Genomic DNA, 57,671 nt, shown 5'->3' on the forward strand with positions numbered 1-57,671 from the left:
AGGCCTTCTTCACACACGCGGCATGGCTGCATCAGGCTTGCGCCCATTGTGCAATATTCCCCACTGCTGCCTCCCGTAGGAGTCTGGACCGTGTCTCAGTTCCAGTGTGGCTGATCATCCTCTCAGACCAGCTAGGGATCGTCGCCTTGGTGAGCCATTACCTCACCAACTAGCTAATCCCACCTAGGCATATCCTGACGCGAGAGGCCCGAAGGTCCCCCTCTTTGACCCGTAGGTATTATGCGGTATTAGCCATCGTTTCCAATGGTTATCCCCCACACCAGGGCAATTTCCTAGGCATTACTCACCCGTCCGCCGCTCGACGCCGTTATCGTCCCCCGAAGGTTCAGATAACTCGTTTCCGCTCGACTTGCATGTGTTAGGCCTGCCGCCAGCGTTCAATCTGAGCCATGATCAAACTCTTCAATTTAAGATTTTGTTCGGCTCAATGAATACTGAACATTACATAAGTAATGTTTGAATTGACTGTGCTCTTATTGGTTTTCACTTTTAAAAAGTGAAATAAAACAGCTCAAGGCTGCTTCCCAATTCGAATGGTCACTTCGTTTCATTGAAACCTAATTTGATACCGAAGTATCTAATTGGATTATCATCAACGAGTGCCCACACAGATTGATAGGTCTATATTTTTAAAGAACTTTTCTAACTAACTTGCCGCCTCAGCGCCTCGTCGTTAGGGGTGCGTATCTTACGCTTCCCGCTTTGAGAGTCAAGTATTTTTTCAAATTCTTTTTTCTCTCTTCCGACTCGCTGTGTGACTTTCGTCTCACTCCGTGTCGGTGGATGCGCAGTATAGGGAGTTGAGAAATTAGCGCAACCTTTTTTTGAAAAAAACTTTCTAAGCGGTTATTTATCCACCAAATGCGTTATATCTGCATATTTCTTCGTCACATTTGAGACATATCACAGCAATTGGTTGGAAAAACACCAACCATATACGTAAGATTCATGTGTCTATTTTGTTAATAGGCAGCCAATCTCTTTATCATCTATATGTAGTAATCAAAATGACGTCTAAAAAAAATCTGATCTTGTGTGCTGGGTTGGCGGTCATTGGGGGAATCATCTTCTCTCAGTTACCTGTGTCACCTGCCTTGAGCTTTGTTATCGGTGTTGTCGCTACTGCTTTTCTTTTTTCACTTTCTAGCAAAACACCTATTCTTCAATCTTCGGATTCCGATCCTTCAACTAAAACGCTGTATGTCGGCAACCTTCCTTATAAGGCAAATGAAAGTCACGTTCGAGATTTGTTTGCTGAGTATGGTCAGGTCTATGCAGTACGCTTAATGAAAGATAAGCGCACTGGTAAAAGGAGAGGGTTTGGTTTTGTAGTGATGGCTGCGGCAGATGCAAAACCTGCTATCGCTAAACTTAACGAGAAGGAATATATGGAGCGTACACTTAAAGTGCGTATTGCTAACGATCCTAAACACCCTGATGGCGGTAAACCTGAACAGGATTAAACCCTAAGGTCGCCAAACAGGTATTCAGTGCATCTTCTTGCCAAGGAGGTGCACTGGCATAAATCTTCTTACTCCCTTCCTCTTGGCTTTCTTCCTTCATATCGCTGAGTAGTAATGCTTTCACTCGACGAGCAATGGCTTCGCCAGAATCAATTAACGTAACCTCTCCACCTAACGCTTGATGGATTTCGTCTTTAATCAAAGGAAAATGAGTGCACCCCAATACAGCAACATCGACTTTATTACGTAATGGGAGAAGAATGCTTTCGAGCTCTGGAATAGAAATACTTTCGCCACGCAGCTTTTCTTCTGCCATATCCACTAAGCGAGTGGAACCTAATAGTTCGACAGGTTTGCCTTGAGCAAAGTCACGGATCAGTTCATGAGTATATTGACGAGTCACGGTCGCGGGCGTAGCAATAAGTCCTACACCCTGAGAAGCGAGTAATGAGGCCGGCTTGATCGCAGGCACCACTCCGACAACCGGAATGGATAGATTCGCACGCAATGATGGCAACACTATGGTACTTGCGGTATTGCAGGCGATGACTACTATGTCAGCTTGATGCTCTTCAACCAATGCTGCCACCAGCTTATTAACGCGAGTGATCAGCACATCTTGGTCTAGCTCACCATATGGGTAAGCTTCGTTATCGAACAGATACAAGTAATCCATGTTTGGTAGAAGTCGGTGGATTTCTTGGAAGACCGATAGCCCTCCGACACCGGAATCAAACACTAGGACTTTTTTCTTACTTGATGCTCGCACGAGTCTTACCTGCAAATTAGAGACTCGGCAATCATACTGGTTAGATTTGTTTTGGCAATGCTTTGGCTCGGTATCTTTGATGACTGAATCGCTCCCCTGTTTCCACTTCAAGCTTAGCCAACTCTATATGTCCTTGAAATGATGAGGTTGATGTCACCAATGTATGGAATTCGCCATCTTCGCCACAGGGATCAATATGACCGGGTAATGACTCAATCAACGTTTTGTCATACCAACGTCCACACCACTCCGGCGGCAATACATTTCCATCGGTGGTAATCAACATGGTTTGAATTCCACGCTCGATAATTTCAAATGCCAATGCCTTGCTTTCTTCCCCCAACAAAGGGAATACACATTCCCAGCCGGCAGGTTCAATATAGCTGCGTCGATAATCAGCAATACCATTACAAAACATATCACCGAACGCGACAGCTTCTACATTCAGCCCACTGCTTTGTAGTGCATTAACGATCGTCGATTGATAAATGTCGTTATTCGGGAACACTTCAGGCAGTTCGATAGTAATGAGCGGAAGGCCAAGTAAGTCCGCCTGCATTTGCACGACCTCAAGCGGGGTTGCTTGAAAAGGGACTTCTTTATCAACATAAGTGGTGTACAAGCCAACTACCTGATAATGCGGATCTTCGTTTAGACGCTCCAACGTTAATGTAGAGTCTTTTCCGCTTGACCAGCTAATCACAACACGTTTTTGTTTAGTCATCGTCTTTCCTTGTTACCTATTTCCACCAGCGCTTTACTTACAAAAAGAAAGACCGCCGATATGGCGGTCTCGTTTAGCTTGATTAAAAGCGGTAGTCTGCCGAGACAAAGTACTGACGCCCTGGCGTCGCGTAACTAGTGTACATCTCGTAGTTTTTATCGAAAGCGTTGCTTAGCTTCGCATTAATATCCCAGTTTTGGTTCACGGCGTAAGAAGCAGTGAAGTTCCATAGGCTGTAGCTCGGTAGTCTGGTACTGCCATTAAAGCGTTCACCTTGGTACAGGTACTGCGAGCCCAACGTCCATTGGTCAAACGTTGCGTAGGCGTTCCACTTAGCACCACGCTTGGAGCGGTACGCTAGCTGAGTATCTTTTGCCCCAGACTTATCGACAGGATCTTTATAATCTAAGTAAAACTCGTGAGAAACGATATCCGTGTCGAATTTCACCTCTAGTTCGACACCTTTGATCTCAGCTTCACCAACGTTTTGCATGCCAGAGCCTTTCCAAACCAACATGTTCTCAATTTGGTTGTAGTAACCCGTCACCGTCCAATCAACAATCGATACAGCACCTGATAGCGACAGCTCGGTATTTTCTGATTCTTCTGGTTTTAGGTTTGGCATTTCGTAGCCTGGGTAATACAAATCAACAAAGCTCGGCGCACGGAAAGCAGTACCATGACTCAGGGTTAACTCGTAACCTTCGTAAAAACTCCAACCCGCAGCGGTTTGCCATGTGGTGTTGTTACCAAATTGATTGTTGTCGTCATTACGTACGCTTGCTTCTAACGTCCATACGTCATAAACATATTGAGCAATGGCACTAACACCAAAGTTAGTTCTTGGGTTCTTCTCTGGATCATAGTCTTTAGCTGGTCCCCAACTGTTCGCCGCAATGTAGCCTTTTGCTAGCTTCTCAGTACGGTAATCCAAACCGCCACCAATACTCAGTTCTTCGTTAACGCTGTACGAGTTCAACCAAATCGCGTTGAACTGCTCAATAGCAACATGATCGCCAGTAGATTTGTTTTGACCTGATTTATGGTCGTAGTTGTCTTGTTGACCATAAGCCAATTTTAATTCAGATGAGTAAACGTCTTTGTTGTATTCCAGCGATAAGTCGGTGCCTACATACTCTACTTCACCAGTTTTTTTCTCATGACCACTCCAAATACTACTGTTGTCGTAATCGTATTCATTGTTGTAAGCACTCACCCCAACGTAACCAGACAAGTTGTCAGAAAAGTTTTGTTGGTAACCCAACTTCAGGTTTAGCGTTTCGAAGCCATGCTCATCGCCATCATTCAATCCTGGCTGAGGCTTAACATTAAAACCATCGGTTTTCTCGTATCCTAAGACACCCTTAAAGTGTTTACCTTCACCCACAGGTTTAGAGACCACAAACGTGCCTTTTTTATGGTTATTTGAGCCATAACCTGCAGACACTCGACCTGAATCGTCATTAATAGGCGCACGAGTAATAATGTTGATTACGCCAGAGATCGCTTCTGAACCATAGATAGAGGCTCGTGCACCACGAATGTAATCGATACGTTCGACAGAGTTGATTGGAAATTGGTTAAAGTCGATACCACCCATGATTGCACGAGGCATACGCACCCCATCAACTAAAACGAGTACTTGAGACGAGCTACCACCTCGAACGTAGATAGATGCGGATTGACCACGCCCACCGTACTGAGCAACTTCAACACTCGGCAGTGTACGGAACACATCAAACAGACTATTTGCTTGCAGGCGTTTAATGTCTTCTTTGGTTACCGTGACGGTTTGTGCAAGAACAGCACCATCAATTTGCTTGAAGCGGTTTGCCGTAACCACAACCGTTTCATCTGCGGAAACTTCTTGGGCCTGTGAATAAAAGGTAGGTGAAAGCAGCGATGCACACGTGATCGCAAGAAATGTTTTTCTCATTGTATTGTCCTAAGTCGCGTAATTCCTACCGAGCCCTACTCGTGTTGAGCAGTCCAGTGCTGTGGCTCAGTTGCTGGCAGGTATTCGGACTTAAGAGCAAGGTTGTACCGCCTACTTACTCGACTTCCCACATAGACTAATGCAGTGTCTTGATGAGCGTTCGTTCTCTTTTACCGCTGCGCGTCAGTTCTGGATTCTCACCAGATTCCCATTTCAGCCATCTAGATTGCTAGATAGCACCAGCTTGGGGCAAATACTATTAAGCTATTGATTATTTGTCCAGCCAATATTACCTCTGACAATCGTAACGATTTGGTTCATTGGCGTATCAACTGACACAGAACACACTATCTTTAAATCAATTGGGGCACAAAACTGGACATCCTATTGAGATTGAATAAAATCTGCGCTCTTAAATTGAATGCACCATAAAAGGTAAGATCATGGCTACTCTTGATGTAAACCCACAACGCTACCAAGAACAACTGGCTGAAAAAGTCGAACGTCTGAACGATATGTTCGCGCCATACAACGTGCCAGAACTGGAAGTGTTTGAATCACCAGAGCAGCACTACCGCATGCGTGCTGAGTTCCGCGTTTGGCATGAGGGTGAAGACCTTTACTACATCATGTTCAATCAAGAAACTCGTGAGAAATACCGCGTTGACCAATTCCCAGCAGCAAGCCGTCTGATCAACGACCTGATGCCACTACTAGTTGAAGCGATGAAAGACAACGAATCGCTACGTCGCAAACTGTTCCAAGTGGACTTTCTGTCAACGCTTAGCGGTGAGATTCTGGTTTCACTACTTTACCATCGCCAACTTGATGAAGAGTGGATTGAAAACGCAAAGGCCCTTAAGCAGCGTTTGAATGATGAAGGCTTCAACCTAAACATCATTGGTCGTGCTCGTAAAATGAAGATTGTCCTAGACCGCGACTACGTGATCGAGAAGCTAGACGTAAATGGTCAAAGCTACATCTACCAACAAGTAGAAAACAGCTTCACTCAACCAAACGGCAAAGTCGCTGAGAAGATGCTGGAATGGGCAGTCGACTGTACTCAAGAAAGCACTGGTGATCTCCTAGAGCTTTACTGTGGTAACGGTAACTTCTCTCTAGCGTTGGCACAAAACTTCGACCGCGTTCTTGCAACTGAATTGGCGAAGCCATCTGTGGTTTCTGCGCAATACAACATTGCAGCGAACGAGATTGATAACGTTCAAATCCTACGTCTATCTGCAGAAGAGTTTACTCAAGCAATCGAAGGTAAGCGTGAATTCCGCCGCCTACAAGATGCAGGTGTGGATCTGAAGAGCTACAACTGCAACACAATTTTTGTCGATCCACCACGCTCAGGTATGGATGTCGACACTTGTAAGATGGTGCAAGGTTACGAGCGCATCATGTACATCTCTTGTAACCCAGAGACACTTAAAGAGAACTTGGACATTCTATGCGAAACCCACAACGTGACGCGTTTTGCTCTGTTTGACCAATTCCCTTACACACACCACATGGAAGCAGGTGTACTGTTGGAACGTAAAGCGTAATCCACCAGCCTCAGACATAAAAAAAGCGAGCTCAACGGCTCGCTTTTTTGTTAGATTCGCTTTGCTTATTCAGCAGTGGTCTTCTTTTCCATAAAACCCAGTTTCTTGCCGATCCACGCTAGGAGAATCATTGAAACCAGAATTGCGAAGAAGTTAGAGCCTGCTTCTGGGTATTGCGCTTTGATAAACGCAGAGTGACCAAATGCACCAACGAAGAAACACGCCAGACCAACAAGTGGGATATCTTCTGATACTGGGTTGTTAAGGTATTCTTGGTACAGCGCCTGTACAGCTAGCACGAGTGCAATCAGAGGGAAGATTGAAAAAGACACTTCGCTCATGGTCAACCATGACAACAAAGCATCACCACACATACCTGCAACCAGTGCCAAAATCAGCGTTTTCTTTTCAGATTTATTTCCATTCGACATTATTCTATCCCGCCTTTTAATCGGTTACGTTCACGTTCTTTGCGATACCAATAGGCCCCTTTGGCTATCATTCGCAATTGCATGATCAATCGCTCGGCGAGTTCATCGCGCTCGCGTCGATCTAAATCTAAAGCTTCCGCACCAGAGCTAAACACCAAAGTAACCGACGCCTCTGCTTGAGTGAACGCCTCTTCTTTGGTCATACCGGTGCTCATTAAGTACTCAGTTAATTCTGCCGCAAAATGCTGAATTTCTCGAGCGACGGCAGTACGAAATTCAGAGGAAGTGCCGGAGCGCTCACGCAACAATAAGCGGAAAACGTTAGGACTACTTTCAATGAATTCCATGAAGGTTTCAACTGAAGTTCGAATCACACTGCCTTCTTTGACAATACGCTGACGCGCCTGACGCATCAGTTGTCGCAACAACAAACCACCTTCATCAACCATGGTTAAGCCCAGCTCGTCCATGTCTTTGAAGTGACGGTAAAAAGAAGTCGGTGCAATTCCTGCCTCTCGGGCAACCTCACGCAAGCTGAGATTGGAAAAGCTGCGATCCGCACTGAGTTGATTAAATGCCGCATCGATCAACGATCGACGTGTTTTTTCTTTTTGCTGCGCGCGGATTCCCATCGATTTCATTCTTTAACTTGCTCTTTTTCTATTGGGTACGAGAGCTTCAATATAACGCATATCGCACCCACGTATAAAGCGACGTTATCTGCCGATAAGCGGCGAGCACGTTACTATTGCCATGCACCCAATTGCAATTGTCTCGCTTCAAATAGTAGACATACAGCATACCAATTAGTTCTTTTGGGCGATTCTGCGTGATCACTTCCACTCTCTAGCAGGCATTACGTGTTCCCAATAGAGTAAATGAGTTAAAATCCCGCTACAGCAATGTTAAGCAAATATAACAAGGAAGACATCATGGCGCATGCTAATCACTATGACGTGATCGTAATTGGTAGTGGCCCGGGCGGTGAAGGGGCGGCGATGGGATTGACCAAAGCCGGACTGAATGTTGCCATCGTAGAAAAGGAAAGCAGTGTTGGTGGCGGTTGTACGCACTGGGGAACCATACCATCCAAAGCATTGCGTCACGCAGTTAGCCGTATCATTGAATTCAATAGCAACCCGTTATTCTGCCGCAATAACACCAGCCTTCATGCAACATTTTCTGACATTTTAGGTCATGCAAAATCGGTAATAGATAAACAGACTCGACTTCGTCAGGGCTTTTATGATCGCAACTCATGCACACTGTTGTTTGGTACAGCCCGCTTTATCGATAACTACTCCATCGCCGTCATGCAAAGTGATGGTACGGAAGAAGTATACTCAGCAGATAAATTTGTTATCGCTACAGGCTCTCGTCCATACCAACCAAATGACGTTGACTTCTTACATGAACGCATCTACGACAGTGATTCCATCCTGAGCCTGAAGCACGACCCTCGCCACATCATTATTTACGGTGCAGGCGTGATTGGTTGTGAATACGCCTCAATCTTCCGCGGTTTAGGCGTGAAAACTGACCTGATTAACACTCGCGACCGCCTGCTCTCTTTCTTAGATAACGAAGTATCAGACGCATTGTCTTACCACTTCTGGAACAGTGGCGTGGTGATTCGTAACGATGAAACATTCGAGAAAATCGAAGGCACTGAAGATGGTGTTATCGTGCATCTTCAATCTGGCAAGAAGATGAAAGCCGATTGCCTACTGTATGCTAATGGTCGAACGGGTAACACAGACAAACTCAACTTACCTGCGGTTGGACTTGAGGGTGATTCACGCGGACAGCTCAAAGTAGATGGTAACTACCGTACAGAGGTAGAACACATCTACGCAGTCGGTGATGTAATTGGCTACCCTAGCCTAGCGAGTGCAGCGTATGACCAAGGTCGTTTCGTGGCACAAGCCATCACTAAAGGGCAAGCTGACGGCAATCTGATTGATGACATCCCAACGGGTATCTACACCATTCCAGAAATCAGCTCAGTGGGTAAAACCGAGCAAGAACTGACTGCGGCGAAAGTACCTTACGAAGTGGGACGCTCTTCGTTCAAGCATCTCGCTCGTGCACAGATTGCAGGTAAAGACATCGGCAGCTTGAAAATCCTCTTCCATCGCGAAACCAAAGAGATTCTTGGTATTCACTGCTTTGGTGAGCGCGCCGCGGAAATCATCCACATCGGTCAGGCCATCATGGAACAAAAAGGTGAAGCCAATACGATTGAATACTTCGTCAATACCACCTTCAACTACCCGACGATGGCAGAAGCGTATCGCGTAGCGGCGCTAAACGGTTTGAACCGATTATTCTAAATCAATTGGGTTGCCATGATCCAAAAGCAAAAACAGCAGGTTTCGACCTGCTGTTTTTTTATGTGTAACTAGGCAAGAAAGCGACCCTTGCGCCATTGATAGAAGAAAATAGCGCCGAGTCCAATCCCTCGCATTGCCATGAAACTGGACATCGCAAACCACAGCGCATGGTTTTGCCAGCCAGAGAACAAAAAGAAAATCGCAAAGAAACAGCAAGTCGCCACGAACATACTGTTTCGCATGTCTTTGCCTTTAGTGGCGCCAACAAAAATGCCATCAAATAGGAAACACCACATCGAAGCTAATGGCATGACCACCAGCCATGGTAAATATATCGAGGCTTGCTGCTGCACCGCGTCAATCGAAGTGATCATGGCGATCAACTGCGATCCCGCCAAACCAAATACTGCAGTCAAACCTAAGCAGATGATCAGACTCCAGAAGAAAGTACCAATCAACGAAGCACTGAGCTGCGCTCGGTCTTTGGCACCAATCGCTTTGCCGACCATGGCTTCCATGGCATAAGCAAAACCGTCCATGCCATAGGAAATCATCATCAAGAAACTCATCAATACCGCATTGGCCGCAACCACATCATCACCAAAGCTCGCACCTTGGAAAGTCATAAAGCTAAACGTAGCTTGTAAACATAGCGAGCGTAAGAAGATATCGCGATTGAGTTTTACGAAACGCCCTAGCCCATGTTGAGTATCGGTTAGCAGGCTCTTAGGTGATGGCAACAGACGGGCACACCACGTCCTCCATACACACATCAAGCCAAACGCCATGCCAGAGTAATCAGCAATCACTGAGGCTAGCGCTGCCCCTTCAACTTTCCAACCCAAACCAATCACAAACAGTAAATCGAGCGCAATATTGGTCACGTTGGTGATGATCACCATCCACATTGGGGCTTTGGAGTTTTGCGTTCCGAGTAGCCAGCCCAACAACACAAAGTTCATCAGCGCAGCGGGGGCACTCCACACTCGGATAGAGAAATATTGCATGCCGTAGTGCTTCACTTCAGCACTGGCATCACTCCAACCAAATATCAGATCCGCGATCGGGTTATGGGCAATAAGGAAGACTAACGCAAACAGCAGTGCCATCAGTGAGCCTTGCATAAACACCAAAGCAAGTTGTTTTCGGTCTTCACCACCATAGGATTGCGCCGCTAATCCAGTGGTCGACATACGTAAAAAGCCAAGCAACCAAAACGTCACACTGATCATGGTACTACCAAGCGCAACACCACCTAGATACCAAGCGTGTTCAAGGTGACCGATCACCGCAGCGTCAACCAAGCCCAATAGTGGAACAGTAATATTCGACAGCACCATAGGGATAGCGAGCGCTAACACTTGGCGATGCACTTGAGGATTCGATAAAGGAGAGAAGATAGAGTTTGTCACAGGCACCTCGTTGTTTAGATCAGCGAGTGTACCTGAGTGTTCAATGCCTAGCCAATTACCACTTGATGTGAACGAGAACTGGCGTGAGACGATGCTTCAACATTGGGATCTTATTCAGCCAGCGCTGCCATGCTTTCCAGCGTGAGCAAAATCGGTCGAATGGCGAGAAGGCTTTGACCCATTGCGCCCATGGCAGCCAATGCAGTACTTGTTGTGCTGGTGCTTCAAAACCATGTGCATACGTATCTGAGCCGAGCTTCTGACCCCATTTACTTTCGGTTAAGTCACCTGCTAGTACCATGCACACTTCTGCCGATACAAAATGACGCCCCAGAGTTTGGATGAAAGTCGCAACGCGCGATTCATCACAATCGAGTAAAGCCATCTCACACAGAATCAATACTGGTGCTTTTTCAGGAATGCGCAGTTCATCTAACCAATTCATGTCTTCTACGCTGCCACAACGATGCTCGTAGCGTTCGTTTTTATGAAACAATCGCTGACGCCAAACCAGATTCTCGGTGACATCCAGTTCAATCCAGTGACAACGACCATTGTCCAAACGGTAGAAACGCGTATCTAAGCCCGCACCAACGTTAATGATCCAAGCGTCTGAGTGTTGTTGAAGAAAGTGACTAACCTGCTGATCGCACAGCTGAGTTAAAGTCACGTGCAGCAGCTGCTTCTGATCGACGTCGCCACTGATGCAATCTGGTGCCATCTTGCAGCTCAAGCACGCTTTTGCAGCGATCGGATCGTACACCAAGCCGTTATCGACCAAGCTTTCGCGGCTACGCAAAAACAACGGTTTCAACAGATGATTGGGTACGTGATGTTGAGGCTTGGACATGGGCATTTCCTTGCGCCGAAAAGAAAATGGTTAAATGGAATTAGATGATAATAAATCTCAATATCATTTGCAAGTTTTAACGCAACAGCCAAACTCTCTGAATCAGTGCGAGCGTAACTATGCTCGGAAGAAAAGAAATATGTTTTGAAGAAAATAAAAGTGGGAATAGAAAGTGCAGAAAACACAAAGCCCAGCAGAACGCTGGGCTTTATTAGAATGCTTGAGGTAAGAAACCTACATCCAGTCAGTGTTACGGATGATGCCAACCGCCAGACCTTCAATCGTCAGGTGTTGCGATGTTAGGTCAACTTGGATTGGTGAAAACTCTTCATTCTCTGCATGCAGTAGAACTGTAGAACCTTTACGCTCTAAACGCTTCACCGTCACATCATCATCAACACGTGCAACCACAACTTGACCGTCGCGCACATCTTGAGTTTTGTGCACAGCCAGCAAATCGCCGTCCATAATACCGATGTCTTTCATACTTTCGCCGTTTACGCGAAGTAAGAAATCTGCTTTTGGTTTGAACATCGCAGGGTCCACTTGGTAGTGAGACTCCACATGCTCTTGAGCCAGAATCGGCTCACCAGCAGCAACCTGACCAATCAAAGGCAGACCTTGATCGTCATTTGCCGCATCTTCGAGTAGGATTCGGATCCCGCGAGATGCGCCTGGAATAATTTCAATCGCTTGTTTACGAGCAAGCGCTTTTAGGTGTTCTTCTGCGGCATTCGCAGAGCGGAAGCCAAGCTCACGCGCAATCTCTGCACGAGTTGGTGGCATTCCGGTGTCTTCGATTTTGCTTTTAATCAAATCGAAGACTTGTTGTTGGCGTGGCGTTAACGGCTTCATATGTCACCTGTCTTTTTATACAGTTAACTGTGAGTATATCCAGTAAATGAACAAATGAAAACCCAATTGGTTGTTTTTTAATTTATTTGCGCCAGTTTCAGATCCCACCCACAAACCTCAAGTGAACATGCGTTTTAAACGCGCAATAGCCAATTCGTCTAATGAAAGCAACAACCTAGGGGTTCGACTAATTTCCGCTCAATAAAATTAAAAGGTTTGACCAGTTTCTGGTATCCTTGCTGCGCTTAAAATTTATCGCCTAGGCTTATTTCTATAGCCGTATCCATTTCCTTTCCTATAGAAGAAGGGAAAGCGGACGCAGAAATAAGGTTAGGCTTGTTTGAATACCTATTGAGGCTGTGAACTTTATGTCTTCTGGACAATCATTTTCACGTTCATTACTAAAACTACCTTTATCGGTAATGGTAAAGGGCACCACAATCCCATCGAATCCGATTGACGATCTCAACATCGACCTAGCGAAACCGATTGTGTACGCCTTACCGTTCCGTTCGAACGTGGATTTGCTGACACTACAAAAACAAGCTTTGAGCCTTGGTCTACCAGACCCGCTTAGCCCGCTAGAAATCAATGGCAAAAAACTGACTCGTTACGTGTTTATTGCCTCTCGTCCAACCGTGATGAGCAATGATAACGACGTACCGAGTGAGTCTGTTTCTCTGTTTACTGATTTACTTGAATTGCACAAGCTCGATAGCGAGCTAGACGTACAAATGATTCCAGCGACCGTACTTTGGGGTCGTAAGCCAGGTAAAGAAGAAAACCATAAGCCGTACCTGCAACCAATGAACGGTCCGCAAAAAGCAAAAGCGGTAATGGCAGCAGGTCGTGACTGTTTGGTGCGCTTTAGCCCAGTGGTTTCACTGCGTTACATGGCAGACTCTCACGGTACCGACAGCGCTATTGCACACAAGCTAGCGCGCGTTGCACGTATCCACTTCTCTCGTCAGAAGCTCGCGGCATCGGGTCCAAACCTGCCTCAACGCCAAGTGCTGTTTGCACGCTTAATGAAATCGCCAGCAATCGAAAAAGCGATTGAAGACGAAGCGCAAAGCAAAAACATTTCTATCGAGAAAGCACGCAAAGAAGCCCATGACATCATGGATGAGATTGCAGCGGACTTCTCTTATGGCTTGGTGAAAAACGGCGATCGTATTCTTGGCTGGTTGTGGACGAAGCTGTACCAAGGTCTACACATAAACAACGCTTCGACTGTTCGTCGCCTAGCGCAAGATGGTCATGAGATCGTGTACGTACCATGTCACCGCAGTCACATGGACTACCTACTGCTTTCTTACGTTCTATACCATGAAGGTATGGTGCCACCGCATATTGCTGCGGGTATCAACCTGAACTTCTTCCCTGCGGGTCCAATCTTCCGTCGTGGTGGTGCGTTCTTTATTCGTCGTAGCTTTAAAGGCAATAAGCTGTACTCCACGATTTTCCGTGAGTACCTATCAGAGCTGTTTGCTAAAGGTTACTCGGTTGAGTACTTCAGTGAAGGTGGTCGTTCACGTACTGGTCGTCTACTTCAAGCAAAAACCGGTATGTTGGCAATGACGATTCAAGCCATGCTACGCGGTCTAAACCGTCCAGTAACGTTAGTGCCTGTTTACATCGGTTACGAGCACGTAATGGAAGTAGGTACTTACGCCAAAGAGCTTCGAGGTTCACGCAAAGAGAAAGAAAACGCAGGTCTTGTGCTACGAACTCTGCGTAAGCTGCGCAACTTTGGTCTTGGTTACGTGAACTTCGGTGAGCCAATTCAGCTAAACCAATACCTGAATGAGCACGCTCCTGAGTGGACGAAAGACATCGATCGCATGGGCGGCAGCAAGCCACAATGGATGAACCCAGTGGTGAACGGTCTGGCAAACAAGATGATGACGCACATTAACGATGCAGCAGCGACTAACGCGCTGACTCTATGTGCGACCGCGCTATTGGCGTCTCGTCAGCGTGCATTGTCTCGTGACTCTCTAATCAATCAGATCGAATGCTACTTGAAGCTACTTAAGAACAACCCATACTCAAACACTTCAACGGTTCCAACAGAAACGGCTGAAGAGTTGGTAGATCATGCGATCTCACTTGATAAGTTTGTGATTGAAACCGACACCATGGGTGACATCATTTCGTTGGATCGTAGCCAGTCGATTCTGATGACTTACTACCGCAACAACATCATTCACCTGTTCGCCCTACCATCATTGATTGCTCAGATGATTATTCGTCAGCGCAACGTGACCGTAGAGAAAATTCAAGAAAACGTCGCTCAAATCTACCCATTCCTGAAAAAAGAGCTGTTCCTAAGCTACAAGGAAGAAGAGTTGAACGAGCTGGTCGTGAAGATCTTGAACGAGTTCATTGAGCAGAAGATGGTTTGCCAAGATGGTGACAAACTGGAAATTAACCAGTCAAACAACCAATCATTGGTTTTGTTGGGTCGTACTATCACTGAAACACTGCAACGCTACTCTATTGCGATGAACTTACTGGTAGCTGACCAAGAACTGGGTAAATCAGACCTTGAACAGCAGAGCCAAGACATTGCGCAGCGTTTGGGTCGTCTACACGGTATTAACGCGCCAGAGTTTTTCGACAAAGGTGTGTTTGCTGCAATGTTCAATACGTTGAAAGAGCAACAATACCTAGATAGCGACGGCAACTGCGATCTTGAGAAGACACAGCAATTTGCCAAACTACTCTTTGCTTTGCTCTACCCAGAAGTGAAATTGACCATCGAAGAGAGTATCCACCAGCTGCAAGCATAATTGGCTTAAGCTCGATATTCATCTCGACAAAACATAAAAGGCATCCAATTGGATGCCTTTTTCTATCTGAACGTTTGTACTGAGTTACCAGAAAGCGATAAACAGACCGACCGCAATCACCATTCCCACATAGTTGTTGTTAAGAAAGGCTCTGAAGCACAAGTCGCGCTCTCGGTGGCGAATCAAGTGTTGCTGGTATACAAACAAAGAAGCCGCAACCAAAATCGTCCAATAGTAGCTTTGCCCAAGTTCGTAATGTTGACCAAGCAACACTAACATCGCCAAGGTAATCAACTGCAGAACACCAATCACCAGCTTATCGTGACGCCCGAACAAGATAGCCGTTGATTTGATACCAATCTTTAAATCATCATCACGGTCGACCATCGCATATTGAGTATCGTAAGCAATGGTCCACAAAGCGTTAATCACAAACACAAACCACACAATCCAAGGCAATTCGCCTGTTTGTGCTGCCCATGCCATCGGAATCGCCCAACTAAAAGCCAAACCTAAAAACAGCTGAGGCAAATGGGTGTAACGCTTCATAAATGGATAAATGAACGCTAAAAAGATACCAGCAAAGGATAGCTTGATCGTCAGCGGGTTCATGGTCAGCACCAATAAGAAAGAGCTGATACCTAGAACTAAAAACAGACCAATCGCTTCTTTCGAGGTCACTTTACCTGAGGGTAAAGGACGCTGCTTGGTACGTTTCACATGACCATCAACTTTACGGTCAGCAAAATCGTTAATCACACAACCGGCGCTTCGCATTAGGAATACACCTAACACAAACACGATGAGTACATTCCAACTTGGCATGCCTTGGGCGGCAATTACAAGTGCCCAAACCGTCGGCCACAATAACAAGAGTGAGCCAATTGGGCGATCCATTCGCATCAGTTGCCAATATGCTTTGGCTTTTTCTGCGGACATTTACACCTTCTCCTTAGCGTAAACTGGTGAATTGGGTAAGAATAGCTCAGCAACCAGCATGGGTTTGTGATTCATCCACAGTCTTGAGCGTCGCGCTAAAAGGCGCCCCTGTGGCAAATTAACCCATCCCATTTGCAGAGCATCGCGTTCAACGTTATCGGCGCTGAACACAGTTAAGCCCAGCGGAATATCTCCTTGCTGAGCTAAGTCATACTGTTGATCGACCAAGGTTGAACGAGGAATGAGCGTGCGTCCAATGACCCAATCTGTATTGTCGCCACATAAAATCACCTCTCTCAGTAGGCAATCTTGCTCAGACAATAGCTGGCTCTCATCCTGTTTTAACGTCTTGGCAGTGACGATCTGATTGTGCAGCAATTCCACTGTTAAGCGTTGGCAGTGCTGACCTAAACGACGTGACAAAGAGCCCTTTTCTTCAAGCCAATGCTTGGCGAATTCGTTAGGGAATTCAAAATCTTCGGGGTTTTGCCACTCTACTTCCAATAAAGAAGTAAGATAGAGTGATGTCGGCTGATTCATACTAGTATTCAATTGGAGGCTTTATGCGTACAATAAAGCAACAACTTACCGTCTTATTGAAACTGTAAGTTCCGTTATTTGTTATAGACGGTCTATTGTATCAAGACTGAAGCGATTCGAATATCGCGATCCAGAGAAAGAAAAGTTAGAAATATGTACAAACGTTATATAGCCCAAATTATTTTCGCGCTAAGTCTGCTTATTTCAGCACCGAGTTGGGCTGAATCTGAAGAGGCAGCACCTAAGTTAGCCTACTTTACGCTCGAACCCGATTTAACTACGAACTTCTATACCAAGGGTAATAAACTGGGTTATGTACAGGTGCGTATCGATATCATGGTGATGAGTCAGCAAGACCTCGCCGTTGTCGAACACCACCAACCATTGATCCGAGATGCGGTGATTGAACTATTGGGTAAACAAACAGAAGATACGATTAAGTCTTTATCTGGTCGTGAGGATCTGCGCAAAACGTTGGTGAAAGAACTCAATGAAACCCTACTGCCAGAGACGGGTAAAACCATCATCGCTGATTTGCTGTTTACCAAATACCTTTACCAATAATATGAACAGTTAAAGCTGACGAGCTGCTCCTATTAAACGAAAGGCAGATAAACAAAAGACCACCGATTGGTGGTCTTTTTGTTGGTGTCTGTAAATCATTAACTTAGGAGGTTTGTTGGTATTTCTGTTTACCAGAATCAAACAACGCTATCGCCATACCAGAAAGTAAGCCAACTAAGTGGGCCGTGTTGGCAATCGCCATAAATGGTTGAACATAGCCAAGAACCAACCACACTAGCATAAAGCCAATAATAGGTTTAGGTAGTGTTAAGCCAAGATGTGGACAACGGTAACCAAGGATCCACAAGTAACCAAGTAGCGCATAAACCACACCAGATAAACCGCCGAAGTTTGCTCCTTCAACATAAAACTGACCCGCGCCGGAGAGCGCTGCAGAAATAAGGAAGATTTGCAGTAACTTTCCAGAGCTTAAACGGCGCTCGATATCGCCTCCCAATTGCCACCACCACAAGAGGTTGAACACAATATGGGTAACAGAAAAGTGCAATAACGCATGGCTAACCCAGCGCCAGAGCTGCCATTGCTGCCCTTCGAACGCAGGAAAATGCAATAAAGCAAACACACCATCACCAAAGCCGAACATCTGCAAAAAGTAGATAACGGCACAGACAACCATGATCAGCAAGGTCACTGGGCCCGCCTTAGCTTTCACCATACCCATAATGCTCGGGCTGGAATAATGAAATTTGCTCTTACGAGTATCGGCAACGTCCCACGAAGCGGCGCTATATTTCGACGCTGATGGATTGGCTAAGAATTGTTTTAGCTCGGCTTCGACTTCAATTTCATGCTGCGCATCCGTCAGCCAAAGTGCAAACTGTCCTTCACCTTCCGGCATCATCTGAATATCAATCTTGCGTGATGCCATGTAATCAATGAAGGCTTGCGCCATACGTGGATTATTTAACGTTACCAATCTCTTCATTAACTTCTCACTATCGGTAGTTCTGCTCGTTGCCAGGCTTCAAAGCCGCCATCCACACTGTACACCTGTTCGAAGCCTTGGTTAACCAAATATTGTGCCGCACCTTGGCTACTGATGCCGTGGTAACACATCACTAGGATTGGTTGTTCGAATTCCACATCGTTCATGAAAGGAACGATCGAATCATTAGTCAGATGAAAAGCGGATTCTGCATGCGCGACAGCAAAAGATTGAGGGTCACGAATATCTACAAGTTTTGCTTCACCTTGTTCGAGCAATGCCTGAGCGCCTTGAACATCGATATGTTGAAACTGGTCCATTTACTTTCTCTATGTCATTTTCGTTATTGACGCCATTGTAACCTATCCAAAGCCAAACTTAGACACAGAGATAGTCAGGTCATTGAAAGCTGTACACATTCGCACCGTTTGTGGATAAATCTGTGGATTGCGTTGATAAAGTATATTTGGGTCATTTGATCCACAAGATGTAGTAATGATCTTGATCTAACTGTGTGTATATTTACAACTATCCCCAAGTGAAAAACCACGCCTAAGCCTTATTTAGTCCGGCTTTCGAACAGTTGATGAATAATTACTTCACAGAGTTATGCACAGGTAGCACAGATAAATTAGATCGCAAACGCTATCGATTTTCGATCGAAAATAAAAAAGCCGAGATCACATGATCTCGGCTTTCTATGAAAATCTTACTTTAGATTAGAAGCGAAAGTTAGAACTCACCAACAGCAAGTTTCAGTTTCTTCATCGCGTTCTTTTCTAACTGACGAATACGCTCGGCAGATACACCAAACTCATCCGCTAGATCTTGAAGTGTTGCTTTCTCATCATCCAACCAACGAGAACGGACAATACGTTGACTACGCTCATCCAAACTCGCAAGAGCGTGGCCTAAACGATTATTAGTATGCGTTTCCCAGTTAGCAGCTTCAATATTATCTGCTACATCAGACGATTTGTCCTCTAGGTACAACATTGGCGCTGTGTACGAGTTTACATTGTCGTCGTCATCCATTGGCATATCGAACGTTGAGTCCACTGCCGCTAGACGCGATTCCATTTCACGTACTTCTGAAGGCTCGACACCTAGCTCACGAGCTACGGTTTCAACTTCACCGTTGTTAAACCAACCTAGACGCTTTTTCGACTTACGTAGATTGAAGAACAGCTTACGTTGCGCTTTGGTTGTCGCGATCTTAACAATACGCCAGTTACGCAATACGTATTCATGGATTTCAGCTTTGATCCAGTGAACAGCGAAAGAAACCAAACGTACACCCACTTCAGGGTTAAAACGCTTAACCGCTTTCATAAGACCGATATTGCCCTCTTGTACTAGATCTGCCATTGGCAAACCGTAGCCTGAGTAGCCACGAGCAACGTGAACAACGAATCGTAGGTGTGACAAGATAAGGCCTTTCGCCGCGTCAATTTCACCCTTGTAGTGTAATCGTTCTGCAAGCTCACGCTCTTCGTCTGCAGTTAGCATTGGGTAGCTGTTTACAGAACGGATATAGCTATCAAGGCTATCTTGCGTGACTAGAGCCATCGGATACGCTTCTTTTGTCATTCAATTCCTCATCAATCTCTGATCTGGAGCATTACATTGCAATTTAGCTTGGCCATCTTGAACTTAAAATGAACAAGTTTCAAGAAGGGCGAGTAATTATCCATAAACAAATTGTCTAAACAAGAGGTAAAAATTAGCTTGTGCTAATAAATTCCAAGTATAAGACCTTTATCACCTAAACTGGTTCAATTTCTTTTAGATGACGCTGCGCGGATACTCGTGCGGCGATACAACCCAGTAAACTACCAGTGATAATTAATAGCAGAGATTCATCCCAACTCAGACCAATCAAGCGGAACTGACTGTCGTATAGTGAAGCCAATTGCTCAACGGCATTGTTCATCACCACAGTAATCAATGCGGTGACTAACCAAGCAATGCTCGCCCCCAGCACACCGAACCACATACCCGTGTACAAGTAAGGACGCAGAATGAAACCGTCGGTCGCACCAATCAGCTTCATGGTTTGAATCTCTTCTTTGTTCGCCAGCACATTAAAGCGCAATGTATTGCCGACGATTAAAAATACAGCACCTAACATCAGTATTGTCAGGGTGATGACAATAATGCCAGCAAGGGTTTTTATGGCATCAAGACGCGCCAGCCAATCTTCATCGAGCCTAACGTCAGTAACGTCTTGTTGCTCACGGACTTGCTTGGCTATCGACTGAATATCACTCTTTACTTCTGAATCAGGTGTGATCACCAACACGCCTGGTAGTGCGTAACCACTCAACAGACTCAACGCTTGGTCAAAGCCAGCGTATTGGCTTAAATCAGATAGACCTTGTTGCGGCGAAATATATTCCACCTCTTTTACCAAAGGCCACGTTTCGATTTGGTCTTTTAACACCATCACACGCGCATCAGGCATGCCTTCTACTAAGTAAGCACTAACTTGCGATGGTGAAGCGACATCTTGTGCTGCGCTCGCCACGTTTTTACCCAGCAAGTACAAGCAAGCAGGCATCGCTAATGCCACTGAAATAACAGCTAAGGTAAGAATGTTACCTAAAGGACGACGCCATAACGCGCCAAAAGAAGATTTTGCTTGTTTTGCATGGACAGAGAAAAAACCATCGGTATTTGCACGCTTGGCACTGCGACCTTTCCCTTTTTTCTGGGTGCGCTTGTTACCTACCATAGTCTTCTACCTCACTTAGGAAGCCTTGGTTCAATTCAAAATGGCGATATTGTGGGCGAGTATTTACTAACCCGATATCGTGCGTCGCAAGGAGAATCGTTACGCCAGCACGGTTAAATTCTTCAAACAATCGTAACACACGGTTAGACAGCTCTGGATCAAGGTTACCAGTTGGCTCATCGGCCACCAGTAGAGTTGGTCGGTTTACGACAGCGCGTGCAATACCAACACGTTGTTGTTCACCACCCGAAAGTTGACTTGGCAAACAACGGGCTTTATCCAACAAGCCTGTTTTATCCAACGCCGCAGAAACACGGCGTTTGATTTCGTTTTCAGAAATCGATTCGATGCGCATCGGCAGTGCAACGTTGTCGAACACACTGCGATCCATCAATAGACGGTGATCTTGGAAAACAATCCCGATATTGCGACGCAAGAAGGGAATGTCTTTGTTTGGAATACGAGTGATATCGTGACCATTGAAATGGATTTTGCCATCGGTTGGTCGCTCTATCGCACATATCAGTTTCAACAAGGTACTTTTACCTGCTCCGGAATGCCCACCTAAAAACGCCATTTCTCCGCGTCGAAGGTGAAAATCGACTTTCTGTAAGGCTTGTCGACCACCTCGGTAAGCTTTGCTCACTTGCTGAAATTTGATCACCGTTGATTTCCTCTAACTCTTGTTACTCTTCACGACTAAACAGAGCGTCAATGAACTCTTGAGTTTCAAATGGACGCAAGTCTTCGATGCCTTCGCCTACACCAATGTAGCGAATTGGGATTTCGAACTGATCAGCGATAGCGAAGATCACGCCACCTTTCGCTGTACCATCCAGCTTAGTCAATGTAATCCCGGTTAGAGGGGCAACATCACTGAAAAGTTTCGCTTGGCTAATTGCATTTTGACCTGTGCCTGCATCTAGCGTCAGCATGATCTCGTGTGGCGCTGAGTCATCAATCTTCTTCATTACACGTACAATCTTACGCAGCTCTTCCATTAGATTCGCTTTGTTTTGTAGACGACCTGCAGTATCGGCAATCACGACATCGACGCCACGCGCTTTTGCCGCTTCAATCGCATCATAGATAACCGAGGCACTGTCCGCGCCAGTATGCTGAGCAATCACAGGAACGTTGTTACGCTCACCCCATACTTGTAGCTGCTCAACCGCTGCCGCACGGAAGGTATCACCCGCCGCAAGCATGACTTTCTTACCTTGGTTTTGGAATTGCTTCGCCAGCTTACCTATTGTGGTGGTTTTACCGACACCGTTCACGCCAACCATTAAGATAACGTAAGGGGTTTTGCTGCTGTCGATTTCGAGAGGCTGTTCTACTTTCGCAAGGATTTCTGCCATCTCTTCTTTCAGCAGGCCGTAAAGTGCTTCACCATCTTTAAGATCACCGCGAGAGGCTTTTTCAGTCAGATTGTTGATGATTTTTGTGGTGGTTTCCATGCCTACATCAGCAATCAACAGTTGTTCTTCTAGCTCTTCGAAAAGGTCATCATCGATCTTCTTACCGCTGAACAAACCAAAGAAACCCGCACCGATGTTTGCTTTTGTGCGGCTTAGGCTACGCTTCAGGCGAGCAAAGAAGCTCTCGGTTGGTTTTTCTTGTTCTTGAACGCGAGGTGCAACTGGTACTTGTGGCTCTTCTGCTTCTGCTTCTGCTTCTGCTTCTGCTTCTGCTTCTGCTTCTGCTTCTGCTTCTGCTTCTGCTTCTGCTTCTGCTTCTGCTTCTGCTTCTGCTTCTGCTTCTGCTTCTGCTGGGGCAGCCTCGGCTTTCTCCGGCTCCGCTTCAACCGCTGTTTTTTCTTCTGCTTGCTCGGCAACGTCTTCTGTTGGTTGTTGCTCGGCGGCAGGAGCTTCCGCTGCTTCTTCTTTTACTGATTCTTCAGTTGTCGGTTTTTGGCTTTGCTCTTCATCACCAAAACCGAGCCACGAAAGTAATCCGCGCTTCTTTTTTTCCGTCATCTGGGGCTATCCTAGATTGTCTTCTTATCTATTAATGACTCTTTTCTGACAAGAATATTAACTTTACAGAAAAGGCGAATGACAAAGTTGTGAAAACTTTCCAATTAGGTAAATCTAATCTTATTAGTGTTACACTCTGTCATCTTGAATATTCTGGGCTGTATCCAAGCTCAAAGCTTGGGCGATTGGGTATAGTATCACTTTATTAGCGGTCAAAAAATCTATGGTAAGACGTCGCCAGCAAAACTCATCACAAAAAACGCCAACAACGGGCTTTGTACGCATTATTAGTGGGTTATGGAGAGGTAGAAAGCTCCCTGTTCATGATGCAGAGGGCTTACGCCCAACCACGGATCGCGTAAAAGAAACCCTGTTTAACTGGTTAGCTCAAGATGTACCGCAGGCGAAGTGTCTCGACTTGTTTGCGGGCTCAGGCGGTTTAGGCTTTGAATCAGCTTCACGCCAAGCTGACCAAGTAACTATGATTGAGCTAAATCCACAAGCATTTCAGCAACTGCAAAAGAACGTAACTTCCTTGAATGCCAACAACATTCAAGTAGTGAACACTGATGCAATTAGCTTTTTGCAGCAACCAGGGACACCTCACCACGTAGTATTCATCGATCCGCCATTCCGCAAAGGATTATTGGATGAAACCGTGACCTTGCTAGAGCAAAACGGCTGGCTTGCTGAAGATGCGATGATTTATATTGAAACTGAAAAAGAGCTGAACATTGCTGGGCTACCAGAGAGCTGGCACCTACACCGCGAGAAAACCGCAGGTCAAGTGAGCTACCGTTTATACGAACACTCACCAGCTTAAAGCCTCGATTTAAAAGGATAGTTAAATGAAAGCATTATTGATACTGGCTAAAGCGGCCATCGCCTTTGTCTGGTTCGTGTTGATCCTCAACTTCTTTATGCCATTCCCTGGCAAAGCAGCGATTGCGTTGTACATCATGACCGCATTCTTGTTCATCATGCACGGTTTGCAAATGGCGATCTTCATTGGTGCATTTGGCGACAAGATTAAGATGAGCGCATGGGAAAAGTACTCCATTTTGATTTTTGGTATTTTTGCTCTGCTCGATATTCGTCGTAAGCACATGATGTAATAAGACAGATAAACGAAAGCCGCTCATAAGAGCGGCTTTTTTGTATTTATCATCTCGGTAATGGCTCAGCCCATGTAGCTCTTCACCCCATCAAGGAACATTTGGGTAGATATCATCACTAGCAGTAGTCCCATCAATCGCTCAACGGCTTTTAAGCCACGCTCTCCTAGGATACGGTGGAAGAAGCTGTAGAACATCAAAATAAAGAAAGTCGCGCCCCAAGCAATTAACACGGCGGCAGACAGCTCCATAATCTTATCGGGATGCTGAGAAGAAAGTAAAAGCAGCGCTGCAATCACCGAAGGTCCCGCAATCATCGGGATAGCCATTGGTACAATAAACGGCTCTTCGCCGGCAGCCAATCCAGTAATGCTGCCAGCGCTTGGGAAAATCATCTTAATGGCGATGATAAACAGAATGATACCACCAGAAATACTCAAGGTTTCAGGCTGGACATGAAGGAAGCTCATGATGCTCTGCCCTGCAAATAAGAACAGCATCAAAATCATCAAGGCAAACACTAACTCACGGATCAGTACTTTGCGACGACGCTTTGCATCGAGATGTTTGAGAATGGATAGCACAATCGGCAAGTTGCCGAGCGGGTCCATAATAAGAAACAGCATGGTCGCTGCAGAAAGAATGTCCATGTTCTGACCTCGACAGGAAAATTGGCGGCCAGTATAACAAAGTGACTACATGAATATATGTTTGAAGGCGAAATGCATTTATCGCCTTCACAGAACAACGCTTAACCGCCGCTTAGTGATTGCAAACGCGCGCCATGTTTACGACAAACTTACCTTCTAGCTCGCGTACTTTTTCTCGCTTTAGCAAAAACTCTAGCAATGCATCTAAGTCTAGATCATTCAGCTTACAGGTATGAAAGCGTGCCTCAGAACCAAAGTGACCCGCAAGCTCATCACGGTTCATTGGGGTTTCACGAAGTAGGTTCAGTAGATTGTGAGCATGAATTTCAGTCATTATTGACTCCGGTCATCAAGTTGAATTCGTCCAGTTTACTGAAAAAAAGACGAGGTACTTTGACCTGAGTTAGTAAATGATAGAGGCAACAATTAACGCATGAGCAAAAAAGTAGCTGCCACTCACCCAGACATAGGCGCGTTTCATCGGCTTACGATAACCATGTATTGCATAAGCTAAGGCGGAATAAATCATCACTAAGGTGCCGCTAAACCCGAGCGCACTAGCAAAGCTCGGCACTTGTAACCACACCTCTCCCGCAGCCCAAGCCAATTGAACTAGCATAATGCCCATAATCACGACCGGAAAGACCATGGAATCCAATTGTGGCAATAGTAGGAAAAACGCGACGATACTTGCTGCGAGAAGCAGAGCTAACAACCACCAAACGATGTCACCATTGAGCTGAACCCAAAATGATTTGCTATAGCAGATTTGTGCTAGGAGATAACCCGCGAAATAAAGAGGTTTGCGAGATTTAAATGAATGAAGAGTGTCAGCAAACATCGAAACCACTAAACCACCAACGATCCAATATGTGTGTGGTGCTGAAGAACCTTCGGTCAGTGCCAAAATCAGCAGCAATAGCAGAGTAAAGATTTTAAATGTGAGAGACTGCGTTGGATTGGCTTGTTTCGCCCCCAACACGGAATACATCCCCGATAGCCCTATCGCTAACCAACTCCACATGCCGATACACCTTTCACGTAATCTCGCCGCTAGTCTAGGTAGACCAATCTTGATGTAAAGATGCAATCAGTGAAAGTTGGATCTCGATAGCGAATCGCAACATTTTGTAGCCGCAACTTACTCAATTAATGGTTATCGTTTTTCTCGCAATCATTGAGGTGAATGATTTAGTCAAAGCAATCAACGGCAGCGAAATAAATTCGCTGACTTTCAATAAATTGAAAAACAAACCGCCAATTTGTTCGCCATGCAACCGTTATGGATAAATAACCGACACAAAAACCAAATCCACCACCTCTGACCACTCAGAAAGCTAAAAACACCGTTCCATAACAAGACTCGTAACTACCAGAGTATTAAAAACTTAGGTTAAAAGTTCAAACAAGCACACCTAACCACCTGATATAAAAAAGAATATCCAACAAAAGCGATAAAAACCTAGCCTTAGCTATTGTGGATTATAGCTAAAGCCTTTTGATACTGTAGTTTTCTCATTAGATAGGAAAAATAAGACGAAATAGACGTCCATAAGTGTTCACCTCATTAGCACAAAACCTAATTTTCTCAACTTTTGAGAAATTCAGCAAAAATAGCCAACCAACATCACCACTCAGACAAGAAACACTATTTCATCATAAGATTACTCATATTTAACACTTTAAAATCATATACTTAAAATCAAAAAGAAGAGAAAAACAACAAGTCGAACACTTAAAGAACAGCACAAAAAACACAGTTTTATTAGTCAATTTAGGGTAAAAACACTTAAGTTAAGTGCGAGTTTTGAAAACTTTTTCGCTTTGAAGTTGATCAAAGCTCAAAAACAGTGCTATATTATTTACATCGAGTTCATCAATGATTTTAGGGGTAGTGTTATGATTTCTTCTTCTCAAAAACAAGGGCTGGTAATGATTGCAGTGGTTGTTGGTTTAATGACACTGCCAATGATGTACTAAGTTACTGTTTAAAATAAAAAAGGGACGCTTTCGCGTCCCTTTTTTATTATTCAAATTTTATCGTCTACAAATGCTTAACCAGAATGTCCCAATGCATGTAGTAGAAACCAAGTGCAGCGAGCGTAATCAAGGCCATTAACAAAATCGCCGCTCGCCAAATAAAGCGTGAACTTCGTGGTGTCAGCTCCTTTTCGCATGCATCGCACGCAGCTAAGAAACCTTTTCGATCGTCCAGCTTGTAATCCTCTTCGTGAACAACCTTGTTTCTTACGGTCGCAATAAACCGCAACTTAGCAACAACGTCATGCGGCAAGCGCTCTTCACAACTAGTGATAAGCTGATGTAACCCTTTCCCTTCCGCGTGGTATTGCGTACGCAGAAGTTTCTCGATCGTTCGGGTACGCATGACTACTTTCTCAATATCTGACATCGTAACCCTCCTTACTTGACCCTTCCTTCGTCAGTCATTTCATTCTTCTATAAATTTAGAACTTTTTCGAGCCAAAAGGTGCAAATTTCCTTTTAAATTGTGCTCTTGAACGCATATAAAATGTGAAGTGCGCCGAATAAAATCTACGACGCTTTTACTAGATCACGAATAATTTATCTCAACTCATAGTTTAATCAGGGAGTTCTGTAAAATAGGTGCCAATGAAACATTGGAGGTTATCATGCCAATCTCACTTATTTTGGCTTTGTTCGCTCTGATTGCGCTCGGCGCATGGGCGTTTTTCCGCTTCTACAGCAAACATTACTTTGGCGAAGATGCACCTGAGCAAAGTGCTCAAGTGACCATCTTAGACAAACAAGCAATAGAAGTACCGGATGCAGAGCCAGGTCAAGACGATCAAGAATATTGGATTTATGTACAACGCGGTTCGATTGGACCAAAACGCGAATTCCAAATCGGTGTGCACTATTACCACGCACTCAATCCGGGTGATAAAGGCACACTGACTTACCGTGGCGATAAGTTCTTACATTTCGCCTTAAAGCGCTAATCTACGGTAGCAACCAGCGAGTCTTGGCGGACTTGGAGAACAGATAGCTCATCGCCAAGGCTCCAGCACCACTCAATACAATCCACACAGGAATCACCCATGCAGGGTGACCTTGATACCAACCGAATGCTTTCATCGGCCATAAGAAGATTGGGTGAAGAAGATAAATACCTAAACTGTGCTGGCTAATAAAACTCACCACTTTTTGCGCTTTCGGTGCCAAGCCCTCTCCAAAGTAACGACACAACATAAAAATCATCGATGCTGCGAGAATCACATTCAATGTTTTGTATGAGAACCAGCGCCCTACTGTGTATTTGTCTGCTTCTAAACTGTTGGTCACAACCATAGTAAACGTCACTGCTAATGCCACCAACCCAAACGCAGTAAACGCCGTCACAACGGAACGGTTTAATGGAATTTTCTTAAACAACACATAGCCTAACGGTAAATACCCCATGTAAAGCCAATATTGATTACTCCATGGTCCATCAATTTTGAATAGGAATAAGGTACTCGTGAACAACCAAAACGCTAAATAGGTGTAAATAACGCTGTCATCGACATTACGAACCATCCATTGAAACAACGGAATCACAAAATAGAGTGGAATAAAGTAGTAGAAAAAACCAAGGTGATAATAAGTTGCATGATACGGACTGTTACGCACCACTTCTTTTACCGTGGCAAAATCAAAACCTTGCGCTGTCCAACCCGATAAATACGCGTAAAACATCGACCAAACCAAAAAAGGCACCAGCACTTTGCCTAAACGTCGTTTGACGTAGTATTTGGCATCAAAAGGACGCGTATCGCTGAGCATCAATGCACCAGTTATCAAAATAAACACTGGCACCGCCCAACGCGTCACGCTGTTCACACCGACTGCCGTCGCCCATTGATCGAATGGAATCACGCCCAATTCATTACGATATGGCGCTAACACGTGAATAGCGATCACTGCCACAGCAGCGACACAACGTAATAAGTCGAAAAACAGAACCCTTTCTCTCATACCCTTTCCTAGTTTGTGTAACTTCACGTCTATAGCATAGGGTAATTTTCGCTCAGTTAAATAGTTAACAATCTGTTTTTGCTTATTTTTAACTCAGCTATGAAGCTCTAATAACATTGATTTGCACAATAGTTAGCGACAAATCCTATTGTACAAATAGGATCACCAGCCCTAAGCTTTCTTGGATATGAAACAGATCTAGCCGTTTCTTTCCATTAGGATGCTGGACAGATTATCAAGAGAGGTCTTTATGAAGAAAACATTATTAGCATCACTGGTTTGTGTAGTGGCTTTAGCTGGATGTAATCAAAAGGAAGAGACCGTGGCACCAACACAATCGCAATCGGAAGCGAACCCTATCTGCAGCACGGAAAATCTTGCTGGCGGCTGGTCACAAGGTGAAGTAACACCTGAGGCTCAGCAAGCGCTCGACTTTGTTCTTGGGCAGATGAATACCGCTGCTAAACTAAAAGAAATCTTGAGCGTACGAACTCAAGTCGTGAATGGCATTAACTACGCGATTGAATTCGAAATGGACAATGGTGAAGTCTGGAACACCATCGTTTACCGTTCGTTAAAAGGTGATATGGAAATGACGCAACCGGCACAGCAAGGTCGCCTTTGCCCATAACCAAGGTTTACTGATTTGCGATACTGAATCGTAAATACAAAAATGGCTCCCAACATGGAGCCATTTTTATTTCTAACTCGTAAATCGATTTAAGCCGTAGCTACTTTGGTTTTTGGTAGCTTGATAGAAATGACCGTTGTCAGCGCTAAGAAGGCAAAGGACACCCACAAACATGCAGCAAGCCCTGCTTCTTGGTAAATCCAACCAGAAAGAACCGTACCGATCAAACGTCCCATCGCATTCGCCATGTAGTAGAAACCGACATCCAATGAAACACCGTCGCCTTTTGCGTAGCTGACGATTAGATAAGAGTGCAAAGATGAGTTCACCGCAAATACGGCACCAAAAATCATCAAGCCCACCACAATAACAAGCTCTGGTTGCCAGCCAATCTGCACGCCGTAAGCAATTGCACCAGTGATAACAGCAAGGATACCAGCCCAAATTAATGCCGCGCTGCCATCTGGCACTCGACCTTGCGCTTTACCGGTAATACGAGGTGCAAAGCCTTGAACGAATCCGTAAGCAATCACCCAAGCTGCCAGGAAGCCGCCTACCATCAGGTGATCCCAACCAAATACGCTGCCAAGGTAAATCGGCAGTGCAACAACAAACCACACATCACGAGCACCAAATAGGAACATACGCGCTGCAGAAAGGATGTTCACCGATTCTGACTTAGAGAAAATCTGACGAAATTTAGGTTTGCTCTTCGCCTTACCCATATCCGCTTCTAACCAAACTAAACTGCACACGAAGACAATCGCCAACACACTTGCCATGATGATCATCGAAGTTTGGAAACCAAACGCTGATAGCAATAAACCACCAACAAAGAAACCCGCACCTTTCAGTGCATTCTTCGAGCCCGTTAAGATCGCAACCCACTTATAAAGTGCACCTTGCTGTTCGTCTGGCACCAAAGTTTTGATCGCACTCTTGGCACTCATCTTATTTAAGTCTTTGGCAATACCCGAAATTGCCTGCGCCGCCATTACCCAAGGAATGGTCAACCAAGCATTGGGCACTGCCAGCATCAGCAAGGCGAAAATCTGCATCCCTAAGCCGACGTTCATGGTTTTGTTCAAACCAAGTCGAGCACCTAGCCAGCCGCCAACCAAGTTGGTCACTACGCCAAAAAATTCATAGAAAAGGAACAGCGAAGCAATGGCTAAGCTTGAGTAACCTAAGTCATGGAAGTAAAGCACCACCAGCATACGTAGTGCACCATCCGTCACGGTGAAGTTCCAATAGTTGAACGTCACCAGCATATACTGACGGATACTTTTGCTTAGTTTTGAAATCATAACGACCTCAGATGTACAGCGTTTATAGCATTTAGATCATGATGTTCCAAATGCTCTATGACCTGAACACCAGCATTGAGCCATCTCAATACTGGCGTTAAATTGTGAAACAAGAACTGATGAAAATCTAAATATTATTTATTAATAAACAATAGGTTAAATGTAAAACCAATAAACAAGAATCACATAAATTGGTAAGCCATCACGGCATAAAGAGAGCTTTTAGATCATGATGTTCCAAAAGCTCTATAAGCTGATCAAGCGTTTTGAGCTACACGCTCGATGTACTCAACTTGTACAGGCTTTGTGAAAGCACCAGGACGCAGCGCTTGCACTTCACGCACGATGTCTTCTAGCGCCCAATCTTTCTCTAACAGTAGGTGCGCAGCGAACAAACCTGTGCGACCAGAGCCCCCCATGCAGTGCATTGCAACCTTATCACCTTGAGCAAGAATCGCGTGCAGTTCAGGACTCGCTTGTGACCATTTTTCAGCGAACTCTTCGCCCGGAGCACAATCATCTTCAATCTCAATTTGGAACCATTTCATGCCCAATTGTTGGGTTAATTCGCCCAACGCAGACACGTCTTTTGCTGCTAATTCAGCATTATCAAGAGCAGTAACAATTGCTTCTACGCCTTGCGCTTTTAGCTGCTCTAGCGAAGCTTGCAGTTCAACACCTTTGGTGCCTGGACATGGAGTCAGTACCAACGCGCCCGCTTCTAAATCCAATTGCCATGTAGGATGAGACATCTTAAAGCTCCTTATGCCATACCAACGTTACGAACCAATTCTGCAGTACGCGTCGCGTAACCCATTTCGTTATCGTACCAAGCGTAAATCTTCACCATACGAGAACCTACTACCATGGTTGATTGCGCATCAACGATAGTTGAACGTTGGTCGCCTTTGTAATCAATAGAAACCAATGGGCGCTCTTCAAAGCCAAGGATGCCTTTTAGCTCGCCTTCAGAAGCTTCTTTCAGTAATGCGTTAACCTCTTCTGCTGTGGTATCACGTTTCACATCAAAAATAATGTCAGTGAGTGAGGCGTTTGCTAGAGGAACACGAACCGCGTGACCGTTAATCTTGTCTTTCAACTCAGGGAAGATTTCAACAATCGCTTTTGCACTGCCCGTTGTGGTTGGGATTAGGCTCATGCCACATGCACGTGCACGACGTAGGTCTTTGTGCGGCGCATCCAGAATCGTTTGTGTGTTAGTTAAATCGTGAATCGTTGTGAATGACGATTGTTCAATGCCCAGTTTTTCGTGAATCACTTTCACAACAGGTGCAATACAGTTCGTTGTACAAGACGCTGCGGTTACGATGCGGTGCTGCGCAGGGTCGAAGATGTGGTCGTTCACACCCACTACGATGTTAGCTACGCCGTCTTCTTTTACTGGTGCGCTAACAACAACACGTTTTACGCCTTGCTCTAGGTATTTGTTTAGGAATGAGGTTTTGCGATGAACGCCCGTTGCTTCAATCACAACATCACATTGACCCCAGTTCACAGCATCGATATCACGCTCTTGTGAAGTCGTGATGCGCTTACCGTTGATCACCATGTCTGTGCCTTCAACTTGCACTGCATGGTTCCAACGACCTTGAACTGAATCGAACTCAAGTAAGTGACCCAGAGTCGCCGCATCACCCGCTACATCGTTGATGTGTACGAACTCTAGTTCTGGCCAATCAAACGCTGCGCGTAATGCCAAACGACCAATTCGACCGAAACCGTTAATACCTACTTTAATCGTCATAATCTTCTACCTTTAAGCTTTCGCTGGTTAACAGCACGCTGCACGAGCTTTGTCGTGCAAACGTGAAATATCTTCTTGGTACTCTTGCTTCAAGCAGTTCGAGGCTACCAAGTCATCAATCAATTTTTGCATCCATCCCGGTAATTGATCTGACAGCTCGTAGTACACCCATTGCCCCTGACGTTTATCAACCAAAATACCATTTGATCTTAGCTGAGCCAGATGGCGAGAAATCTTTGGTTGGCTTTGTTGTAGCGCATGGGCTAAATCACCAACACAAGTTTCCCCTTCACGAACCACCAGCATTAAGCAACGCACACGAGTCTCGTCGGAAAGAAGTTTGAAAAACTGATGTGGAAGCATACTTACATACCTATATATGGATATGCATATATAGTTATTTAAAAATAGAATAACGTCAAGCGATCGTGCTCGACTGTAATAAAAGTTTAATATTTGATCAGATTAGGCGCCAGAAAAGGTCTGGCTCCAGCGAACGGCTTCGCCAAGTTCAGACTTAACATCATCCACAGAAAGTCCGAGTTGCTGGGAGAATTGCTCCACGCCTGCCCAATCGGCACGCTCGTAGCATTCCTCAATTGCCAACAACGCGCCGTATTCACCTTGGCGATGCAACAAGGCTTGCTGCACGGAAGGGCTTAAAGGCAGCTGTCCCACTAAAGATTCCACAGACAAATCAAGCATGGCGTCGAGAATCGATAACAAGCCAACCATAAAACCCTGCTCGTTGAGATGCGCAAAAGGTTGATAGCGCGACATAGCTTCGCAGAATTGAGCGCGTTGCAAAGATAAGTTGTACAACTCGCGCGGCTTCTGCCCGGAGATATATGACGCAACCACCAGTGAGACAAACATTTTGAGCTTTTCTTGTCCAAGATAAATCAAAGCTTGGCGGAATGAAGTGATGGTCACTTCTAACGTGGTCGATTGTGTATTCACAAAACGCAGTAACTTGTACGACAGCGTGACATCTTGAGTAATGATGTTTTCAATCCGGTCAAAGTCTGGATCGGGGACACACACTTCTCGAAATAGCTTGAGCGCCAACACTTGCTCGGGACTCACGTATTTAGTCTGCATCACTTCAGGCTTGCTGAAGAAGTAGCCTTGGAAGAATTTAAAGCCTGCCTCTTTGGTCGCTTCAAACTCAGCTTCGGTTTCTACTCGCTCAGCTAAGAAATGGTATTTGGTGCGCTTTTTAGTGTGCTTCTTAACTAAGTCGCATGCCTTTTTTAGCCCCATCGCCATGATATCGAGTTTCACGATATGGACATACGGTAAGAAACGACGCCATTCGTCAGTCAACGTGAAGTCATCAAGCGCGATCAAATAGCCTTCACGGTACAGTTCGCGAATGGCTTCAAGCAGCTCATCGGTTGGTTGGCAGGTTTCGAGTACCTCAACCACGATTTTGTTTTTCGGCAAGCTTCTTGGCAGCCGACGCAGCAAACTTTGGTGAGGGAAATTGATGAAGCATCGTGAAGATGCAATCAGAGGATTGGTTCCGACAGAGAGAAAGTTCTCTACTATCAATCGGTATGTCGCCCTGTTTGAATCGATGTGCGCAGGATAGGCATTACTTTCACCATCACGGAACAACAACTCATATCCCAGCGTCTGTCTTTTACGGTTAAAGATTGGCTGGCGGGCGACATATGCGTTTTTCATTCGAAATTATTGTGCTTTTTATAACTTGTTACTTAGCTGCCGCTAATAATGCACCACATCCCATGAACATTGAACCGAATACTTTATTAATTTTGCCCATGATCTTATCTGAGCGAATAAAGCGTCCCATTTGTGCGGCCAAACTGGTGTAGCCCAGCATCACAAACGCGTCAATGGTCACCGTCGTCACGCCCAATACCAACAGCTGAGTTAGTTGGTCTTTCGCTGGATCGATAAATTGTGGAAACAGTGCCACCAAGAATACGATCGATTTCGGGTTAGTCAGGTTGATAAGAATGGCTTTGTACAACAGAGAAGTACCTGACATGGTTTGGTGACTTTCGGTTGCAACCAAGCCGGATGTATCACGCCACTTTTGAATGCCAAGCCACACAAGGTAAGCTGCACCAACCCATTTGATCACAGTAAATGCCGTCGCCGATTGCGCGACTAAAGCACCAATGCCAGCGCCAACCAAAGCAATATGAATTGCCAAACCAATCTGTAAACCAACGATAGCACCCAATGACTTGCGCGTGCCGTAACTCAAACCATTACTGATTGAGTTGACGGTGCCAGATCCCGGAGCCAGACTAAAAACGATTGCAGTTACCACATAGGCCAACCAAACATGGGTATCCATTGCATTTCCTCAATAATTCTTCGATGATACATCGCGTAAACAACGTATCTTCAGGTAATCGACTAATGGCTATTAACCATTCACCTTTGACTTATACTCAAGAGACCTTATTTGAGCAAGCAATAGGTGGTCCGATCGCAGCACTTTGGCAAGAACGCCAAGAAGGCTTTGTAAAAGGGACAGAGAAAAAGAAAATCTACTGGTGCAAACTCACCAATCCCGAACACACCAAAGCCGTACTGATCGTCAACGGTCGCATTGAAGCCTCCTGGAAATACCAAGAACTGTTCTACGACCTATATCGACAAGGTTATGACGTGTATTCGTTTGACCACCGAGGACAAGGTTTATCAGATCGTCTGCTACCAGACTCAGACATGGGTCACGTCTATGACTTTAATGATTATATTGACGATATGGAATTGGTACTGCAGCAACTCAATTTGAGTGGATACCAGCAGCGCTTTGTCATTTCCCACTCGATGGGCGGTGCAATTGCAACACGTTACCTGCAAACTCACCCAGACCACAACTTTGACGGTTTGATTCTGAGTGCTCCGATGTTTGGTATCAACCTTCCTTGGTATCTCAGCCCTATCGCGATTCCAGTCACGCAAATCCTTGCAGCGGTTTCCCCGCAACCAAGCTATGCGCCAGGTCATAAGGAATACTACCCAAAGCCGTTTGAAGATAACCCACTTAGCCAAAGCTACGATCGTTATCACTGGTTCCGTGGTTTATACCGCGATAAACCAGAGCTACAAGTGGGCGGTCCAAGCACACGCTGGGTATGGCAAGGCTTGATGGCAGCCAAGCAATGTATTTTGCTGACACGCCAAATTAAAGTTCCGGTTTTATTGGTTCAATCAGGTAACGATCGCATCGTGAGTAACGCCGCGCAGCAACGCTTTATCGATAAGCTAAGTAAGACTAACCCCAATGCCAGCCTAGTTTCTATTGCTGGCGCAGAGCACGAAATCTTGTTTGAAAAAGACCAGTATCGCAACCAAGCACTTGATGCGGTTTTTGCCTTCATGCGTGAGCACAGCCAATAAATCAGATTAAAGAGGAAATACGAGCTCAGCGATTTACCCTCTTTTTCCTCCTTATTTTGGCGTAGACTTCATCATGTTCCCCGCACTCGGAGCAGTACGATCTAGTCAATCTACTGCGCTCCGTGTGCAATCAACCTGTTCTACTCTATCCGAACCGTTTACGAGGGCTTCATGAGCACATCGCTACCTTGCAAAGAGATCACTAAAATCGTTGCCTCAGATCTGGATGGCACTTTACTCGCACCAAACCACCAGCTAAGCGCTTACTCGAAAGAGACGCTCAAAGCGCTGCATGAACAAGGCTACACATTTGTCTTTGCAACGGGTCGCCACCACGTCGACGTCGCAAGCATTCGTCGCACGGTAGGTATTCCGGCTTATATGATTACTTCGAACGGAGCACGTGTGCACGACCAGAATGATCAAGAGATGTACAGCCAGAACGTACCTGAAGATTTGGTTCAACCAGTGATCGACACGATCAAAACGGATCCTGAAATACTTATCCACATGTATCAAAACGACGACTGGTTGTTGAACAAAGATGACGATGAGTTACGCGAATTCCATGAAGAGTTCACTTATAAGTTGTACGATCAAGACAACGCACCAACTGATGGCATTGCGAAAATCTTCTTCACTCACCCAGCAAAAGATCACGACCATCTTGTGACCTTCGAAACTAAGTTACGTGAGCAATTTGGCGATCGACTAAACATCGCATTCTCAACACCTTGGTGTTTGGAAGTGATGAGCGCTGGTGTGTCTAAAGGTGATGCGTTGAAGGCAGTCGCGGAGTCTATTGGGCTAACATTGGAAAACACCATCGCCTTTGGTGATGGCATGAACGACGTAGAAATGCTATCCATGGCGGGTAAAGGATTGGTGATGGGCACATCTCACGAGAAAGTGATGAAAGCACTACCAAACAATGAAGTAATCGGCAGCAACGTTGACGATGCGGTTGCACACTACCTACAAGATCATCTGCTATAACCTGTATTGGCTATCAACAACAGGTTATCGGCAAAATCACAAAGGGCTGCACTATGCAGCCCTTTTCTTTTATCGCTGACTCGGCAACTTCTCTTTACCGAGGATTGCTTGCCACTCTTCTTCGCTCACAGGCATGATCGATAAGCGATTGCCGCGTTTCACCAATGGCATGTTTTCTAGTTCTGGCATCGCCTTCATGACCGGCAACGGAATCAAGCGTTCAGTCTTACGCACAAACTCAATATCCACCATAATCCAACGCGGATTTTCTGGGTCGGATTTCGGGTCGTAATAATCGCTCTCAAGGTCAAACTGGAAGTGATCGGGATACGCTTCACGGGTCACTTTGGCAATACCTGCCACACCCACGTTCTTGCAAGATGAATGGTAAATCAGCACCAAATCGCCCAATTTGACTTGGTCACGCATCATATTACGCGCCTGATAATTACGAACTCCCTCCCAACATGAAACCTTTTGGGTTCGAAGCGTGTCAATAGAAAAGGTATCTGGTTCTGTTTTAAATAACCAATATGCCATAATGCCATCCGATGCAGATTAAGTAATGAGGAAGATATAACATGAAGGCTTTGAAAAACCCAGTGGCATTAGCCACACTGCTGGTCCTGCAAGCATGTAGCATGCAACCGCAGCAGTCCGATGCAGACACCCCAACCACTCCGCCTGCATCCTTAGATAAGCCGGAAACCATCTTACCTCAAACCTTTATGCTGCGTGGTGAAGTAGTGATTGGGCATGAAAGCCAGTACATCACACCTTGTGGCAGCGACAAACAATACTGGCTGCAACTGTCACCGCAACAAATCCAACGTGCAGTAGCCATCACCAATGAACCTTATCAAACCATGTATGGTGAAGTGATTGGTCATCTCAACCCGCCGGGCATCGACGGTTTCTCTGCAGATTTCGATGCTAACTTTGTGGTTGAGCAGGTGAACTTCCTCACCACAGAAAATCCGCATCGCTGCAAACAAACCAGTAAACCCACTCGCGTATTTGGTAATGAACCTTCGTGGGCTGCCAACTTTGAAGGCAATACGCTCAAGTTCCAGCAAATAGGCAAGTCGACACAAACACTCGAGATTAAAAGCAGCAAACTGCAACCTCGTCAGCGTACTTACCAGTTGGATGACGGTGAACTGCGCATGACCGAGAACTTGTGTTCAGACACCATGAGCAACTCTCTCTACGGCTGGAAAGCAACACTAGAGCATGGCGATAAAACCTATCAAGGCTGTGGTATGACAGCCAACGTAGATTCAACATTAGAATGGGTGAACACTTACGTCGCGACGTCGACCCAGTCACAAGGCTTCGAAGTGCAAATGACACTCAACAGCGACCACAGTGCCATCACCAAATACAGCTATTCAGACGGACAACCGCCATTGATTGAACGCGGCTACTGGCAACAACTGAGCCCATCGCAAGTCCAAGTATTGATGACTCACCACCAGCAACAACGCTTAATGACCGAGCGCCTATTTACTCGCGAAGGCAACCAGTTGAAAGCAGTCAAAGAGAAAGTGGGCAATTTGGTTTATCCCATTGCCGATGGCGGCTTAGTGCTATACCCAGCAACAGTGCGTAACTCAGGCATTGAGCAAGAAGCGCCTGAACGCGGTAGTGCGCCAATTGTAGCTGCGGACATTCCATCCAGTGCCGAATTTAATTCAAAAGTGGATGCGGCGGTACGTAACTACTTTTTCATTAATCAAACCAACCCAAGCAATAACCAATACCGTTGGCTGACTTACGATCTGAATGGCGATGGTGATGAAGAATTACTGGTGCAACTTGATTGGTGTGGCTCTGGCGGTTGTACTCTGCTGATATTCGAAAACCACGAGAAAGAGTGGCGTTTCAATAGCCGTATGACGCTAGTGCAAAGCCCAATTATGCTTGGTCAACAAACCTCACACGGCTGGCGTGACCTGATTTTCAATGTCAGCGGTGGCGGCGCAACGCCTGGGCAACACGTGATGCAATACACAGGCGTAAGTTACCCAATCAACCCAAGCTTGGCGCCAAAAGCGAGCAAAGAACAAGTCAGCGGCGTGCGTCTATTCTCAGATGGCATCAGCCCTGTTCGTGATGGGGTGCGCTTGTAATGGCGCAGCCTTGTCCACATTGTGGCTTCCAGTTCAACTGCATCTGTTCACTGCTGCCGAAGTTAAGCAGTGAACACTCGCTGATGCTGTTAATGCACCCCAATGAACTGACGCGCGATACCAACACTGGCAAACTGCTCACCCAGTGCCAACTGAATGTCACTCAAGTCGTTTGGGACCGAAAAACGCCACCAGCAGCGTTGTTAGAAACGTTAGCTAATCCAAGCCTGCTGCCAGTGCTGCTATTCCCAAGTGAAGAAAGCCTAACGCTTGAACAAGTACAGCAACAAAGTACCGAGCAAAGCAGACGACCGTTGTACATCATTCTTGATGCGACTTGGCAAGAGGCGCGCAAGATGATCAACAAAAGCCGTTGGCTAGAGGGCGTCTCGATGATGGGCTTAACCACTCAAGCCGATTCCCAATATCAACTGCGTCGCAACCAGCAAGAAGGTAATCTATGTACCTTTGAAGTGGCTGCCCAATTGCTCGGACAACTTGGTGAAGAGCAAAACCAGCAACAGATGCTGGACTTCTTCGAGCAATACCTTCCTCGTTTCCAAGCCGAGAAAAGTGGTCACGAGTTCAAAGCCTAACTTTCTTAAGAGTCAAAAAACGCAGCTTTAACGCTGCGTTTTTTATTGGCTGCTGTTTCACGTGAAACAAAACATAGAGCACTTAAGCTCAATTAGAGCACAGCACATTAAAACAAACGTGTCGGCTCACCTAAGTAATAACCTTGCAGATAGTCCACCCCCATGTCCTGAGCAATATCGCACACCTCTTTGTTGTGCACGAACTCCGCGACGGTCTTAGCATTAAATACCTGACACAAACGCACCAACTGCGAGGCAATCTTACGCTGCTTTTGGTCTTTGTCGATGTAGCGAATCAAACTGCCATCGAGCTTAATCACTTCCGGCTCTAACTTGAGAATCTCATCAATATTGGAGTAACCCGAGCCAAAGTCGTCCACAATGATGCGTGCGCCTAGGCTTCTAAAGTGACTGCACACCTCAATCATTCGTCCGTAGTCTTTGATTTGCTCTGACTCCAACACTTCTAAACCAATCCGTCTTGGGTCGTTCAGTTGGGTAATTGCATGTTCAAGCAACATCAAGGTTTTATCGCTGAGTAAATCCTGAGGTGACAAGTTAATTGAGAAGTCACCATGCTGGTCTTTCATGTAGTTGAGTGTTGAGCGAATCATGTGACGACTCAAACGCGTGTACAAATGCGTATCAGAAATGATGGGTAAGAAACGCCCCGGTGCAATGATGCTGCCATCCTCTTCCATGATACGCACCAAACACTCTTGGCTCGCGGGACGATGGTTATAAGCGTGCACAATTGGCTGACTGTAGGTAATGATGTTCTGCTTGAGGATGGCGCGGCTCACACAGCTTAGCCAACCCAACTGCTCTTTTCGCACATCTTCACTGACCTCAATGTCTTTGGCATTGCAGATGTGAGTATTACTTCGCACCCCAGCTCTTCGCGCTTCGATGCCTTTTAGTAGTAGCTCATCTGGCGAAGCATTGGGGAAGTCACGACGGCTAACTAAGCCACCGCACAATGAAATCGAAAGGTAATCAATATCTCGTAAGCCACTTGGTTCAAAGTTGGTTTGCTCAACCGCATCAGCAAAGCGAGTAAAGTGTTGCTTAATCATTTCACTGCTTCCGTCAGCTTTGAATAAGAACGCCCACTCACCGACACCAATGCTATAAAGTTGCAGCGCGGCAGGTTTACCAAGCCGTTTACGTAGGCGATTGCTAAAGTGCATCGACAAGTCTTTCAGCAGTTGGTCGCCAACGCGATAACCGTACTTTTCGTTGATATGGCTAAAGTTAAGCAGTTTGAGCGTCAGTAAATGCTCATCGGTATCAATGCTGATCAAACGCTCTTGCAGCGCAACACGATTTTGTAATCCTGTGCGGCTATCTCGGCGGAAGCTCTGTTCTAGCTTTTTCGCTTGGCGATCGAGTTGATACCCCATATGAGCGTTCATGTTATTTAGATCGCCAATCGCATTGCGGATCAGGCTAAACAAGGGAGAGATAGAAGTGCTCACTTCTTGCTGTGGCATATTAAGCGCAGCAACTTCATCCCCCTCACGCATCGCCAAGTAAGTCAGGCTATGGTGCAGAATTTCTTGTTGGTGATTCTCGCCGTACAACTCGCCCATGCAGTAACTGCCCGACGTGTGAGAAATGTCCGTGAAGGCACGAACTTCATCGCTGCTATCAATAAAATCAAGTCGCGATGCGCAGTTATAAATCATCACGGCTTCAGGCTGATGCATGGAAAGCTCCACCACCCCATGGCGAACTTGTTCAAGCGTTAACGAAGGATGGTTGTAACAGAACTGCACTTCATCACCCAAGCACCAAGGGCGATCAAAGCTCATGCTGCCGTCGGGATGGATTTCCGTCACGGCACACACCTCTTTGCGCCCAATGGATTCTCGATAAAGTGGGAAGTTCAGCAGTTGATTGAGCGATAGGTCGTGCCCGTCAGCAAGGTAATGTTTGTACACTTCCAACGCTTTACGCTCTCCTAAGCGATACAAGCGCGTCCCTTTGGCGTGAGTAACCTTATGCGGCATACCAATCGGGTTCCACTCAGAATACGCGCTCGTCCATGTTTTCAAGGTATCGCTGTGCAAGGCAACCGCGACAACCGCTTCGTCATAAACTTGGTCTTGATGCAGAACCCAACAACCGTCATCGATGGTTTGAGCCAAGCCGCCAGAAACCTTCGGACCGTCGGCATCAAATACGCGATACACCGGATAGTCACGGCGTTCGATTTGGACAGAAAAGCTAATAATGGCTTTGGAGTTATCTTGCAGCTGTAAAGCTTGCTTGAGATCGTAGCCATCGATATCTGGCGAGAAGGAATAATGCTGAACCGCAGACGTGAGCGTGGTTTGTTCAAACTCCATCACACATACTAAGCAGCCATGGTTGATGATTTCACCTTCCAAGATAACGTGACGAGTGCTGTGACCGATGATGTGCGTGTTGGGTAATCTTTCGAGTATTGCCCGAGCGAGCGAGACGGCGGAGTCGCGTGATTGGGTGGATAAGAGTTGCACCAGATAACGTTTATCTGCACAACACTGAGAAGTGACTAAAAAGTCATTAAGCTGATCCACATTTTGAACCAGTTGAGAGAATGCTCGCATTTACCCTACCACTGCCGTCATCAAGCCACACCACATGAAAGTGATTTTATTATTTTACTTTGATGAGAGTAATTTACGTGGCTTTAGACGGCTTTTCTAGAGTCAGAATGAAGATTGAATGGATTAATGCGAAAGTGATTACAAAAGTGCGAGTAACGACTGCAAGTTATTGATTTCAATGTCAGGTAACGTTCGCGTTTTTGCCTGAGTAATGACATTTTTATTCATGTCATTAAACCAGCATGCGGCAAAACTCGCGAGTTTTGCACCTTGAACATCCGTCACCAGATGATCGCCGACATGAAGAATGTGCTCACTAGGAAAATCCAGAAACTGCTGCGCTTTGGTGAACATATCCGGCGCAGGTTTCGCGCTGCCATCCGATCCTGCTTTCAGCACTTGCTGGAAATAAGGCGTAAGACCAATTCGATCTAAATCCACATTACCGTTAGTGATTGCTACCAGCGGGATTTCTTGCCCGAGTTCAGCAAGTACATCGAGGCTTTGCTGTGGTACTTCAAAACGGTTACGCCAGTCTAAAGCAACCTCGACTGCGGCTTGCGCAGCGGTATGCGCCGCTTCGTTATCGTACCCAACTTGAGAGAAGGCTTGCTTAAGTTGTACTAAGCGCCACAAAGTGACGTCACTCTTCAGCTCAGGTTGTTGCTGCACGACACGTTGCTTGAGTGCAAACCAATCGGCTTTATCCATGTGAGCGACCGCCGGATGATGGAGTTTAAGCCAAGACAACAACTCACGCTCCATACGAACTATCACTGGATAGTTATCATAGAGGGTGTCATCAAGGTCAAACGTCATCGCCTTTACAGGCGCAATACGGCGGTAGAATTTCATGAGATTCCTTGGTTAGTCCGACTTATCGTCGTTTCTCTTACGGGCTCTTGGATGCGCCTGATCATAAGCTTGTGCTAAATGTTGGAAATCCAAGTGGGTGTAGATTTGGGTAGTGGAAATGTTTTCGTGCCCCAATAGCTCTTGCACCGCACGTAAGTTATTGCTCGATTCCAACATGTGCGTCGCAAACGAGTGACGCAGTTTGTGCGGGCTGATATGGCTCGCTACCGACTGTTTCTGCCCCCATTCCGCCATACGCTTTTGCACACTGCGATGTGAGATTCGTGTACCCAGCTTAGAAACAAACAGTGCCGGTTCACCCGGCGCGGCTAGATCACCACGCACACGCAGCCACTTGCCAACCCATTCGGTTGCCATACCAGAGAATGGCACTTTACGTTCTTTATCGCCTTTACCAATCACTCGTAATTCGCCACTGCGCAGCTGAACATCACGCACGTCTACGCTCACCAGTTCTGCCAAACGCAGACCAGCGCCGTACATTAGCTCCATCATGGCACGATCGCGTACCGCTAACGGGTCGTCCTCGTTCACTTCGAGCAATTGGTTTACTTCATCCACATCGAGGTTCTTTGGTAGTGGACGTTTCTTACGTGGCGCCGAAACCCCTTTGGCTGGGTTAGCTGACATTTCTCCACGTAGGATCAGGAAATCGAAAAAGCTGCGTAGAGAAGATAAGCGCGTCGCTAAGCTGCTGGCTTTCATGCCTTCACGCATGCCTTTACCTGCCAATTGACGAACCCAACCAGCATCGACTTGAGACCAATCTTTCAACCCCATCTCAGCCAAGTGGTGAGCCATGGTTTCCAATTGTTGTTTGTAGTTGCGTTGGGTGTGCAGGCTAAGCCCCTTTTCGCTTCGCAGGAATTCGTAGAAGCGTTCAAGAGGCTTTTGAAGACTATTTGGCAGAGGAGTGTTGGGAGTTGTCGTCATCGTGACTTTGCCATACCAATGTTTGAGCGAGATGTGCCACTACTAAGGATAGGTGACGCAAAAACAAGGTATCCATATCTGGTTGGAAATGACCGCCATCTTCGCTAGAAAACGCCAGTACGCCAAGCGTCTGCTTTTTCACAAGCGGTAACACCACATAGGAACCCATTTCTGGAACGTCCATATCTCCAAACAACGCTTCGCGATCCACTTTACGCAGACGACCTAAGTACGCCTCTTTGCCGTTTAAGTGGTTGGTAGCAAAACGTTGGTAGCTTTCCTTACTCAATTGAGTCGCAGCATCACACTGGCTCAATAGACGCACATACGCCTTCAAGCCAAGGTCTTTGGCTTTCAGCTCAATGGCGTTGATGACTTGCTTAAAGTCGCCGCACTTAAGGATTTGTCCTTGCAGATCCATGAACTCGTAGAAGGTGCGATCATTGTTCGCCGCTAAAGACATCAGTGTGGTGATCTCTTCTTCTAGCTCTTCAATTCGTTGACGTTGGCGGTTCATTTGAATGTGAACTAACGAGACCGTGCCTAAATCTGCATGAGGCATAGAAAGGCGATCAACCAATTCTGGGCGTTGAACGAAGAAGTCAGGATGATCTTTTAAATACTGAGCAACGACTTCTGCGGTCAGCGCATCCGCTTCAACTTCTGGGATTTGGTTTTCTTGTTCTTCAACTAGCACGACAATTGACCATCAAATACGTGAGTTGCTGGACCGGTCATAAACAATGGTTTGCCTGGACCTTGCCAAGATATGCGTAGGTCACCACCAGGAAGTGAAACTTTCACGTTTTCATCCAATAGACCTTGCAGGATGCCCACCGCAACTGCGCCACAGGCACCGCTGCCGCAAGCTTGTGTTTCACCCGCACCACGCTCATACACGCGTAGGCGGATGTGATTGCGATTCACAACTTGCATAAAGCCCGCGTTCACACGCTCAGGGAAGCGTTCGTGTGATTCTAATAGCGGTCCGAGTGTTTCCACTTCTGCCGTATCCACATCGTCGACCACAGTCACCACGTGCGGGTTACCCATGCTCACTGCGCCACAGAACAGGGTCTTATCGCCTGCACGCATGATGTAGGTTTTCTCTTTCTGCTTCGCTTTGAAAGGGATCTTGTTCGGCTCGAATTCAGGTACGCCCATGTTCACCGTGACTTCACCATCATCTTCAACATCAAGAATCATCTTACCTTTCTTGGTGCTAACGCTGATGCTGTACTTATTAGTCAAACCTTTCAAACGGACGAAACGCGCGAAACAGCGAGCGCCATTACCACACTGCTCAACTTCACTACCATCGGCATTAAAAATGCGGTAGTGGAAATCGGTTTCTGGATCATAAGGCGCTTCAACCACGAGCAATTGGTCAAAACCGACGCCCGTGTGACGATCCGCCAAACGACGGATCAAATCTTGCGAGAAAAACACGTTCTGGGTAATGCAGTCGACGACCATAAAGTCGTTGCCCAAACCGTGCATTTTGGAAAAGTGGAAATGCATTTGTTGTGTGTTACTCCGGTAGAATCTGTTCCAGCTGCCACAAACTGGTCAGCTCCTCACGCTGGCGAACAAGGTGGCTTTGGTTGCCATCCACCATCACTTCCGCCGCTCGGGTACGAGTATTGTAGTTCGAAGACATCACAAAACCATAGGCGCCAGCAGAGCGAACCGCGAGTAGATCACCTTCTTGCAGCACTAGTGCTCGATCTTTGCCCAAGAAATCGCCCGTTTCACAGATAGGTCCGACTAAGTCGTAAGTCTGTGCTTCACCTTCGCGTGGTGAAACTGGAACAATATCTTGCCATGCTTGATACAGCGCAGGACGCATTAAGTCGTTCATCGCCGCATCGATAATCGCAAAGTTTTTGTGCTCAGTGTGTTTTAGGAATTCCACACGCGTCAACAAGATACCAGCGTTAGCTGCAATTGCACGACCTGGTTCGAAAATCAGTTCAAGATCTTGATGGTTCTCAAGACGACCTAACAGTGCTTTCGCGTAATCAGAAGGCTGTGGTGGCAATTCATCACGATATACCACACCCAGACCACCACCAACGTCCAGATGACGGATGTTGATGCCTTGTGCTTTCAGATCATCAATCAGAGCCAAGAGGCGATCTGTCGCGTCGATGAAAGGTTCAATCTCAGTCAACTGAGAACCAATGTGGCAGTCAATACCTTGCACGTTGAGATTTGGTAGGCTCTGAGCAAATTTATATACTGCCGGAGCACGGTCAAAAGCGATACCAAACTTGTTGTCGCGCAGACCAGTCGAGATGTAAGGGTGTGTTTTTGCATCTACGTCAGGGTTAATTCGTAGAGAAATCGGTGCAACCACACCTAACTCACCTGCGACTTTGTTCAAGCGCTCAAGTTCAGGTTCTGATTCCACGTTGAAGCATTTGATGCCCAGCTCCAGTGCGCGTTTCATCTCTGCTGGCGTTTTACCAACCCCCGAGAACACCACCTTCTTCGCATCACCGCCAGCCGCGATAACGCGTTCAAGCTCACCACCCGATACAATATCGAAACCTGAACCCAAACGAGCCAGTGCATTCAATACGCCAAGGTTAGAGTTTGCTTTTACTGCGTAACAAACAAGATGAGGATGCTGACCCACAGCGCTATCAAACGCATTCCAGTGACGCTCTAGCGTTGCTCGTGAGTAAACATAAAGAGGAGTGCCATGTTGCTCGGCGAGAGCTTGGAGTGAGACGTCTTCGGCCCAAAGCTGGGCATCATCCTGATAGTTGAAGTAATCCAAAATTTGCTTCCCTTAATTAATTCGACTGCTAAACCCTGTTTTCACCCGAAGGTGTGGCTGATTATTGTGACTGCTCGTTTTGTTGAGCGTCATCTGGGATATAAAGTGAACCTGATTGACCACAACCAGCAAGGGTCGCTGCAACCATCACAAACAACACCGTAAGTAATTTTTTCATTTTGCATATCGTGATTATTAAACCAATGCCCCCTATAATCGCACCACACTCAGGAAAAGCAATAGGATAGACGGATGAACGATACTGAATTTCATCAACTGGTGGATGCGCAGATGCAACTCATCGAAGAATCCATCGATGATTCAGGTGCAGACATTGATTACGAAGTCACTGGCAACGTAATGACATTAGAGTTTGAAGACCGCAGCCAAATCATCATTAACCGCCAAGAGCCAATGCATGAGATCTGGTTAGCATCGAAGTCTGGTGGCTTCCACTTCAAGCTAGTCGATAGCAAATGGACTTGCTCTAAAACGGGCATGGAACTGTTTGCAATGGTGAAAGAAGAATGTGAAAAACACGCTGGTGAAACGATCGATTGGGCATAAGCCAAATGGGTCTTCGTGACGACCAGTCACCTAAACGAAAAAAGAGCACCGAGGTGCTCTTTTTTGTTATTCATTTTACGCGTTCACCGCTTTCGTTGGACGAGTCGGCGTACAGCCATCATTACGGTAAGGGATAATGTAGGTGTTCCCTTCTTCTGGATGAATAATTTGGTAGTACTGCGGCAAGTTAAAGTTAATAAACTTCGACGATACACGATTATCATCTTTCACCGAGGTGTAGAAGCTGTTCACTGACGCAATCATTTCATCTTTCGAACCACTGAATTGATGATAAACCTCAACTTGGTTTGACTCATCCAATACGTAGATATTGAAACCATCGTCAGTGTCTTCAAAGAAGAACTGCACCAAACCTTCACTGGCAAAGCCATCCACTACTTCTGGTAGTTGATACTCTTGCTCACGATCCAGCATCAACAACGGTGAACCTTTCAGCTTGTTAGTTGAAATGCTGCGGTAGAAATCGACCGAGTTTTCCAGCTTCTGAACCGATACGCCACGACGCTCAAAGAACAAACCGTAAGTTTGGTTAGCAAGACGCATGGCTTTAAAGCGACGGCGTTTCTCTTGCTCAACCGGTTTCAAACGTAAGTCGATACACTCTGCCAATAGCTGATACACCATATTGCGCATCACGCCACGCATGTTCTTCGCGTAGCAGAATACATCCACCGACTCTGGCGGAATCGCATCTTGGTGCATTTTGCCAAGAATGGTCTTCAATGCATCCAACATCGCGGTTTCACCTTTGAAGTGCAGGGTACGCACTTCGTGCCATGAGTTGCGATAAACCAAATCGACACTGCCGACCAAGTTAATTTGCTCAGGACCAAAGCTGAAGATATCGGTGTTTTTCACATCCACTTTGAGTGAGCGACCAGACAACTCTGCCGTCGGGTCATTTTCAAAGTTGATGAACATCGCCATCTGACTAATTTCACACGGGCTACCCAGCGCTTGCATGGTTGGGCGACGTTTACGTAACGAGAAGGTGTTACGTAGGTCACTCACCATTTGGTAGAACTTATCGATGTCTAACTGCGCCTCACGCACCACCGCGTGCAAACGCGTTGACTCGGTAATCAAACCGTTGAAGAACGCCCAAGAAACCAACTTACTCAAGTACTCATGATGCTCAAGACAAGGCTGACCAAGAATGCGGTGCGCAATCAGTGGTTGCTTGTACAAGTACCAACCTGATTTGTTCACCCCCCCCTCTTTTACTTCAATGAAGCTCAAGTCGGGTTCGTGCAAATCTGGCGAGATCTGAGGGTTAAGCAAAGTAACTTTACCCGGCAGCACTTCGAATGCCGCGTACAGCTTACGAGCAAGAATACTGATGTCTTGCGGGCTGATCGCTGAAGTAATGTCGTTACGACGCGCAAACTGAATCAAGTTACGGTAGCTTTGCATCAAAGCATCCAACAGTGCATGGTGCACCACTTTCACTTGTTCTACTTTCCAGTTACGGCGATCGTCGAGCTCTGCCAATACCACTTCATCCCAATCCCATTTCGCAATCATGTCGCTCAAGGCTTCACGACGCCAAGCTACAGAGCCTACATCAGGTTCACGAGACAGTTTTTCATGGGTTTTAAGGTAGAAACAGCGACGAACTAAATCCAAACGTGTGTCGTCTTGGATTCGCTCTAGGTAACGCGTTACTTTCTCTAGCATCAAGTAGTACGCATCCATGCCGTACAAGTCAGGCTCGTGGGCAAAGAAGCGACGTTTGGTGTCGATACTGAGAAGTTGTGTGTGCGGGTATTCCCACGAGTAAGCTTCAAGCAAGATCGCTTTCAACACGGACTTGTAAGGGGAATCGATACTCTTGTACAGCTGCCACAAGTTCGAACCGAAGTACTCTTCAGCAGGAATGCGGTTAAGCTGACCAAAATTGATCCACTCATCACAGTTGATGTAACCATCTTTACAAAGCTGTGCAACGTACTCGTCGTAACACTCTTCCATTTCTGGTGGCACGATTTGCCACAACAAACGCTGTCCAGCTAGACGTACCGCAGAACGGTAGAACTCATCCAGCAATAATAAATGCTGAGAAGAACCACAGTTATCGCCGGTCATCTCTTCTGAACGGTTGCTACGAAAACGCTCTTCATCCATTAAGAAGAAGTTCGCTTCTACACCTTGGCTTTGTGCCCAATCGGTGATCAGCAAGCATTTGTTGGTCAGCAGTTCACGTTGGTCGTTATCCATCTCCGGTGAAATACACACCCAAATATCCAAATCACTTGAGGTACTTTGACCAATCGAAGAGGTACTGCCCATGGTGTACAAACCTAAGATCGCAGGTTGCTCTGCTGTCTTAAGCGCTTGACCAATCGTCAGTTGAGTATCATCAAGGAATCGTTGTTGGAGTTCGTTCAGCTCTAGACCAAACACACCATAAGGGACGTCTGCATCGAAGTAGCCGGGAATAACAGGATGGTTGTAGTTCAACAAGGCAGGAATCAAGTGGAAGACTTGCTGGCTTTGCGAATCCATAAGCGCCAGCGCACGGTCGATCCGTTGCTGGTTCAGGTTATCTAATCGCTGAATAAGTTTTTGGGTGTAAGCCTGCAAGGGAAGTTCCTTGGTTGAACAATCACGAAAATCTGCTGATGTTTTAAACCAAAACGGCTTAAAAACGTGATCAATTTAACACTTTCATCAGGGTTGGTAAAGATTTCCACCTGCAAATAGTTGTGGTCTAAAAACCCCACACTAGTCGCAAAAATTGATAGCGCAGTAGTGTCGCTTGTATTCGCCTATAACTAATAATAGTCCTTAGTCTAAATGAGAATCCAGTCACACTATTTCCATAACGTTATGTAATTCCATTCATGACGCTCAGAGAAGACTAACTAACATTAAGATTTTCACGCGTTGAGTGGTAGGATTAGGCAAAACTAAAACAGCATTGAGAAGACCATGACACAATCTACGCCAATTCGCATTGCAACTCGAAAAAGCCCTCTTGCCCTATGGCAAGCACACTTTGTAAAAGACGCACTTCAAGCAGCTCATCCAGGTTTGGAAGTAGAACTCGTCACTATGGTGACCAAAGGCGACATCATTTTGGATACGCCGCTAGCCAAAGTGGGTGGTAAAGGCTTGTTCGTTAAAGAGCTAGAAGTGGCAATGCTTGAAGGTCGTGCAGACCTTGCGGTGCACTCAATGAAAGATGTACCAGTAGACTTCCCTGAGGGTCTTGGCTTGGTGACGATTTGTGAGCGTGAAGACCCACGTGATGCCTTCGTTTCTAACACTTACAACAACATTGATGAGCTGCCACAAGGCGCAGTTGTAGGTACTTGTAGCCTGCGTCGCCAGTGTCAGTTAAAAGAATACCGCCCAGACCTAGTTATCAAAGAGTTGCGTGGCAACGTAGGTACTCGTCTAGGTAAGCTAGATGCAGGTGAATACGACGCGATCATTCTTGCAGCAGCAGGTCTGAAACGCCTTGAGCTAGAAGAGCGCATCCGTAGCTTTATCGAGCCAGAGCAATCACTGCCAGCAGTAGGTCAAGGTGCGGTAGGTATTGAATGCCGTGTGGATGACGAGCGTCTACTTAAGCTGCTTGAGCCACTAAACCATCAAGATACGGCAGATCGCGTACGCTGTGAGCGCGCGATGAACCTCACCCTTGAAGGCGGTTGTCAGGTGCCAATCGGCAGTTACTCACTGCTTGATGGCGACAACATCTGGCTTCGCGCATTGGTTGGTGAACCAGACGGCAGCCTAATTGTGCGTGGTGAAATTCGTGGTCACCGCAACGATGCCGAAGCACTCGGTGTTCAACTGGCTAACGAGCTACTTGAAAACGGTGCGCGCGACATCCTAACCAAACTGTACGCAGACCACGAATAATCATGGCAGTGTTGGTCACTCGTCCGGGAGAGCAAGGCATGGCGCTTTGCTCTCTGCTCGAAAGGCACGGCAAAACTGCAATTCATCACCCTCTGATCGACATCGTCGCCGATCTCAGCGACACGCAACTCTCCAAATACATTGAAACCGCTCAAATCATCATTGCTGTTAGCCAACATGCGGTGCAATGCGCGGAGCAAATCTTGCAGAACCACGCTAAATCATGGTCTAAGCAGGCTGTATACCTTGCCGTTGGTCAAAAAACAGCACACTATTTAAGCAAATGTACCCAACAAAAAGTACACTATCCACAAGTCAGTGATAGTGAGCACTTGTTGCAGCTACCCGAGCTAAACAATGTAGAAAAACAAACAGTTCTGATCCTCCGTGGCAACGGCGGTAGAGAGCTGATAAAAGATGCATTGGTGAGACGTGGAGCAAAAGTTCACTATAGTGAGACTTATAAGAGAGAATTTATCCCATTCGATCCAGTAAGCTGTGTCTCACTATGGAAAACCCAACAAATCGACCAGATTATCGTCACCAGTGGTGAACAACTGGATTATTTGTGCAGCCAATTGACGTCAGAGCAATTGACTTGGCTTAATCAACAAGAGTTGTATATCCCCAGTCAGCGAATCGCTGACATCGCAATTCAACGGGGCTTCACTCAGGTCAGGTGCACAGGAAGCGCATCCAACCAAGAATTACTGGCTGCTCTCCAGCCCTAGCTACACAGGATATAGGCATGACAAGTAAAAATAACGACCAAAAGAATAACGATAAAAACCTTTCCGAAGAAACCACATCGGCACCGCTAGCTGAAAAAGACACGCCTAAGAAGGAATCTGAGCCAACCAAGCCAGAACAACCAAACAAAGTTGAATTTGAAGAGAAGCAAGGCAAACGCGGCGTCAAGCTGGGTACTGTCGCTATCGTCTTATCACTGATTTTTGGTGGCGGTCTCACTTACAAAATGCTTGAGCAGCAATCTGAATACCAAACTCAGATCGCTCAGCTGCAAAGCCAACTGGAGCAAGCTCAATCAGCAATGAAGCAAGAGCTTAGCCAAGTAAAAGAAGAAACCATTGAAAAAGCGACCACAGTCACTCACAAAGCAGAAGTGGTACTGGGTCAGCAACAAAAGAGCATCGAAAGCCTGCAACTGGCAGTCGCTGATGTGAAAGGTCGTCGTCCAAATGACTGGCTACTGGCAGAAGCTGACTACCTAGTAAAACTGGCAGGTCGTAAATTGTTCCTAGAGCACGACGTAGAAAGTGCTACTCAATTGATGGAAAGCGCGGACCAACGTATCGCAGCGCTGAACGACCCAAGCTTGGTCGGTCTGCGTAAAGCCATGGCAAACGACATTACTAAGCTGCGTGTTGTTCCTTTAGTAGACCGTGATGGCTTGGTATTGCGCCTCACTGCACTACAACAGCAAGTAGACAAACTGCCACTTGCGAATGCTTTACTACCAGAAGCGGCTGCGGTAGAGAAACAACAAGTGTCTGAAGACATTGCAAACTGGCAAGATAACCTGATGACGTCACTAAAAGACTTCTCAGAAAACTTCATCACTTTCCGCACTCGTGACGGCAACGTAATCCCTCTATTGTCACCACAACAACACTTCTACTTGAAAGAAAACATCAAAGCGAAGTTAGAGACGGCAATTAAAGCGGTTTACCAAGAGCAAGGTGAAATCTACACCACCTCTTTAGAAACAGCAGACAAATGGGCAATGGCATTCTTCAACCAAGACGACAACTCGGTGAAAGAATTCAACAAAACACTGAGCCAACTGAGCAAGCAAGACATTCAAGTTGAATACCCTGCGAAGCTAGAAAGCCAAAACCAACTCTCTGACGTGATTCGTGAACGCCTACGTCGTGAAGTGACCACAATGACAGGTACGGAGGATAAGTAATGGTTCGTCTTATTTTCCTATTTGTTGTTCTTGGTGCCGGCTTATTTGTTGGCACTCAATTCTCAGGTCAGCAAGGTTATGTCCTGATCTCAATTGCCAACAAAACCATTGAGATGAGTGTAACCACTCTAGTGATCTTCGTGATTGCTGCCTTGGCGGCGCTGTTCTTCCTAGAATACGTGGTCAAGAAAGTGGTTTACGCAAGCTCAAGCACATGGAATTACTTTAGTGTGCGCAAAATGCGTCGCTCTCGTCGCTACACCAACGAAGGTATCATCAAGCTACTTGAAGGTGACTGGAAAGGCGCAGAGAAGAAAGTAACACGCTGGGCAAACCACCACGATATGCCTCTTCTATGTTACTTAGTGGCTTCAGAAGCTGCGCAAGGTCAAGGTGACAAAGCCAAGCGTGACCAGTACCTAGAACTGGCAAGCCAGCAAGAAAACGCGCACCTAGCGGTAGAGTTAACTCGCGCGAAGCAGTTCATTCGTGATAACGAATTCGAATCTGCATTCGATACGCTACAAGCGCTGAAAGGTCAGTACGCGAATAACTCGATTGTTCTTAACCTGCTAAAGACCACTTACATGCAGCTTAAGCTGTGGCAACCGCTGATCGATCTGATGCCTCAGCTAAGCAAAGCCAAACTGGTAACTGAAGAAGAGCAAGCGGAACTGATTCAGAAAGCACAATGCGGCTTGCTACACGAAGTGGCTCAGCAACAAGGCAGCGAAGGTCTTATCTCACACTGGAACGGTTTGCCACGTAAGGTAAAACAAAACGCTCATTTGATCGGTTGTTTTGCTCACGAGCTCATCTCACGTAAAGCAGATAACGAGGCATTCACAGTAATCAAAGAAGCACTGAAGAAGAGCCCAACACCAGAGCTGTACCAGTTACTGCCAGAGCTAAACTTACCGGATAGCCACCCAGTCATCGTATTCTTGGAAGGTGTCTTGAAGCGTGAACCAGAAAACGCAGCGGCACAAAGTGCATTAGCGCACTTCTTCTTCCGCCAAGAAAAATGGCAAGAAGCGCAAGAGCACTTCGAGGTTGCGCTAAAACTTCGCTCAGACGTTTCTGACTATGCTTACCTAGCCGATACACTAGAGAAGCAAAACCTAACAAAAGCGGCTCACGAGGTCTCTCGTAAAGCGCTAACGCTAGTTCAAAACAACTAAGCGGTTCCGAAAGTAGAAAGCCGACAGATTACTGTCGGCTTTTTTATTGCCTGCAATTCTTCATGCCCTATCATCGTACGACTGACTCCCCCAAGAGCAGAGTTCCCTCTACTGACTGCACCTGATTAGAAATACTCATCAAAGCTTATGTCGTTCATTCCAAGCTGCTCTTCTTCGTGTCATTAAGAACCACGTGAAACAGCCGCGAGCACTTCCTGCAAGATAGAGAGATTGGTTCTAAATGGTTAGGAGGGAAAACCTCCTTCAGAGCACAGTAAAGCGTAGTAATGGCAAAAGAAATAATTAGAGTAATGTTATGTACTCATTTCAATGAGAAAGGCCCCATACAGCGCTTGGGTAGCGTTTGTTATAAAAGCTAAAGCAAAGAGTCATGTTCATCGGTAATAAGTATTAAAAGGTGCTCAGACGCTCTAATACATATTGAATACTACAGCGAGTAGAAACTCTCTTTTGTTGAGAAGATAGGGATAGGAATGGCGAGGAGAAAGCTCAATCACTTTCGCTAGACGGCGGCTTCAATAACCCTTCAAGACAAAGAAAATAGAAAGCCTCAAAGTACGACTTAACACTGGGCTGCTTATTGAGTGGAGAGCAGAAGCGCTAGTTTGGAGCTGTACTCGGTTAGGAGGTTGATTCAAATCGCTTCACCTATTTGCAAGCTCCAGAAGCGACAAAAACCCGCCGATTTTTCAGTGGGCTTTCTTCGTAGTGACTGAGTTCGAGGACGATTGATCCTAAGTCACGACTGACTTCGGACTTAATGCAAATCCCGTCTAATTCACAAACGTCAGAAATGAAAAAAGCCTCGCTATTTCTAGCGAGGCTTCTTAATAGTGGCGGAGAGATAGGGATTTGAACCCTAGATACGCTATTAACGTATGCCGGTTTTCAAGACCGGTGCTTTCAACCACTCAGCCATCTCTCCACAAATTGTCATCAACAGATTAGTACACTGGTGATGTTGTTACTTGTCTACACAGGTAACGATATTTAAAGCCTGGCGATGTCCTACTCTCACATGGGGAAGCCCCACACTACCATCGGCGCTAATTCGTTTCACTTCTGAGTTCGGAATGGAAATCAGGTGGGTCCAAATCGCTATGGTCGCCAAGCAAATTCTTTAATTCGGAAAACTGATTTTAAGTTCTACTTACACACATTCAATGTTCTTACATCGAGTCCATCAAAACCCCTTGGGTGTTGTATGGTTAAGCCTCACGGGCAATTAGTACAGGTTAGCTCAACGCCTCACAACGCTTACACACCCTGCCTATCAACGTTCTAGTCTCGAACAACCCTTTAGGATACTTAAAGTATCAGGGAAGACTCATCTCAGGGCTCGCTTCCCGCTTAGATGCTTTCAGCGGTTATCGATTCCGAACTTAGCTACCGGGCAATGCGTCTGGCGACACAACCCGAACACCAGAGGTTCGTCCACTCCGGTCCTCTCGTACTAGGAGCAGCCCCCTTCAATCTTCCAACGCCCACGGCAGATAGGGACCGAACTGTCTCACGACGTTCTAAACCCAGCTCGCGTACCACTTTAAATGGCGAACAGCCATACCCTTGGGACCGACTTCAGCCCCAGGATGTGATGAGCCGACATCGAGGTGCCAAACACCGCCGTCGATATGAACTCTTGGGCGGTATCAGCCTGTTATCCCCGGAGTACCTTTTATCCGTTGAGCGATGGCCCTTCCATTCAGAACCACCGGATCACTATGACCTGCTTTCGCACCTGCTCGAACCGTCATTCTCGCAGTCAAGCGGGCTTATGCCATTGCACTAACCTCACGATGTCCAACCGTGATTAGCCCACCTTCGTGCTCCTCCGTTACGCTTTGGGAGGAGACCGCCCCAGTCAAACTACCCACCAGGCACTGTCCGCAACCCCGATTAGGGGTCAACGTTAGAACATCAACACTACAAGGGTGGTATTTCAAGGACGGCTCCACACAATCTAGCGACCGTGCTTCAAAGCCTCCCACCTATCCTACACATGTAGGGTCAATGTTCAGTGCCAAGCTGTAGTAAAGGTTCACGGGGTCTTTCCGTCTAGCCGCGGGTACACTGCATCTTCACAGCGATTTCAATTTCACTGAGTCTCGGGTGGAGACAGCGTGGCCATCATTACGCCATTCGTGCAGGTCGGAACTTACCCGACAAGGAATTTCGCTACCTTAGGACCGTTATAGTTACGGCCGCCGTTTACCGGGGCTTCGATCAAGAGCTTCGACCGAAGTCTAACCCCATCAATTAACCTTCCGGCACCGGGCAGGCGTCACACCGTATACGTCATCTTACGATTTTGCACAGTGCTGTGTTTTTAATAAACAGTTGCAGCCACCTGGTATCTGCGACTCTCAATAGCTCCATCCGCGAGGGACTTCACCGTCGAGAGCGTACCTTCTCCCGAAGTTACGGTACCATTTTGCCTAGTTCCTTCACCCGAGTTCTCTCAAGCGCCTTGGTATTCTCTACCCGACCACCTGTGTCGGTTTGGGGTACGATTCCTTACAATCTGAAGCTTAGAGGCTTTTCCTGGAAGCATGGCATCAATGACTTCACTACCGTAGTAGCTCGACGTCGTGTCTCAGCCTTAAAAAGAGCCGGATTTACCTAACTCTTAAGCCTACGCACTTGAACCTGGACAACCGTCGCCAGGCCCACCTAGCCTTCTCCGTCCCCCCATCGCAATTGTAAGAAGTACGGGAATATTAACCCGTTTCCCATCGACTACGCCTTTCGGCCTCGCCTTAGGGGTCGACTTACCCTGCCCCGATTAACGTTGGACAGGAACCCTTGGTCTTCCGGCGAGGAGGTTTTTCACCCCCTTTATCGTTACTCATGTCAGCATTCGCACTTCTGATACGTCCAGCATGCGTTACCACACACCTTCAACCGCTTACAGAACGCTCCCCTACCCAATGCACTAAAGTGCATTGCCGCAGCTTCGGTTTACTACTTAGCCCCGTTACATCTTCCGCGCAGGCCGACTCGACCAGTGAGCTATTACGCTTTCTTTAAATGATGGCTGCTTCTAAGCCAACATCCTGGCTGTCTGAGCCTTCCCACATCGTTTCCCACTTAGTAGTAATTTGGGACCTTAGCTGGCGGTCTGGGTTGTTTCCCTCTCCACGACGGACGTTAGCACCCGCCGTGTGTCTCCCGGATAGTACTTACTGGTATTCGGAGTTTGCAAAGGGTTGGTAAGTCGGGATGACCCCCTAGCCTTAACAGTGCTCTACCCCCAGTAGTATTCGTCCGAGGCGCTACCTAAATAGCTTTCGGGGAGAACCAGCTATCTCCAGGTTTGATTGGCCTTTCACCCCTAGCCACAAGTCATCCGCTAATTTTTCAACATTAGTCGGTTCGGTCCTCCAGTTGATGTTACTCAACCTTCAACCTGCCCATGGCTAGATCACCTGGTTTCGGGTCTATATCCAGAGACTGAACGCCCAGTTAAGACTCGGT

General features: G+C 46.3%; 54 protein-coding genes, 1 tRNA gene, 3 rRNA genes and 1 riboswitch (2 of these 59 running past the window's edge). Of the genes, 18 read left to right on the forward strand and 40 right to left on the reverse strand.

Translation table 11 applies throughout. From position 1 onward, the window contains the following. Positions 1 to 430: ribosomal RNA gene (locus J4N44_RS16145) — 16S ribosomal RNA — on the reverse strand (it extends 1,122 nt beyond the left edge of the window). Between the two features lie 598 nt (positions 431 to 1,028). Between J4N44_RS16145 and J4N44_RS16150 the strand changes: the two genes are divergently transcribed. After that, positions 1,029 to 1,484 carry an RNA-binding protein gene (locus tag J4N44_RS16150; protein WP_069218951.1) on the forward strand — a complete coding sequence of 152 codons (456 nt, stop codon included), beginning with the start codon at positions 1,029 to 1,031 and terminating at the stop codon, positions 1,482 to 1,484. Here J4N44_RS16150 and murI read toward each other — a convergent pair. From murI to J4N44_RS16165, 3 genes are all read right to left on the reverse strand, one after another. Beyond that, entirely contained in the window at positions 1,447 to 2,253 is an 807-nt protein-coding gene (gene murI, locus J4N44_RS16155; protein ID WP_049538450.1) for a glutamate racemase, read from the reverse strand. The genes J4N44_RS16150 and murI overlap by 38 nt on opposite strands. A 40-nt stretch (positions 2,254 to 2,293) precedes the next feature. After that, positions 2,294 to 2,977 carry a Dph6-related ATP pyrophosphatase gene (locus J4N44_RS16160; RefSeq protein WP_252044651.1) on the reverse strand — a complete coding sequence of 228 codons (684 nt, stop codon included), beginning with the start codon at positions 2,975 to 2,977 and terminating at the stop codon, positions 2,294 to 2,296. 82 nt (positions 2,978 to 3,059) lie between these two features. Then, positions 3,060 to 4,913 (reverse strand): TonB-dependent receptor domain-containing protein, encoded by a 1,854-nt coding sequence (locus J4N44_RS16165; protein WP_252044653.1) that lies wholly within the window; start codon positions 4,911 to 4,913, stop codon positions 3,060 to 3,062. 58 nt (positions 4,914 to 4,971) lie between these two features. After that, positions 4,972 to 5,172: riboswitch (cobalamin riboswitch) on the reverse strand. 184 nt (positions 5,173 to 5,356) lie between these two features. Between J4N44_RS16165 and trmA the strand changes: the two genes are divergently transcribed. Next, positions 5,357 to 6,466, forward strand: coding sequence for a tRNA (uridine(54)-C5)-methyltransferase TrmA (gene trmA / locus J4N44_RS16170; protein ID WP_005451984.1), 1,110 nt, complete (start codon positions 5,357 to 5,359; stop codon positions 6,464 to 6,466). Positions 6,467 to 6,531: 65 nt separating this feature from the next. Here trmA and J4N44_RS16175 read toward each other — a convergent pair whose 3' ends face one another. Next, positions 6,532 to 6,897 carry a YijD family membrane protein gene (locus J4N44_RS16175; protein WP_005430908.1) on the reverse strand — a complete coding sequence of 122 codons (366 nt, stop codon included), beginning with the start codon at positions 6,895 to 6,897 and terminating at the stop codon, positions 6,532 to 6,534. After that, positions 6,897 to 7,538, reverse strand: a complete 642-nt coding sequence (fabR, locus tag J4N44_RS16180) for an HTH-type transcriptional repressor FabR (RefSeq protein WP_005430912.1) — start codon at positions 7,536 to 7,538, stop codon at positions 6,897 to 6,899. Before fabR ends, J4N44_RS16175 begins: the two co-directional genes overlap by 1 nt. Before the next feature lie 261 nt (positions 7,539 to 7,799). Here fabR and sthA point away from each other — a divergent pair, with 261 nt between their 5' ends. After that, on the forward strand, positions 7,800 to 9,230 hold the full coding sequence (gene sthA, locus J4N44_RS16185) for a Si-specific NAD(P)(+) transhydrogenase (RefSeq protein ID WP_012126563.1): 1,431 nt from the start codon (positions 7,800 to 7,802) through the stop codon (positions 9,228 to 9,230). A 68-nt stretch (positions 9,231 to 9,298) separates the two neighbouring features. Here sthA and dinF read toward each other — a convergent pair whose 3' ends face one another. From dinF to lexA, 3 genes are all read right to left on the reverse strand, one after another. Then, entirely contained in the window at positions 9,299 to 10,642 is a 1,344-nt protein-coding gene (dinF, locus tag J4N44_RS16190; protein WP_252044655.1) for an MATE family efflux transporter DinF, read from the reverse strand. 55 nt (positions 10,643 to 10,697) lie between these two features. Further along, the gene (locus J4N44_RS16195; protein WP_009695929.1) at positions 10,698 to 11,492 is read right to left on the reverse strand and encodes a class I SAM-dependent methyltransferase; all 795 of its coding nucleotides are present in this window, start codon (positions 11,490 to 11,492) and stop codon (positions 10,698 to 10,700) included. A 234-nt stretch (positions 11,493 to 11,726) separates the two neighbouring features. Further along, entirely contained in the window at positions 11,727 to 12,347 is a 621-nt protein-coding gene (lexA, locus tag J4N44_RS16200; protein WP_005438488.1) for a transcriptional repressor LexA, read from the reverse strand. 368 nt (positions 12,348 to 12,715) lie between these two features. Between lexA and plsB the strand changes: the two genes are divergently transcribed. After that, positions 12,716 to 15,142 (forward strand): glycerol-3-phosphate 1-O-acyltransferase PlsB, encoded by a 2,427-nt coding sequence (gene plsB / locus J4N44_RS16205; RefSeq protein WP_005451993.1) that lies wholly within the window; start codon positions 12,716 to 12,718, stop codon positions 15,140 to 15,142. A gap of 84 nt (positions 15,143 to 15,226) precedes the next feature. Here the strand turns inward: plsB and ubiA are convergent, their stop codons facing one another. After that, the gene (gene ubiA, locus J4N44_RS16210; protein ID WP_005451994.1) at positions 15,227 to 16,081 is read right to left on the reverse strand and encodes a 4-hydroxybenzoate octaprenyltransferase; all 855 of its coding nucleotides are present in this window, start codon (positions 16,079 to 16,081) and stop codon (positions 15,227 to 15,229) included. Then, positions 16,082 to 16,621: a chorismate lyase gene (locus J4N44_RS16215; RefSeq protein ID WP_009695930.1), complete on the reverse strand. Its 540-nt coding sequence runs from the start codon at positions 16,619 to 16,621 to the stop codon at positions 16,082 to 16,084. Between the two features lie 153 nt (positions 16,622 to 16,774). Here J4N44_RS16215 and J4N44_RS16220 point away from each other — a divergent pair, with 153 nt between their 5' ends. Beyond that, entirely contained in the window at positions 16,775 to 17,185 is a 411-nt protein-coding gene (locus tag J4N44_RS16220) for a flagellar basal body-associated protein FliL (RefSeq protein ID WP_005451996.1), read from the forward strand. A 103-nt stretch (positions 17,186 to 17,288) separates the two neighbouring features. Here J4N44_RS16220 and glpG read toward each other — a convergent pair whose 3' ends face one another. The 6 genes from glpG to ftsY all read right to left on the reverse strand — a co-directional run bounded on the left by glpG (position 17,289) and on the right by ftsY (position 22,844). Then, positions 17,289 to 18,131 carry a rhomboid family intramembrane serine protease GlpG gene (gene glpG, locus J4N44_RS16225; RefSeq protein ID WP_005451997.1) on the reverse strand — a complete coding sequence of 281 codons (843 nt, stop codon included), beginning with the start codon at positions 18,129 to 18,131 and terminating at the stop codon, positions 17,289 to 17,291. Further along, the gene (glpE, locus tag J4N44_RS16230; protein WP_009701354.1) at positions 18,131 to 18,451 is read right to left on the reverse strand and encodes a thiosulfate sulfurtransferase GlpE; all 321 of its coding nucleotides are present in this window, start codon (positions 18,449 to 18,451) and stop codon (positions 18,131 to 18,133) included. The genes glpG and glpE overlap by 1 nt, the downstream gene beginning before the upstream one ends. Positions 18,452 to 18,863: 412 nt before the next feature. Next, entirely contained in the window at positions 18,864 to 19,721 is an 858-nt protein-coding gene (rpoH, locus tag J4N44_RS16235; protein ID WP_005452003.1) for an RNA polymerase sigma factor RpoH, read from the reverse strand. A 175-nt stretch (positions 19,722 to 19,896) separates the two neighbouring features. Continuing rightward, positions 19,897 to 20,865, reverse strand: coding sequence for a permease-like cell division protein FtsX (ftsX, locus tag J4N44_RS16240; RefSeq protein ID WP_005452004.1), 969 nt, complete (start codon positions 20,863 to 20,865; stop codon positions 19,897 to 19,899). After that, positions 20,855 to 21,529, reverse strand: coding sequence for a cell division ATP-binding protein FtsE (gene ftsE, locus J4N44_RS16245; protein ID WP_005452005.1), 675 nt, complete (start codon positions 21,527 to 21,529; stop codon positions 20,855 to 20,857). The genes ftsX and ftsE overlap by 11 nt, the downstream gene beginning before the upstream one ends. 22 nt (positions 21,530 to 21,551) lie before the next feature. Beyond that, on the reverse strand, positions 21,552 to 22,844 hold the full coding sequence (ftsY, locus tag J4N44_RS16250) for a signal recognition particle-docking protein FtsY (protein ID WP_252044657.1): 1,293 nt from the start codon (positions 22,842 to 22,844) through the stop codon (positions 21,552 to 21,554). Between the two features lie 223 nt (positions 22,845 to 23,067). Between ftsY and rsmD the strand changes: the two genes are divergently transcribed. Further along, complete coding sequence (rsmD, locus tag J4N44_RS16255; protein WP_252044658.1) at positions 23,068 to 23,667, forward strand: 16S rRNA (guanine(966)-N(2))-methyltransferase RsmD; 600 nt, start codon at positions 23,068 to 23,070, stop codon at positions 23,665 to 23,667. Positions 23,668 to 23,692: 25 nt separating this feature from the next. After that, complete coding sequence (locus J4N44_RS16260; protein ID WP_005438504.1) at positions 23,693 to 23,959, forward strand: DUF1145 domain-containing protein; 267 nt, start codon at positions 23,693 to 23,695, stop codon at positions 23,957 to 23,959. 65 nt (positions 23,960 to 24,024) lie between these two features. On the opposite strand, the gene J4N44_RS16265 is transcribed toward J4N44_RS16260, so the two are convergent. The 4 genes from J4N44_RS16265 to J4N44_RS16280 all read right to left on the reverse strand — a co-directional run bounded on the left by J4N44_RS16265 (position 24,025) and on the right by J4N44_RS16280 (position 27,019). Beyond that, the gene (locus J4N44_RS16265; RefSeq protein ID WP_005452008.1) at positions 24,025 to 24,609 is read right to left on the reverse strand and encodes a YhgN family NAAT transporter; all 585 of its coding nucleotides are present in this window, start codon (positions 24,607 to 24,609) and stop codon (positions 24,025 to 24,027) included. A gap of 112 nt (positions 24,610 to 24,721) precedes the next feature. After that, positions 24,722 to 24,943, reverse strand: coding sequence for a YecH family metal-binding protein (locus J4N44_RS16270; protein ID WP_005452009.1), 222 nt, complete (start codon positions 24,941 to 24,943; stop codon positions 24,722 to 24,724). A gap of 69 nt (positions 24,944 to 25,012) precedes the next feature. Next, complete coding sequence (locus J4N44_RS16275) at positions 25,013 to 25,633, reverse strand: lysoplasmalogenase (RefSeq protein ID WP_009695934.1); 621 nt, start codon at positions 25,631 to 25,633, stop codon at positions 25,013 to 25,015. Positions 25,634 to 26,653: 1,020 nt separating this feature from the next. Next, positions 26,654 to 27,019, reverse strand: a complete 366-nt coding sequence (locus tag J4N44_RS16280; protein WP_005430355.1) for a hypothetical protein — start codon at positions 27,017 to 27,019, stop codon at positions 26,654 to 26,656. Between the two features lie 241 nt (positions 27,020 to 27,260). On the opposite strand from J4N44_RS16280, the gene J4N44_RS16285 reads away from it, so the two are divergent. Continuing rightward, the gene (locus tag J4N44_RS16285; RefSeq protein ID WP_009695938.1) at positions 27,261 to 27,590 is read left to right on the forward strand and encodes a DUF2500 domain-containing protein; all 330 of its coding nucleotides are present in this window, start codon (positions 27,261 to 27,263) and stop codon (positions 27,588 to 27,590) included. A 1-nt stretch (position 27,591) separates the two neighbouring features. Here J4N44_RS16285 and J4N44_RS16290 read toward each other — a convergent pair whose 3' ends face one another. After that, positions 27,592 to 28,605, reverse strand: a complete 1,014-nt coding sequence (locus J4N44_RS16290; RefSeq protein WP_252044659.1) for an acyltransferase — start codon at positions 28,603 to 28,605, stop codon at positions 27,592 to 27,594. 250 nt (positions 28,606 to 28,855) lie between these two features. Between J4N44_RS16290 and J4N44_RS16295 the strand changes: the two genes are divergently transcribed. Then, a complete protein-coding gene (locus tag J4N44_RS16295; protein ID WP_005438511.1) occupies positions 28,856 to 29,236 on the forward strand; it encodes a cystatin domain-containing protein in 381 nt (126 codons plus the stop codon). An 89-nt stretch (positions 29,237 to 29,325) separates the two neighbouring features. On the opposite strand, the gene arsJ is transcribed toward J4N44_RS16295, so the two are convergent. The 6 genes from arsJ to rhtB form a co-directional block, all read right to left on the reverse strand. Beyond that, positions 29,326 to 30,543, reverse strand: coding sequence for an organoarsenical effux MFS transporter ArsJ (arsJ, locus tag J4N44_RS16300; RefSeq protein ID WP_038897950.1), 1,218 nt, complete (start codon positions 30,541 to 30,543; stop codon positions 29,326 to 29,328). Between the two features lie 257 nt (positions 30,544 to 30,800). Then, positions 30,801 to 31,295, reverse strand: coding sequence for a cyclin-dependent kinase inhibitor 3 family protein (locus J4N44_RS16305; RefSeq protein WP_252044660.1), 495 nt, complete (start codon positions 31,293 to 31,295; stop codon positions 30,801 to 30,803). Positions 31,296 to 31,306: 11 nt separating this feature from the next. After that, the gene (locus J4N44_RS16310) at positions 31,307 to 32,308 is read right to left on the reverse strand and encodes an ArsJ-associated glyceraldehyde-3-phosphate dehydrogenase (RefSeq protein ID WP_005430364.1); all 1,002 of its coding nucleotides are present in this window, start codon (positions 32,306 to 32,308) and stop codon (positions 31,307 to 31,309) included. A gap of 27 nt (positions 32,309 to 32,335) precedes the next feature. Further along, positions 32,336 to 32,671, reverse strand: coding sequence for a metalloregulator ArsR/SmtB family transcription factor (locus tag J4N44_RS16315; RefSeq protein ID WP_005452016.1), 336 nt, complete (start codon positions 32,669 to 32,671; stop codon positions 32,336 to 32,338). Between the two features lie 102 nt (positions 32,672 to 32,773). Then, positions 32,774 to 33,997: an EAL and HDOD domain-containing protein gene (locus J4N44_RS16320; protein ID WP_005452018.1), complete on the reverse strand. Its 1,224-nt coding sequence runs from the start codon at positions 33,995 to 33,997 to the stop codon at positions 32,774 to 32,776. Positions 33,998 to 34,025: 28 nt separating this feature from the next. Next, complete coding sequence (gene rhtB / locus J4N44_RS16325; protein WP_005452019.1) at positions 34,026 to 34,640, reverse strand: homoserine/homoserine lactone efflux protein; 615 nt, start codon at positions 34,638 to 34,640, stop codon at positions 34,026 to 34,028. A 65-nt stretch (positions 34,641 to 34,705) separates the two neighbouring features. On the opposite strand from rhtB, the gene J4N44_RS16330 reads away from it, so the two are divergent. After that, complete coding sequence (locus J4N44_RS16330) at positions 34,706 to 35,695, forward strand: alpha/beta fold hydrolase (protein ID WP_005452020.1); 990 nt, start codon at positions 34,706 to 34,708, stop codon at positions 35,693 to 35,695. Positions 35,696 to 35,866: 171 nt separating this feature from the next. Then, positions 35,867 to 36,691 (forward strand): Cof-type HAD-IIB family hydrolase, encoded by an 825-nt coding sequence (locus J4N44_RS16335; protein WP_050907157.1) that lies wholly within the window; start codon positions 35,867 to 35,869, stop codon positions 36,689 to 36,691. 69 nt (positions 36,692 to 36,760) lie between these two features. Here the strand turns inward: J4N44_RS16335 and J4N44_RS16340 are convergent, their stop codons facing one another. Continuing rightward, positions 36,761 to 37,231: an EVE domain-containing protein gene (locus J4N44_RS16340; RefSeq protein ID WP_252044662.1), complete on the reverse strand. Its 471-nt coding sequence runs from the start codon at positions 37,229 to 37,231 to the stop codon at positions 36,761 to 36,763. Positions 37,232 to 37,272: 41 nt separating this feature from the next. On the opposite strand from J4N44_RS16340, the gene J4N44_RS16345 reads away from it, so the two are divergent. Together J4N44_RS16345 and J4N44_RS16350 are read left to right on the forward strand one after the other, a co-directional pair. Then, on the forward strand, positions 37,273 to 38,823 hold the full coding sequence (locus J4N44_RS16345; protein ID WP_252044664.1) for a COG3650 family protein: 1,551 nt from the start codon (positions 37,273 to 37,275) through the stop codon (positions 38,821 to 38,823). Beyond that, the gene (locus J4N44_RS16350; RefSeq protein WP_252044666.1) at positions 38,823 to 39,419 is read left to right on the forward strand and encodes a tRNA-uridine aminocarboxypropyltransferase; all 597 of its coding nucleotides are present in this window, start codon (positions 38,823 to 38,825) and stop codon (positions 39,417 to 39,419) included. The genes J4N44_RS16345 and J4N44_RS16350 overlap by 1 nt, the downstream gene beginning before the upstream one ends. A gap of 107 nt (positions 39,420 to 39,526) precedes the next feature. Here the strand turns inward: J4N44_RS16350 and J4N44_RS16355 are convergent, their stop codons facing one another. From J4N44_RS16355 to lptM, 7 genes are all read right to left on the reverse strand, one after another. Continuing rightward, positions 39,527 to 42,013 carry a bifunctional diguanylate cyclase/phosphodiesterase gene (locus J4N44_RS16355; RefSeq protein ID WP_252044668.1) on the reverse strand — a complete coding sequence of 829 codons (2,487 nt, stop codon included), beginning with the start codon at positions 42,011 to 42,013 and terminating at the stop codon, positions 39,527 to 39,529. A gap of 138 nt (positions 42,014 to 42,151) precedes the next feature. Continuing rightward, positions 42,152 to 42,868 carry a 5-amino-6-(5-phospho-D-ribitylamino)uracil phosphatase YigB gene (yigB, locus tag J4N44_RS16360; protein ID WP_252044670.1) on the reverse strand — a complete coding sequence of 239 codons (717 nt, stop codon included), beginning with the start codon at positions 42,866 to 42,868 and terminating at the stop codon, positions 42,152 to 42,154. A gap of 12 nt (positions 42,869 to 42,880) precedes the next feature. After that, positions 42,881 to 43,822 carry a tyrosine recombinase XerC gene (gene xerC, locus J4N44_RS16365; protein ID WP_005430404.1) on the reverse strand — a complete coding sequence of 314 codons (942 nt, stop codon included), beginning with the start codon at positions 43,820 to 43,822 and terminating at the stop codon, positions 42,881 to 42,883. Next, positions 43,788 to 44,492 carry a DUF484 family protein gene (locus tag J4N44_RS16370; RefSeq protein WP_033001370.1) on the reverse strand — a complete coding sequence of 235 codons (705 nt, stop codon included), beginning with the start codon at positions 44,490 to 44,492 and terminating at the stop codon, positions 43,788 to 43,790. Before J4N44_RS16370 ends, xerC begins: the two co-directional genes overlap by 35 nt. A gap of 20 nt (positions 44,493 to 44,512) precedes the next feature. Next, complete coding sequence (dapF, locus tag J4N44_RS16375; RefSeq protein WP_005430401.1) at positions 44,513 to 45,343, reverse strand: diaminopimelate epimerase; 831 nt, start codon at positions 45,341 to 45,343, stop codon at positions 44,513 to 44,515. Between the two features lie 10 nt (positions 45,344 to 45,353). Then, the gene (gene lysA, locus J4N44_RS16380; protein WP_252044672.1) at positions 45,354 to 46,607 is read right to left on the reverse strand and encodes a diaminopimelate decarboxylase; all 1,254 of its coding nucleotides are present in this window, start codon (positions 46,605 to 46,607) and stop codon (positions 45,354 to 45,356) included. Positions 46,608 to 46,668: 61 nt separating this feature from the next. Beyond that, positions 46,669 to 46,785 carry an LPS translocon maturation chaperone LptM gene (gene lptM, locus J4N44_RS28275; protein ID WP_005533626.1) on the reverse strand — a complete coding sequence of 39 codons (117 nt, stop codon included), beginning with the start codon at positions 46,783 to 46,785 and terminating at the stop codon, positions 46,669 to 46,671. Between the two features lie 74 nt (positions 46,786 to 46,859). On the opposite strand from lptM, the gene cyaY reads away from it, so the two are divergent. After that, the gene (gene cyaY / locus J4N44_RS16390; protein ID WP_009695951.1) at positions 46,860 to 47,174 is read left to right on the forward strand and encodes an iron donor protein CyaY; all 315 of its coding nucleotides are present in this window, start codon (positions 46,860 to 46,862) and stop codon (positions 47,172 to 47,174) included. Between the two features lie 75 nt (positions 47,175 to 47,249). Here cyaY and J4N44_RS16395 read toward each other — a convergent pair whose 3' ends face one another. Next, positions 47,250 to 49,778: a class I adenylate cyclase gene (locus J4N44_RS16395; protein WP_252044673.1), complete on the reverse strand. Its 2,529-nt coding sequence runs from the start codon at positions 49,776 to 49,778 to the stop codon at positions 47,250 to 47,252. Positions 49,779 to 50,126: 348 nt separating this feature from the next. Here J4N44_RS16395 and hemC point away from each other — a divergent pair, with 348 nt between their 5' ends. From hemC to J4N44_RS16415, 4 genes are read left to right on the forward strand one after another with little or no spacing between them, the layout of a single operon-like run. Beyond that, complete coding sequence (hemC, locus tag J4N44_RS16400; RefSeq protein ID WP_005430387.1) at positions 50,127 to 51,065, forward strand: hydroxymethylbilane synthase; 939 nt, start codon at positions 50,127 to 50,129, stop codon at positions 51,063 to 51,065. A gap of 2 nt (positions 51,066 to 51,067) precedes the next feature. Continuing rightward, on the forward strand, positions 51,068 to 51,796 hold the full coding sequence (locus tag J4N44_RS16405; protein ID WP_038890547.1) for a uroporphyrinogen-III synthase: 729 nt from the start codon (positions 51,068 to 51,070) through the stop codon (positions 51,794 to 51,796). 17 nt (positions 51,797 to 51,813) lie between these two features. Then, positions 51,814 to 52,995 (forward strand): uroporphyrinogen-III C-methyltransferase, encoded by a 1,182-nt coding sequence (locus tag J4N44_RS16410; protein ID WP_038890548.1) that lies wholly within the window; start codon positions 51,814 to 51,816, stop codon positions 52,993 to 52,995. Beyond that, positions 52,995 to 54,176, forward strand: coding sequence for a heme biosynthesis protein HemY (locus J4N44_RS16415; protein WP_053050300.1), 1,182 nt, complete (start codon positions 52,995 to 52,997; stop codon positions 54,174 to 54,176). The genes J4N44_RS16410 and J4N44_RS16415 overlap by 1 nt, the downstream gene beginning before the upstream one ends. 855 nt (positions 54,177 to 55,031) lie before the next feature. Here the strand turns inward: J4N44_RS16415 and J4N44_RS16420 are convergent. The 3 genes from J4N44_RS16420 to J4N44_RS16430 form a co-directional block, all read right to left on the reverse strand. Further along, positions 55,032 to 55,122, reverse strand: a tRNA-Ser gene (locus J4N44_RS16420). Between the two features lie 70 nt (positions 55,123 to 55,192). After that, positions 55,193 to 55,309, reverse strand: a 5S ribosomal RNA gene (gene rrf / locus J4N44_RS16425). Between the two features lie 92 nt (positions 55,310 to 55,401). Then, positions 55,402 to 57,671 (reverse strand): 23S ribosomal RNA (locus J4N44_RS16430); it runs 620 nt beyond the window's last position.

The organism is Vibrio sp. SCSIO 43155 (assembly GCF_023716605.1).
In the GTDB taxonomy this organism is placed as follows: domain Bacteria; phylum Pseudomonadota; class Gammaproteobacteria; order Enterobacterales; family Vibrionaceae; genus Vibrio; species Vibrio harveyi.

Bases quoted from the DNA above. Each gene is read 5' to 3' on its own strand.
- J4N44_RS16335 (WP_050907157.1), top strand. From the start codon at position 35,867: ATGAGCACATCGCTACCTTGCAAAGAGATCACTAAAATCGTTGCCTCA.
- rhtB (WP_005452019.1), bottom strand. From the start codon at position 34,640: ATGGATACCCATGTTTGGTTGGCCTATGTGGTAACTGCAATCGTTTTT.
- J4N44_RS16265 (WP_005452008.1), bottom strand. From the start codon at position 24,609: ATGGACATTCTTTCTGCAGCGACCATGCTGTTTCTTATTATGGACCCG.
- J4N44_RS16345 (WP_252044664.1), top strand. From the start codon at position 37,273: ATGAAGGCTTTGAAAAACCCAGTGGCATTAGCCACACTGCTGGTCCTG.
- J4N44_RS16280 (WP_005430355.1), bottom strand. From the start codon at position 27,019: ATGTCAGATATTGAGAAAGTAGTCATGCGTACCCGAACGATCGAGAAA.
- J4N44_RS16260 (WP_005438504.1), top strand. From the start codon at position 23,693: ATGAAAGCATTATTGATACTGGCTAAAGCGGCCATCGCCTTTGTCTGG.
- J4N44_RS16285 (WP_009695938.1), top strand. From the start codon at position 27,261: ATGCCAATCTCACTTATTTTGGCTTTGTTCGCTCTGATTGCGCTCGGC.
- lptM (WP_005533626.1), bottom strand. From the start codon at position 46,785: ATGAAAAAATTACTTACGGTGTTGTTTGTGATGGTTGCAGCGACCCTT.
- J4N44_RS16270 (WP_005452009.1), bottom strand. From the start codon at position 24,943: ATGACTGAAATTCATGCTCACAATCTACTGAACCTACTTCGTGAAACC.
- J4N44_RS16160 (WP_252044651.1), bottom strand. From the start codon at position 2,977: ATGACTAAACAAAAACGTGTTGTGATTAGCTGGTCAAGCGGAAAAGAC.
- sthA (WP_012126563.1), top strand. From the start codon at position 7,800: ATGTTAAGCAAATATAACAAGGAAGACATCATGGCGCATGCTAATCAC.
- J4N44_RS16320 (WP_005452018.1), bottom strand. From the start codon at position 33,997: ATGAAAAACGCATATGTCGCCCGCCAGCCAATCTTTAACCGTAAAAGA.
- J4N44_RS16215 (WP_009695930.1), bottom strand. From the start codon at position 16,621: ATGAATCAGCCGACATCACTCTATCTTACTTCTTTATTGGAAGTAGAG.
- J4N44_RS16220 (WP_005451996.1), top strand. From the start codon at position 16,775: ATGTACAAACGTTATATAGCCCAAATTATTTTCGCGCTAAGTCTGCTT.
- fabR (WP_005430912.1), bottom strand. From the start codon at position 7,538: ATGAAATCGATGGGAATCCGCGCGCAGCAAAAAGAAAAAACACGTCGA.
- J4N44_RS16405 (WP_038890547.1), top strand. From the start codon at position 51,068: ATGGCAGTGTTGGTCACTCGTCCGGGAGAGCAAGGCATGGCGCTTTGC.
- yigB (WP_252044670.1), bottom strand. From the start codon at position 42,868: ATGAAATTCTACCGCCGTATTGCGCCTGTAAAGGCGATGACGTTTGAC.
- glpG (WP_005451997.1), bottom strand. From the start codon at position 18,131: ATGAAGAGATTGGTAACGTTAAATAATCCACGTATGGCGCAAGCCTTC.
- J4N44_RS16355 (WP_252044668.1), bottom strand. From the start codon at position 42,013: ATGCGAGCATTCTCTCAACTGGTTCAAAATGTGGATCAGCTTAATGAC.
- plsB (WP_005451993.1), top strand. From the start codon at position 12,716: ATGTCTTCTGGACAATCATTTTCACGTTCATTACTAAAACTACCTTTA.
- rpoH (WP_005452003.1), bottom strand. From the start codon at position 19,721: ATGACAAAAGAAGCGTATCCGATGGCTCTAGTCACGCAAGATAGCCTT.
- arsJ (WP_038897950.1), bottom strand. From the start codon at position 30,543: ATGATTTCAAAACTAAGCAAAAGTATCCGTCAGTATATGCTGGTGACG.
- J4N44_RS16175 (WP_005430908.1), bottom strand. From the start codon at position 6,897: ATGTCGAATGGAAATAAATCTGAAAAGAAAACGCTGATTTTGGCACTG.
- lexA (WP_005438488.1), bottom strand. From the start codon at position 12,347: ATGAAGCCGTTAACGCCACGCCAACAACAAGTCTTCGATTTGATTAAA.
- rsmD (WP_252044658.1), top strand. From the start codon at position 23,068: ATGGTAAGACGTCGCCAGCAAAACTCATCACAAAAAACGCCAACAACG.
- ftsY (WP_252044657.1), bottom strand. From the start codon at position 22,844: ATGACGGAAAAAAAGAAGCGCGGATTACTTTCGTGGCTCGGTTTTGGT.
- dapF (WP_005430401.1), bottom strand. From the start codon at position 45,343: ATGCATTTCCACTTTTCCAAAATGCACGGTTTGGGCAACGACTTTATG.
- J4N44_RS16275 (WP_009695934.1), bottom strand. From the start codon at position 25,633: ATGTGGAGTTGGTTAGCGATAGGGCTATCGGGGATGTATTCCGTGTTG.
- ftsX (WP_005452004.1), bottom strand. From the start codon at position 20,865: ATGGTAGGTAACAAGCGCACCCAGAAAAAAGGGAAAGGTCGCAGTGCC.
- J4N44_RS16310 (WP_005430364.1), bottom strand. From the start codon at position 32,308: ATGACGATTAAAGTAGGTATTAACGGTTTCGGTCGAATTGGTCGTTTG.
- J4N44_RS16295 (WP_005438511.1), top strand. From the start codon at position 28,856: ATGAAGAAAACATTATTAGCATCACTGGTTTGTGTAGTGGCTTTAGCT.
- hemC (WP_005430387.1), top strand. From the start codon at position 50,127: ATGACACAATCTACGCCAATTCGCATTGCAACTCGAAAAAGCCCTCTT.
- J4N44_RS16165 (WP_252044653.1), bottom strand. From the start codon at position 4,913: ATGAGAAAAACATTTCTTGCGATCACGTGTGCATCGCTGCTTTCACCT.
- J4N44_RS16315 (WP_005452016.1), bottom strand. From the start codon at position 32,671: ATGCTTCCACATCAGTTTTTCAAACTTCTTTCCGACGAGACTCGTGTG.
- J4N44_RS16415 (WP_053050300.1), top strand. From the start codon at position 52,995: ATGGTTCGTCTTATTTTCCTATTTGTTGTTCTTGGTGCCGGCTTATTT.
- J4N44_RS16305 (WP_252044660.1), bottom strand. From the start codon at position 31,295: ATGTCTCATCCTACATGGCAATTGGATTTAGAAGCGGGCGCGTTGGTA.
- J4N44_RS16330 (WP_005452020.1), top strand. From the start codon at position 34,706: ATGGCTATTAACCATTCACCTTTGACTTATACTCAAGAGACCTTATTT.
- glpE (WP_009701354.1), bottom strand. From the start codon at position 18,451: ATGGACCAGTTTCAACATATCGATGTTCAAGGCGCTCAGGCATTGCTC.
- trmA (WP_005451984.1), top strand. From the start codon at position 5,357: ATGGCTACTCTTGATGTAAACCCACAACGCTACCAAGAACAACTGGCT.
- J4N44_RS16410 (WP_038890548.1), top strand. From the start codon at position 51,814: ATGACAAGTAAAAATAACGACCAAAAGAATAACGATAAAAACCTTTCC.
- ubiA (WP_005451994.1), bottom strand. From the start codon at position 16,081: ATGTCCGCAGAAAAAGCCAAAGCATATTGGCAACTGATGCGAATGGAT.
- J4N44_RS16150 (WP_069218951.1), top strand. From the start codon at position 1,029: ATGACGTCTAAAAAAAATCTGATCTTGTGTGCTGGGTTGGCGGTCATT.
- J4N44_RS16340 (WP_252044662.1), bottom strand. From the start codon at position 37,231: ATGGCATATTGGTTATTTAAAACAGAACCAGATACCTTTTCTATTGAC.
- xerC (WP_005430404.1), bottom strand. From the start codon at position 43,822: ATGACGACAACTCCCAACACTCCTCTGCCAAATAGTCTTCAAAAGCCT.
- J4N44_RS16195 (WP_009695929.1), bottom strand. From the start codon at position 11,492: ATGTCCAAGCCTCAACATCACGTACCCAATCATCTGTTGAAACCGTTG.
- J4N44_RS16350 (WP_252044666.1), top strand. From the start codon at position 38,823: ATGGCGCAGCCTTGTCCACATTGTGGCTTCCAGTTCAACTGCATCTGT.
- J4N44_RS16290 (WP_252044659.1), bottom strand. From the start codon at position 28,605: ATGAGAGAAAGGGTTCTGTTTTTCGACTTATTACGTTGTGTCGCTGCT.
- cyaY (WP_009695951.1), top strand. From the start codon at position 46,860: ATGAACGATACTGAATTTCATCAACTGGTGGATGCGCAGATGCAACTC.